Source organism: Vibrio sp. 1641 (genome assembly GCF_033339995.1).
Lineage (GTDB): Bacteria > Pseudomonadota > Gammaproteobacteria > Enterobacterales > Vibrionaceae > Vibrio > Vibrio alginolyticus.
Genome location: NZ_JAWOVP010000003.1, coordinates 115,343 through 173,013 on the forward strand (window position 1 = coordinate 115,343; position 57,671 = coordinate 173,013).

The 57,671-nt window shown below is 43.5% G+C and carries 53 protein-coding genes and 1 riboswitch (1 of these 54 cut by a window edge); of the genes, 26 read left to right on the plus strand and 27 right to left on the minus strand.

The genetic code is table 11. The annotated features are described in order from the left end of the window. A protein-coding gene (locus R7Z47_RS08360) for an arylsulfatase (protein ID WP_186584300.1) crosses the window boundary here: on the plus strand, positions 1-1,531 show its 3' portion. 35 nt of this gene lie to the left of the window's left edge; only the last 1,531 of its 1,566 coding nucleotides appear in the window; the start codon falls outside the window, past its left edge; it ends in the stop codon at positions 1,529-1,531. A gap of 188 nt (positions 1,532-1,719) precedes the next feature. Here the strand turns inward: R7Z47_RS08360 and R7Z47_RS08365 are convergent, their stop codons facing one another. The 7 genes from R7Z47_RS08365 to R7Z47_RS08395 form a co-directional block, all read right to left on the minus strand. Further along, positions 1,720-3,141 (minus strand): aspartate kinase, encoded by a 1,422-nt coding sequence (locus tag R7Z47_RS08365; protein ID WP_005377768.1) that lies wholly within the window; start codon positions 3,139-3,141, stop codon positions 1,720-1,722. Positions 3,142-3,227: 86 nt separating this feature from the next. Beyond that, positions 3,228-3,614, minus strand: coding sequence for an ectoine synthase (locus R7Z47_RS08370; RefSeq protein WP_005377769.1), 387 nt, complete (start codon positions 3,612-3,614; stop codon positions 3,228-3,230). A gap of 14 nt (positions 3,615-3,628) precedes the next feature. Further along, positions 3,629-4,894: a diaminobutyrate--2-oxoglutarate transaminase gene (gene ectB, locus R7Z47_RS08375; RefSeq protein ID WP_017820939.1), complete on the minus strand. Its 1,266-nt coding sequence runs from the start codon at positions 4,892-4,894 to the stop codon at positions 3,629-3,631. A 34-nt stretch (positions 4,895-4,928) separates the two neighbouring features. Beyond that, positions 4,929-5,462 (minus strand): diaminobutyrate acetyltransferase, encoded by a 534-nt coding sequence (gene ectA, locus R7Z47_RS08380; protein ID WP_005393379.1) that lies wholly within the window; start codon positions 5,460-5,462, stop codon positions 4,929-4,931. A 314-nt stretch (positions 5,463-5,776) separates the two neighbouring features. Beyond that, positions 5,777-7,435, minus strand: a complete 1,659-nt coding sequence (locus tag R7Z47_RS08385) for a BCCT family transporter (RefSeq protein WP_005377772.1) — start codon at positions 7,433-7,435, stop codon at positions 5,777-5,779. 192 nt (positions 7,436-7,627) lie between these two features. Continuing rightward, entirely contained in the window at positions 7,628-8,374 is a 747-nt protein-coding gene (locus R7Z47_RS08390) for a 3'-5' exonuclease (RefSeq protein WP_213893813.1), read from the minus strand. After that, positions 8,374-10,254 carry a DUF294 nucleotidyltransferase-like domain-containing protein gene (locus R7Z47_RS08395; protein ID WP_130546075.1) on the minus strand — a complete coding sequence of 627 codons (1,881 nt, stop codon included), beginning with the start codon at positions 10,252-10,254 and terminating at the stop codon, positions 8,374-8,376. The genes R7Z47_RS08390 and R7Z47_RS08395 overlap by 1 nt, the downstream gene beginning before the upstream one ends. Positions 10,255-10,691: 437 nt before the next feature. On the opposite strand from R7Z47_RS08395, the gene proV reads away from it, so the two are divergent. The 6 genes from proV to R7Z47_RS08425 all read left to right on the plus strand — a co-directional run bounded on the left by proV (position 10,692) and on the right by R7Z47_RS08425 (position 17,107). Continuing rightward, a complete protein-coding gene (proV, locus tag R7Z47_RS08400; protein ID WP_262606563.1) occupies positions 10,692-11,879 on the plus strand; it encodes a glycine betaine/L-proline ABC transporter ATP-binding protein ProV in 1,188 nt (395 codons plus the stop codon). Between the two features lie 4 nt (positions 11,880-11,883). Continuing rightward, on the plus strand, positions 11,884-12,969 hold the full coding sequence (proW, locus tag R7Z47_RS08405; protein WP_005377778.1) for a glycine betaine/L-proline ABC transporter permease ProW: 1,086 nt from the start codon (positions 11,884-11,886) through the stop codon (positions 12,967-12,969). Continuing rightward, the gene (gene proX / locus R7Z47_RS08410; RefSeq protein ID WP_054865582.1) at positions 12,962-13,969 is read left to right on the plus strand and encodes a glycine betaine/L-proline ABC transporter substrate-binding protein ProX; all 1,008 of its coding nucleotides are present in this window, start codon (positions 12,962-12,964) and stop codon (positions 13,967-13,969) included. The genes proW and proX overlap by 8 nt, the downstream gene beginning before the upstream one ends. A 194-nt stretch (positions 13,970-14,163) precedes the next feature. After that, entirely contained in the window at positions 14,164-16,113 is a 1,950-nt protein-coding gene (locus tag R7Z47_RS08415) for an LTA synthase family protein (RefSeq protein ID WP_318129970.1), read from the plus strand. Positions 16,114-16,258: 145 nt separating this feature from the next. Next, the gene (locus tag R7Z47_RS08420; RefSeq protein ID WP_017820936.1) at positions 16,259-16,624 is read left to right on the plus strand and encodes a VOC family protein; all 366 of its coding nucleotides are present in this window, start codon (positions 16,259-16,261) and stop codon (positions 16,622-16,624) included. A gap of 99 nt (positions 16,625-16,723) precedes the next feature. Next, positions 16,724-17,107 (plus strand): hypothetical protein, encoded by a 384-nt coding sequence (locus R7Z47_RS08425; RefSeq protein WP_213967973.1) that lies wholly within the window; start codon positions 16,724-16,726, stop codon positions 17,105-17,107. Positions 17,108-17,196: 89 nt separating this feature from the next. On the opposite strand, the gene R7Z47_RS08430 is transcribed toward R7Z47_RS08425, so the two are convergent. Further along, positions 17,197-17,931 (minus strand): chromosome partitioning protein ParA, encoded by a 735-nt coding sequence (locus R7Z47_RS08430; protein ID WP_031780983.1) that lies wholly within the window; start codon positions 17,929-17,931, stop codon positions 17,197-17,199. A gap of 31 nt (positions 17,932-17,962) precedes the next feature. Beyond that, positions 17,963-18,121, minus strand: coding sequence for a hypothetical protein (locus R7Z47_RS08435; RefSeq protein ID WP_005377784.1), 159 nt, complete (start codon positions 18,119-18,121; stop codon positions 17,963-17,965). Positions 18,122-18,648: 527 nt separating this feature from the next. Continuing rightward, positions 18,649-18,748, plus strand: a riboswitch (glycine riboswitch). Positions 18,749-18,870: 122 nt separating this feature from the next. Between R7Z47_RS08435 and R7Z47_RS08440 the strand changes: the two genes are divergently transcribed. Further along, the gene (locus R7Z47_RS08440) at positions 18,871-20,247 is read left to right on the plus strand and encodes an alanine/glycine:cation symporter family protein (RefSeq protein ID WP_104975278.1); all 1,377 of its coding nucleotides are present in this window, start codon (positions 18,871-18,873) and stop codon (positions 20,245-20,247) included. 117 nt (positions 20,248-20,364) lie between these two features. Here R7Z47_RS08440 and R7Z47_RS08445 read toward each other — a convergent pair whose 3' ends face one another. Next, entirely contained in the window at positions 20,365-20,931 is a 567-nt protein-coding gene (locus R7Z47_RS08445; protein ID WP_005385713.1) for a hypothetical protein, read from the minus strand. After that, positions 20,931-21,566 carry a LysE family translocator gene (locus R7Z47_RS08450; RefSeq protein WP_017820932.1) on the minus strand — a complete coding sequence of 212 codons (636 nt, stop codon included), beginning with the start codon at positions 21,564-21,566 and terminating at the stop codon, positions 20,931-20,933. The genes R7Z47_RS08445 and R7Z47_RS08450 overlap by 1 nt, the downstream gene beginning before the upstream one ends. Before the next feature lie 216 nt (positions 21,567-21,782). Here R7Z47_RS08450 and R7Z47_RS08455 point away from each other — a divergent pair, with 216 nt between their 5' ends. Then, on the plus strand, positions 21,783-23,255 hold the full coding sequence (locus tag R7Z47_RS08455) for a carboxypeptidase M32 (RefSeq protein ID WP_137281936.1): 1,473 nt from the start codon (positions 21,783-21,785) through the stop codon (positions 23,253-23,255). A gap of 70 nt (positions 23,256-23,325) precedes the next feature. Here the strand turns inward: R7Z47_RS08455 and R7Z47_RS08460 are convergent, their stop codons facing one another. From R7Z47_RS08460 to R7Z47_RS08470, 3 genes are all read right to left on the minus strand, one after another. After that, on the minus strand, positions 23,326-24,276 hold the full coding sequence (locus tag R7Z47_RS08460; protein ID WP_064369089.1) for an LpxL/LpxP family Kdo(2)-lipid IV(A) lauroyl/palmitoleoyl acyltransferase: 951 nt from the start codon (positions 24,274-24,276) through the stop codon (positions 23,326-23,328). 420 nt (positions 24,277-24,696) lie between these two features. Beyond that, a complete protein-coding gene (locus R7Z47_RS08465; RefSeq protein ID WP_169644527.1) occupies positions 24,697-25,032 on the minus strand; it encodes a DMT family transporter in 336 nt (111 codons plus the stop codon). Positions 25,033-25,155: 123 nt separating this feature from the next. Beyond that, entirely contained in the window at positions 25,156-25,542 is a 387-nt protein-coding gene (locus tag R7Z47_RS08470) for a DUF6559 family protein (RefSeq protein WP_005377791.1), read from the minus strand. Positions 25,543-25,882: 340 nt separating this feature from the next. Between R7Z47_RS08470 and metA the strand changes: the two genes are divergently transcribed. The 7 genes from metA (at position 25,883) to R7Z47_RS08505 (ending at position 35,994) form a co-directional block, all read left to right on the plus strand. Further along, complete coding sequence (metA, locus tag R7Z47_RS08475; protein ID WP_158159640.1) at positions 25,883-26,824, plus strand: homoserine O-acetyltransferase MetA; 942 nt, start codon at positions 25,883-25,885, stop codon at positions 26,822-26,824. 179 nt (positions 26,825-27,003) lie between these two features. After that, entirely contained in the window at positions 27,004-27,729 is a 726-nt protein-coding gene (gene pilW, locus R7Z47_RS08480) for a type IV pilus biogenesis/stability protein PilW (RefSeq protein ID WP_151514736.1), read from the plus strand. A 267-nt stretch (positions 27,730-27,996) separates the two neighbouring features. After that, on the plus strand, positions 27,997-28,926 hold the full coding sequence (locus R7Z47_RS08485) for a phosphate/phosphite/phosphonate ABC transporter substrate-binding protein (RefSeq protein ID WP_005385723.1): 930 nt from the start codon (positions 27,997-27,999) through the stop codon (positions 28,924-28,926). After that, on the plus strand, positions 28,926-31,082 hold the full coding sequence (locus tag R7Z47_RS08490) for a GGDEF domain-containing phosphodiesterase (RefSeq protein WP_167415172.1): 2,157 nt from the start codon (positions 28,926-28,928) through the stop codon (positions 31,080-31,082). Before R7Z47_RS08485 ends, R7Z47_RS08490 begins: the two co-directional genes overlap by 1 nt. A gap of 156 nt (positions 31,083-31,238) precedes the next feature. Then, on the plus strand, positions 31,239-34,415 hold the full coding sequence (locus R7Z47_RS08495; protein ID WP_222712218.1) for a response regulator: 3,177 nt from the start codon (positions 31,239-31,241) through the stop codon (positions 34,413-34,415). 9 nt (positions 34,416-34,424) lie between these two features. Beyond that, a complete protein-coding gene (locus tag R7Z47_RS08500; RefSeq protein ID WP_017633987.1) occupies positions 34,425-34,901 on the plus strand; it encodes a hypothetical protein in 477 nt (158 codons plus the stop codon). Position 34,902: 1 nt separating this feature from the next. Further along, positions 34,903-35,994, plus strand: coding sequence for a sulfate ABC transporter permease (locus R7Z47_RS08505; RefSeq protein WP_213876487.1), 1,092 nt, complete (start codon positions 34,903-34,905; stop codon positions 35,992-35,994). A gap of 146 nt (positions 35,995-36,140) precedes the next feature. On the opposite strand, the gene R7Z47_RS08510 is transcribed toward R7Z47_RS08505, so the two are convergent. From R7Z47_RS08510 to R7Z47_RS08525, 4 genes are all read right to left on the minus strand, one after another. Then, positions 36,141-36,452: a hypothetical protein gene (locus R7Z47_RS08510; protein ID WP_005377799.1), complete on the minus strand. Its 312-nt coding sequence runs from the start codon at positions 36,450-36,452 to the stop codon at positions 36,141-36,143. Positions 36,453-36,654: 202 nt separating this feature from the next. Beyond that, positions 36,655-37,089, minus strand: coding sequence for a DUF962 domain-containing protein (locus R7Z47_RS08515; RefSeq protein WP_005377800.1), 435 nt, complete (start codon positions 37,087-37,089; stop codon positions 36,655-36,657). Between the two features lie 119 nt (positions 37,090-37,208). Further along, positions 37,209-37,562 carry an MmcQ/YjbR family DNA-binding protein gene (locus tag R7Z47_RS08520; protein WP_017633985.1) on the minus strand — a complete coding sequence of 118 codons (354 nt, stop codon included), beginning with the start codon at positions 37,560-37,562 and terminating at the stop codon, positions 37,209-37,211. A gap of 23 nt (positions 37,563-37,585) precedes the next feature. Further along, entirely contained in the window at positions 37,586-38,068 is a 483-nt protein-coding gene (locus R7Z47_RS08525; protein WP_053350391.1) for a MarR family winged helix-turn-helix transcriptional regulator, read from the minus strand. A 110-nt stretch (positions 38,069-38,178) separates the two neighbouring features. Here R7Z47_RS08525 and R7Z47_RS08530 point away from each other — a divergent pair, with 110 nt between their 5' ends. Beyond that, complete coding sequence (locus R7Z47_RS08530) at positions 38,179-39,066, plus strand: DMT family transporter (RefSeq protein WP_064353868.1); 888 nt, start codon at positions 38,179-38,181, stop codon at positions 39,064-39,066. A 132-nt stretch (positions 39,067-39,198) separates the two neighbouring features. On the opposite strand, the gene R7Z47_RS08535 is transcribed toward R7Z47_RS08530, so the two are convergent. The 9 genes from R7Z47_RS08535 to R7Z47_RS08575 all read right to left on the minus strand — a co-directional run bounded on the left by R7Z47_RS08535 (position 39,199) and on the right by R7Z47_RS08575 (position 49,945). After that, a complete protein-coding gene (locus tag R7Z47_RS08535; RefSeq protein WP_258661513.1) occupies positions 39,199-40,521 on the minus strand; it encodes an EAL domain-containing protein in 1,323 nt (440 codons plus the stop codon). A 519-nt stretch (positions 40,522-41,040) separates the two neighbouring features. After that, positions 41,041-42,312 carry a 4-aminobutyrate--2-oxoglutarate transaminase gene (gene gabT, locus R7Z47_RS08540; protein WP_054730169.1) on the minus strand — a complete coding sequence of 424 codons (1,272 nt, stop codon included), beginning with the start codon at positions 42,310-42,312 and terminating at the stop codon, positions 41,041-41,043. A gap of 14 nt (positions 42,313-42,326) precedes the next feature. Continuing rightward, positions 42,327-43,754: an NAD-dependent succinate-semialdehyde dehydrogenase gene (locus tag R7Z47_RS08545; protein ID WP_213871611.1), complete on the minus strand. Its 1,428-nt coding sequence runs from the start codon at positions 43,752-43,754 to the stop codon at positions 42,327-42,329. Positions 43,755-43,808: 54 nt separating this feature from the next. Further along, a complete protein-coding gene (aguA, locus tag R7Z47_RS08550) occupies positions 43,809-44,891 on the minus strand; it encodes an agmatine deiminase (protein ID WP_213870086.1) in 1,083 nt (360 codons plus the stop codon). 12 nt (positions 44,892-44,903) lie between these two features. Beyond that, on the minus strand, positions 44,904-45,770 hold the full coding sequence (gene aguB, locus R7Z47_RS08555; RefSeq protein WP_262606566.1) for an N-carbamoylputrescine amidase: 867 nt from the start codon (positions 45,768-45,770) through the stop codon (positions 44,904-44,906). Between the two features lie 17 nt (positions 45,771-45,787). After that, entirely contained in the window at positions 45,788-47,065 is a 1,278-nt protein-coding gene (locus tag R7Z47_RS08560) for an NAD(P)/FAD-dependent oxidoreductase (RefSeq protein WP_005377810.1), read from the minus strand. 37 nt (positions 47,066-47,102) lie between these two features. Next, complete coding sequence (locus tag R7Z47_RS08565) at positions 47,103-48,587, minus strand: aldehyde dehydrogenase (protein ID WP_064368212.1); 1,485 nt, start codon at positions 48,585-48,587, stop codon at positions 47,103-47,105. Between the two features lie 35 nt (positions 48,588-48,622). Continuing rightward, positions 48,623-49,180 (minus strand): HTH-type transcriptional regulator PuuR, encoded by a 558-nt coding sequence (gene puuR / locus R7Z47_RS08570; RefSeq protein WP_005377813.1) that lies wholly within the window; start codon positions 49,178-49,180, stop codon positions 48,623-48,625. A gap of 18 nt (positions 49,181-49,198) precedes the next feature. Beyond that, positions 49,199-49,945, minus strand: a complete 747-nt coding sequence (locus R7Z47_RS08575) for a gamma-glutamyl-gamma-aminobutyrate hydrolase family protein (protein WP_169628436.1) — start codon at positions 49,943-49,945, stop codon at positions 49,199-49,201. Positions 49,946-50,285: 340 nt separating this feature from the next. Here R7Z47_RS08575 and R7Z47_RS08580 point away from each other — a divergent pair, with 340 nt between their 5' ends. The 9 genes from R7Z47_RS08580 to R7Z47_RS08620 all read left to right on the plus strand — a co-directional run bounded on the left by R7Z47_RS08580 (position 50,286) and on the right by R7Z47_RS08620 (position 57,418). Beyond that, the gene (locus tag R7Z47_RS08580; protein WP_017820915.1) at positions 50,286-51,629 is read left to right on the plus strand and encodes a glutamine synthetase family protein; all 1,344 of its coding nucleotides are present in this window, start codon (positions 50,286-50,288) and stop codon (positions 51,627-51,629) included. A gap of 18 nt (positions 51,630-51,647) precedes the next feature. After that, complete coding sequence (locus R7Z47_RS08585; RefSeq protein ID WP_005377816.1) at positions 51,648-53,123, plus strand: Na+/H+ antiporter NhaC family protein; 1,476 nt, start codon at positions 51,648-51,650, stop codon at positions 53,121-53,123. Between the two features lie 249 nt (positions 53,124-53,372). Then, entirely contained in the window at positions 53,373-54,056 is a 684-nt protein-coding gene (locus tag R7Z47_RS08590) for a DUF4336 domain-containing protein (protein WP_262606567.1), read from the plus strand. Between the two features lie 416 nt (positions 54,057-54,472). Further along, positions 54,473-54,940 carry an Sbal_3080 family lipoprotein gene (locus tag R7Z47_RS08595; RefSeq protein WP_005385757.1) on the plus strand — a complete coding sequence of 156 codons (468 nt, stop codon included), beginning with the start codon at positions 54,473-54,475 and terminating at the stop codon, positions 54,938-54,940. Positions 54,941-55,004: 64 nt separating this feature from the next. Then, positions 55,005-55,337, plus strand: coding sequence for a YnfA family protein (locus R7Z47_RS08600; protein WP_005377819.1), 333 nt, complete (start codon positions 55,005-55,007; stop codon positions 55,335-55,337). Between the two features lie 141 nt (positions 55,338-55,478). Then, positions 55,479-55,883: a DUF1801 domain-containing protein gene (locus R7Z47_RS08605; protein WP_005377820.1), complete on the plus strand. Its 405-nt coding sequence runs from the start codon at positions 55,479-55,481 to the stop codon at positions 55,881-55,883. Positions 55,884-56,036: 153 nt separating this feature from the next. Continuing rightward, positions 56,037-56,417, plus strand: a complete 381-nt coding sequence (locus R7Z47_RS08610) for a hypothetical protein (protein ID WP_005377821.1) — start codon at positions 56,037-56,039, stop codon at positions 56,415-56,417. A gap of 150 nt (positions 56,418-56,567) precedes the next feature. Then, positions 56,568-57,068: a GNAT family N-acetyltransferase gene (locus R7Z47_RS08615; protein WP_054730744.1), complete on the plus strand. Its 501-nt coding sequence runs from the start codon at positions 56,568-56,570 to the stop codon at positions 57,066-57,068. 98 nt (positions 57,069-57,166) lie between these two features. Further along, the gene (locus R7Z47_RS08620) at positions 57,167-57,418 is read left to right on the plus strand and encodes a TIGR03643 family protein (protein ID WP_005377824.1); all 252 of its coding nucleotides are present in this window, start codon (positions 57,167-57,169) and stop codon (positions 57,416-57,418) included. Positions 57,419-57,671: the final 253 nt, after the last annotated feature.

The following is a 57,671-nucleotide window of genomic DNA, read 5'->3' on the forward strand; positions in this document are numbered from 1 at the left end:
AGGAATGTTAGCGGCGTCCAGTGCCGCTATGGCAGCCGACAAACCGAATATTCTGGCAATTTTTGGTGACGATATCGGCTACTGGAATATCAGCGCATACAACCAAGGTATGATGAGTTACAAAACGCCAAACATCGACCGTATCGCGAATGAAGGTGCGTTGTTCACAGATCACTACGGACAACAGTCTTGTACTGCTGGTCGCGCGGCCTTTATTACAGGTGAAGAGCCATTTCGTACGGGTTTGTTAACAATTGGTATGCCAGGCTCTGACCACGGTATACCTGATTGGGCGCCAACCATTGCAGATCTGTTAAAAGAACAAGGTTACATGACGGGTCAATTTGGTAAAAACCACTTAGGTGACCAAGATAAGCACTTACCGACCAAACACGGCTTTGACGAATTCTTCGGTAACTTATATCACCTAAACGCAGAAGAAGAGCCTGAAACTTATTACTACCCTAAAGACCCAGAGTTTCGAAAAAACTATGGCCCTCGTGGTGTCATTAAGTCTTATGCCGACGGTAAGATTGAAGACACTGGCCCGATGACACGAAAACGTATGGAGCACGCAGATGAAGAGTTCCTAGAGAGCTCTTTGGCATTTATGGAAAAAGCAGTTAAGGCGGATAAACCCTTCTTTATTTGGCATAACGCCACTCGTATGCACGTTTGGACTCGCTTGCAGGAAAAATACCAAGGTAAATCAGGTGTAAGCATTTATGCCGATGGTATGCTGGAACATGATGATCATGTAGGTGTTTTACTCGACAAGCTGGATGAGCTAGGTGTTGCAGACAACACTATCGTTATCTACTCAACGGACAACGGCGCAGAAACCATGACTTGGCCAGATGGTGGCGCAACACCATTCCATGGTGAAAAAGGTACAACTTGGGAAGGCGGTATGCGTGTTCCTCAACTGGTTCGTTGGCCAGGCGTCATTAAGCCAGGAACCAAGATCAATGAAATGATGGCACACCAAGACTGGTTGCCTACATTATTGGCAGCTGCTGGCGTACCTGATGTAAAAGAAAAACTGGCAGAAGGCTACAAAGCAAATGGCAAAGAATGGCGTGTGCATTTAGATGGTTATAACTTCATGCCATACTTTGAAGGTAAGGAAGAAAAAGGCCCTCGTGAGTCGCTGCTTTACTTTACGTCTAATGGTGAATTAAACGCTGTCCGCTGGAATGACTGGAAACTTCACTTTGCAACGCTTGAAGGGAACCTGAGTAACGCAGTTCGTTTTGCTCCGAACTGGCCTAAAATCATCCACCTACGTGCTGACCCATTCGAAAAAGGCCCAAGTGAATCACAAATGTACTTGCGTTGGATGGCTGACAACATGTGGCTATTTGTACCTGTACAAGACGTTGTGGGAGAGTTCTTTAAAACACTTCCAGAATACCCAATGCAACGTGGTACAGCGATGAACCCTGCTTCACTAAACTACGACTCTCTAAAAATGCAAGAGAAGCTGCAACAACTAGACAAAGTTGAACAAGAAATCAGCAAGTTTAAGTAAACTAAGTTAACGTTAGTTAATCAGTAACATAAGCCAGCAGACCATTCTGCTGGCTTATGTGTATCGCCACATAGGAACTTACTTAAATCGCCTGTTTAGCCTATACAAAGTGGGCATTGTGAGTACAAACTGAAAAACAAAAAAAGGAGAGCTAACCTGCTCTCCTTTGTATTTTAACCGTGGATAAACTAAGCCACATTAACCGATTTAGCTAAACTGCTACTTTGGAAAAACTCATCATGCAATGCGCAAATCGCGTGCTGGTATTCCTTATCACCGACAACAAATTGAACATTTACATTTCTCAATGATGAGTGCAGTGCAACTGGCGTAACGCCATTATTCATCAATGCAAGCACACCTTTCGCCAACGTCTTATTGGTATCAATTTGAGAACCGATGGCTGAGATAAGCGCGACCATACGGCCTTTAATCGAGGCATTCGGATAACGTTTCTCTGCTTTGTACAATACTTTGTTTAAGCTATCAGTACTGCCACCTAGATAGTAAGTAATAGAGTTCGCGTTCATCTCTTTACCAACCAAACTTACACGAGCATCGGAGATGATTTCCATCAATTCGTAACTAACGTTATCGGCTTTTCCTACCATTGCTTGGTCAAACAAATGCAGTGCAAATACTTTTTCTTTACCTGCGATGATCTCGACTTTGTCTTCTTCCGGACGATAGCTTGAAGAGATCAAAGTACCTTCGTGTTCAGGTTCGAATGTATTTTTAATCTGTAGCTCAATACCACTTTCACGCAAACCCGCAGCGGCATTTGGGTGAATCGCTTCCATGCCAAGGTTGGCAAGTTGGTCTGCTACGTCATAGTTTGTACTACCAATTGGTAATACTTTTTCAGGGCCAACAACGCGTGGGTCCGCTGAGCTCAAGTGGTACTCTTTGTGAATTACTGCTAAATCCGCTTTTGTTATTGCTGCAATTCGGCTAAATGTCATCTCACTATAACCTCGGTCATAAGTGTGCATTAGGCCCTCTTTACAGTAAGCATAACCTGTCACGATTGGCAGTTCTTTTGATACATCGATATCAGCAAACGCGTCACTGATCGACTCATCAAGGCTTCTTGGCGCTTGATTATCCCAACCAGACAGGTCAACGAACTTAGCGTTAATACCCATATTTTTTAGTTTTAGTGCTGTGTTGTAAGCACTATGTGCCTCACCGATAGACGAGAGAAACTCTCGAATTTGAGGCAAGTACTGGCGCAACGAAAATTGACCGTACTGACAGGTTTCTAAAATATTCGCGATACAGTTTTTCGCTTCAGCAATGCGGGAGCGAATGAATTTATCCGCACGGATACGATTCATTGGGTCCGCAAAAATATTTTCATTGGTCAGCAACATACGGCTTTCAACGTACGCTAACGCTTCTTCCCATTTGTCGTCGCGTTTCGCGATAAGCTGATAAACGCCTGGTTTACTGGTTTTTTTACACTCAAGCAGCGCATCGGTCATACCACCGTATGCAGATACGACAAAAATACGATTGTATGGTGTTTTGGGACGAAGAATAATATTGTCGAGAACAGCATCAAATGCTGTCATTGATGTACCGCCGATTTTTTCTACGGTAAATGTCATGATAAGCCTTTTTTGATTGGTAACTTTAAAAAGAAAAAAGAAGAGATAGTTAAGTGTGGGGTGGCAAAGCACCCCACCATCATCTTTTAGTCAACGAGAGGATAAACACCGTTTTCATCGTGCACTTCAGCGCCAGTAATCGGTGGGTTAAACACACACGCCATTACCATTTCTTTATTCTTATAAGCTCTCAAGTAGTGCTCATCGTGTTTATCAAGGATGTATAATGTACCTGGTTTAATTGGGTACGTTTCTCCACCTACAACTTCAATCTCACCTTCACCACTCATACAAAACACCGATTCAAGGTGGTTTTGATAGTGAATATGAGTTTCTGTATCTTCATAAATCGTTGTGATGTGGAAAGAGAAACCCATGTTGTCGTCTTTCAACAACATGCGGACACTTTCCCAGTTATCTGAAACAACACGTCGTTCGCTGTTGCGGCATTCATCTAGAGTTCTGACGATCATAATTAAAATCCTTATTAAGATGCTTGTTTGAAATGTTTCGCAGCGATAGTCTCTACTGCATTTTCAAAGATGCTTAGTCCTTGATCTAGCTCTGATTCGCTGATAGTTAGTGGACAGAAGAACTTCACAACTTCATCGTCTGGACCCGCTGTCTCTATCACCATTCCATTCTCGAAACAGTTTTTCGCAATTTCAGATGCCATGTCACCATTGATACATTCAATACCAACCATCATGCCGCGGCCTTTTTTCTGCACAAACATTTGTGGAAAGCGACGAACACAACGGTCAATAACAGCACTTACCTTGTCTGAACACTGCTTGATGTGTGTTTCAAAATCATCGTTTGCCCAGTAAATTTCTAGTGCTTTTGCAGCAGTAATAAAGGCGTGATTATTGCCACGGAACGTACCGTTATGCTCGCCTGGCTTCCACTGGTCAAGCTCAGGCTTAAGTAATACGACAGCCATCGGCAAACCGTAACCACCGATCGACTTCGATAGCGTCACGATATCCGGTTGGATACCAGACGGCTCGAAACTAAAGAAAGTACCGGTACGTCCACAACCTGCTTGAATGTCATCGACAATCACAAGAATGTCATTGGCTTTACAGATTTTGCTCAAACGTTGTAACCACTCGTTTGAAGCAGCATTTAAACCACCTTCACCCTGCACAGTTTCAAGAAGTACAGCGGCTGGTTTATCCATACCTGCAGAGTTATCATTTAGCATGGTTTCGAACAGCGCGAGACCATCTACGCCAGCGTAACCTTCAAATGGAATACGAGTGACGTTACTTAGGCTAGAACCGTTACCTTGTCTGTGATGCTGGTTACCCGTTGCAGCCAGTGCGCCAGCAGTACAACCATGGAAACCGTTAGTAAACGCAACGACGCTGTCGCGGCCTTTTACTTTTTTAGCCAGCTTCAATGCCGCCTCAACAGCATTAGTGCCTGTTGGGCCCGTAAACTGAACCTTGTAATCCAAGTTTCTTGGTTTAAGGATGTAAGTATCCAACGCTTCCAGAAACGATGCTTTCGCTTCTGAGTGCATATCCAAACCGTGAGTAATACCGTCCATTTCAATGTACTCAAGCAACGCTTGTTTTAGTACTGGATTGTTATGGCCATAATTTAGAGATCCCGCTCCAGCAAGGAAGTCTAAGTATCGTTCACCTTGTTCTGTTTCTAGCCAGCAGCCTTTCGCTTTACGAAAAACGACCGGGAAATTGTTTGAATATGAGCGTACGTTGGATTCCTGCTTTTTGAAAATATCCATGATGAGACCGTTTTTAATTCCTATTGTTTGAGGATTATTTGAGAGGAATGCGATACAAATATTCTGTATCGTGTTTGCCTTTAAAGTGGGCTTCTTCATCCAAAAATGTGCTTACTTGGCCAGAATTGCCGTTCATCGCATCTAACTTTTTGAACAGTGCCCAAGAGGCTTTATTATCTTCCGTGATGGTAGTTTCTACCGATTTAACACCGCCTAATTCCTCTCGGGTGAGAAGTTCTTTCAACATGCGGAATGCTAAACCATGACCTCTAAAGCGAGGTGAGACTGCAACTTGCCAGACAAATAAAACGTCTTGCTCGTCTGGTTTCTGATAACCGGAAATGAAACCTGCGATTTCGCCTTTTTGCTCAACCAAAATACTGGTTTTGCTGAAATGCGTAGACTGTAGGAAATTGCAATAAGATGAGTTCATGTCCAATGGAGGACAGTCTGCAATCAAGCTGTAAATGTCGTCACCATCAGAGATTTTAGGCTCACGAAAAATCCATTTTTTACTTGAGTCTTCTCCAATCTCTGGATAAAGGACCCAAGGTGCTGATGTGATCATGTGAAAATACATATCCTTTGAGGTCTAATTAAATTTCCTTTTTATTATGGGCATCCCTCGCGACTAAAAATCAAATAATCCGCCTTTTTATCGGTGTTTTTGTGACATATATCACAAAAACAAACCTATTAACCAAAAGTTAAAATAGTTCGAGGTCTAATTTATTAAATAGTCACCCAAATGCACAGTACAAAAAACAACCAGAATAAGACCATTTTCCATGCTGTTCATTTCTCAGAGAAAAATAGAAATCCAAAAAAAAGCGGCATGCTTTCGCATACCGCTTTTATCAATAATTTAACTGCTGATACTAGTTATTTTGATTTCTTAGAAACCGCCTTTGGACGAGGTTCATCCATCAAACCTTTTATCAAAGATACCGTTGCAACAAGCAAAACAATAGTAAATGGTAAACCAGTCGTCACCGCCATTGCTTGAGCAGCAGCTAGACCACCACCCAACATCAATGCAATCGCAACCAAACCTTCAAACGTACACCAGAACACGCGTTGTGGCGTTGGTGCATCGACCTTACCGCCCGCAGCAATAGTATCAATAACCAGTGATCCTGAGTCAGAAGAGGTAATGAAGAACACCACGACTAAGATAATGCCGACAAAAGATGTTATCTCAGCCAATGGCATAACATCTAACATGGCAAAAAGTTTTAAAGGTAGTTCTGCGTTAAACACCGCCTCGTAGCCATCATTAACGTATTGGCTAATTGCGTTACCGCCAAAAGCCGTCATCCATAACACACAAACTGAAGATGGGATAAGAATAACGCAAATAATAAACTCACGAACTGAACGACCACGAGACACACGTGCGATGAACATACCCACAAATGGTGACCAAGAAATCCACCACGCCCAGTAAAACGCCGTCCAGCCTTGAGAGTAATTCACATCCTCTCGTCCAAATGGCATAGATAAGGCAGGGATATTAGCCACATAGGAAACGATGTTCTCGAAGAAACCAGTTAAAATCGCAATCGTCGGGCCAACAACAATAACAAATAGCAATAGCAGCGCTGCAAGACCCATGTTGATTTCAGATAAGATTTTCACGCCCTTATCGAGTCCAGCCACAACAGAGATTAAAGCGAGCGCAGTAATGCCAATAATCAATATAACCTGCGTGGTATTGGTCATTGGGACATCAAACAGGAAGTTCAAACCCGTTGCGGCTTGAGATGCACCGTAGCCTAGCGATGTTGCTAAACCAAAAACCGTCGCTACCACTGCAAGAATATCGATAATATGACCAGTCCAACCCCATACACGCTCACCAAACAAAGGGTAAAAAATTGAGCGCATGGTGAGTGGCAAACCTTTGTTAAATGAAAAGATAGCCAGTCCAAGAGCCAAGAGCGCGTATATTGACCACGGATGAAGTGCCCAGTGGTAAATCGTCGCAGCCATCCCTAATGCCGAAGCTGCAGTTGCATCGCCCTCTGCACCACCTAGCGGTGCCCAGTCAGTACGTACACCATTCTCAACGCTCACGCCACCAATCGCAGAACTAAAATGGGACATCGGTTCTGATACCCCGAAGAATACGAGACCAATGCCCATACCTGCAGCAAATAGCATTGCCAACCATCCGGCATAGGAGTAATCCGGTGTTGCTTCAGTACCACCGATTCGCACACGGCCCAATGGTGTGAAGATCAATCCGACACAGACAATGACAAAAATATTACCTGAAGCGAGAAAAAACCAGTCTAAATTGTGTAACAAACCCGCTCGTAGGTCTGCAAAAAACGGCTCTACCTGTTCTCGGAATAATAGTGTTATCACAACAAACATGACGATTGCTAAGCCAGAAATTGCAAAAACACGGTTGTGAATATCAAGGCCAAATGGGCCTACCTTTAGCGCAACGTTATCCTGACCAATTTGATAGTCAGTATCTATTGCGTTTACTTTTCCATCGGGGCGTTGAATGCCACCGTTATTATCGGTGCTCACGGATAATCTCCTTAAAAATACGTGACCAAGTTTAAATTACTTTCGTCGGAGTTCGAGTAATGAAACGTCTTCATCACTACCAAGCACATGTTCATAAAACATTGTTCTTATAAGCGGTTACTCAATCCGCCATCATAATCTTAAAGCCCCCTATCTCTCATTGCATTTTATTGTTTTCACCATAAATAACGCCTATTGCCAAACCGAAGATATTGGCATGTTTCGATTAAAGTGATACTGCAGTTGTGCTTGAAACAGCTCCGCAGTTGCCAACGCATCCGTCAGAGCATGGTGAGGTTGATAAGCAGGGAGGCCATATCTTTCACGAGCGTGCCCTAATCGTACAGAACCGGGTTTCTTGCCTTTCAACTTATTGATAAAACCTCTGCATTCACGGCGCTGTATCGCATACTCAATATCTAACGTATCAACAACAGGAAACTGTATCCCCTCTCCGATGCTATTTAGCAAGGCGTTATTAAAGAACTGCCTTTCAATGTTCTTATAGTGAACAAGTACCACTTTGCCTGACAACGCATCCAATATTTCACCCAAAATCTGAGACAGCTGCGGCGCGTTTTTTACCTCTGAGTCAGTGATACCGTGAATAATGACAGACTCGTGGTTTAACTCTCTGTTTGGGTTAACGACCCAATGAGCAGAACCATTACATTGAACACGATCAATAGTGAACGGCACAAGTCCGATCGTGAGAATGACATCCTCTTCCGAGTTCAATCCTGTTGTCTCAAAGTCTACCGAGACAAATGGCACTTGTTCAATTGGTGTTTCCCCATTAACCATCGGTGTCGAATAATAGCGTTTGAGCCTCTGGTCTTTCGCTTCTTTAGCGAGTTGTTTGAACAACATTGACCACTCTGGCGTCTGGGATGTATCCAACAACGGCTGTTCTTTTTCTACATTTTTTGAGAACCACATTATTTGCTACTTCTCTGGTATCGAAACTTAATGAAGTTCTGAGCGTTACTTAGAATTTGAAATGCTGCTTTTAAGTTTCGACGTTCAAATTCAGACATGTTCTCCGGCTCAATATTGTTGTCTGGCTCTTCTCCATTTTCTATATCAAGGGCTTGGTGACGAATTCGAACCATGTAGATTAGCTCCATCGCATCCCTTAAATCCAAACCTCGACCTTTCGGTAAAATGCCAGCATCATTAATGTCATCTAAACGGTCGAAAGAGTTTTGCGATCGCGAACCGATTGCCAGAGAATGCACCCGTATTAAATCGGCCAACGGAGCCGTCCCCCTTCGCTTCAAGTTAATCGAGTTGCGATGACGACCATCTTTCTCCATCACAAAGTCTTTGAAAAAGCCCAGTGGAGGCGTCCTACGTATTGCGTTATACGCCATACAAGCAAGAAAGCGGTTATTTCTTTTCGCTCGTCTCACAATAAAGCTGCTTAATTGCTCCGCCCATTTCACTCGCCCATGCACACCGAGGAGATCAAAAAAGATATTACTATTTAACAATCTCTCAGGGGTTGGATTGTCTATCCAGTTTCCAAAGCATTCTTCCCATTCTGCACGAGTTTTTCGCCATTCTGGGTTGGTAGCCATAATGTCTCCAGTACAATAAGCATAGCCGCATGCCGCTAAACCATCACAAACAAATTTAGCAAACTTTTCAAAGTACTCTCCGTGAATCTCAACGTCATAACTGTTATCGAGAATAAGCGCGTTATCTTGATCCGTTACAATTAGCTGCTCATCCCTCGCCATTGAACCCATTGCGACTAAACAATAAGGAATGGGCGCTGGGCCGAACTCTTGCTCAGCTAATTCAGCGAGGCGTTGTTTGAAACTACTGCCTATAACCGACATGGCTCGACCAATCATGTGCGCGTTGGCATCTTCATTGACCATTCTTACGAAACAGTCTTTTACTTGTTCAGAAACCTGCTTGAGATCCTCGACACTGGTTTGCTGAAAAATAGAGCTCACTAGCAATAGGCTGTTCTGAGATTCATAACGAACGATGTCCGTCATGCCAATAATTCCTATCGGCTTTTTATCTTTTAAAATTGGTAAATGATGCACGTTGTAACGCAACATGGTTAACATGGCCTCAAACACATAGGCGTTATAATCCAATGAAACCACGTCATAACTCATGACCTCACTCACTGGAATATTGGTATCAATACCTTGAGCTAGTACGCGAATGCAAAGATCGCGATCAGTCAAAATTCCAAGCAGCTGTTCGTCATCTTCTTCTGTGAGCTCCTCTGTCGGGCGAATAATGAGCAGAGAGGTGACATTTTCCTCTGCCATTAGTATCGCAGCTTCCTGAATTGAAGCCGTTGCCTCCAGAGTTACTGGCTCTCTTGCTAAGATTTTACGTGCCTTAGCGGTGGTAAAGTCATTGCTTTCGGAGCGGCTAGATATTGCGCTTCGCAAACGCGCGCTATCTTCCAGTTCCATGTAGTCCGCAAAGTTTTCAAACTCATCACAAAGTTCATTGAAGATGTTTTCCGGAATACAGTAAACTAGAGTGTCTTCTATCGCTTTGGCTGGCATCCGTACGCGGTTGTTCATCAACAACCCCATCTGACCAAACAGTCCACCAGCATCAATCCTGTTATAGAGTTCACCTTTACGTCGATAAATCTCTACCGCCCCACTTCTCACCATATACAAGTCGCGGATCGTATCTCCGAAGTTAAGGATTTTTGTTCCTTGCCGAAAGTATGCAACTTCGGCATTGAGAGCAATTTTTCTAAGCTGCTCTTCAGGTAGGTCATCAAAAGGTGGGTACTGGCTAATGAAATTGAGCACTTCTAACTGTTCGGCTTCCATTTTTTATTCCATACGTTGCCTAAACTACAGCGATAAATATCACTCTGAGTGAAATCAAGCAATAAATAAATCTAAGGATAACAGTACCTAACCGATTTCACAGGACCAAGCCTTAACCAAAAATTAGAGCTCTAACCTTTTATATGTAGAGTTCTAGGCTATCACAGCTTATATCTATGCAAGCGAGTTGAGTTGAAATGTACAAAAAAATTCAAAATAAATTCAACCCTACGTCAGGGCAACGTTATGGCGGATAAAAACACATTTCAAGCAATTGTTTTAAATATAAAAAATAAGAATTGAACATACCTTGCTCAACGAATTCTCTATGCACGGCAGAACTAGTTAACCAACCCCCTTTCGTTGAAAGTTGAACTAAAATTAATTAGAGTACAAATCGTTAAACAGTTATAAACACACGAAAAAGGACAGATAACATGGATCCCATACTGGAAGTTAAGGGACTGTATAAAGTGTTTGGAGAAGACCCAGAGAGAGCCTTCTCGCTTATCGACAAAGGCGTCGATAAAGACGGTATTTTTGAACAGACAGGTTTAACAGTCGGCGTAAACGATGTATCTCTCACCATAAATGAAGGGGAAATTTTCGTAATCATGGGCCTTTCTGGCTCCGGGAAATCCACCCTTGTTCGACTTCTTAACCGGCTCATTGAGCCGACTAAAGGTAGTGTTTATCTCAAAGGAAGAGATATCGCCCACATCTCCGAAAATGAACTTCGAGAAGTTCGTCGTAATAATATCTCAATGGTGTTTCAAAGTTTCGCACTCATGCCACACATGACGGTGATTGAAAATGCCGCCTTTGGTTTAGAACTTGCCGGCATCGATGTTAATGAGCGTCAGAAAAGTTCCCTTTCCGCCTTAGAAAGAGTGGGTTTAGACCCTTATGCAGAATCTTTCCCTGACGAATTATCCGGTGGTATGAAACAGCGCGTTGGTTTGGCGAGGGCGTTAGCCTGTGATCCTGACATCCTATTAATGGACGAGGCGTTTTCCGCTTTAGACCCATTGATCCGTTCTGAGATGCAAGATGAGCTTATTCGTCTACAGAACGATGACAAACGCACAATTGTCTTCATTTCTCATGATTTGGATGAAGCAATGCGCATTGGCGACCGTATCGCCATCATGCAAAACGGTGAGGTTGTTCAGGTTGGTACACCTGATGAAATATTACACAGTCCAGCAAATGATTATGTCGAAGCCTTTTTCCGCGGCGTAAACATCGCAAGTGTCTTGACAGCAAAAGATATCGCGCGCAAGAAGCCAGCGGCTGTTTTTAAGAAATCGGAAAATGACGGTCCAGGCTCTGCGATGCAGATTCTGATGGATCACGACCGTGATTACGGTATTGTCGTCGATAAATCTAGCCGATATTCCGGCATCGTATCTCTTGATTCACTACGTTTGGCTCATAAAGAAAACCGTTCGTTAGCCAGTGCTCAATTACCGGATGAAGTTACTCTTCAGCCTGATCAGTCAATTAATGACATTTTGGGTCTGGTTGCTGGTGTTCCTTATGCCGTGCCTGTCGTAGATGAGCAAGGAACTTACTTTGGTGTCGTGACTAAATCACGTCTTCTACAAACACTAGATAAGGATTAACACGATGTCTTCAGAGCAAACTAACAATGATCCCTGGTCAAATACTGCTCCTGCGCAAGATGATCCTTGGTCGCAAGGTACAGAGGCCGCGCCAAGTAATGATTGGCTCAACTCAGAAACTGTAGAGCAAGCACCATTCGATATTATGAACCCATTCCAAGATGCGGTTTTACCCCTCGATAGCTGGGTAGAGTCCGGTTTGAACTGGCTGGTGGAACATGGTCGACCTGTTTTCCAAGCAATACGAGTTCCAATCGACTTTATTCTAACGTCGTTTGAAACTGCTTTGGTGTCTACACCTGCGCCTATAATGGTACTCATTTTATTTTTGCTAGCGTGGCAGTTTTCCAATGTAAAACTTGGTTTTTCTACTCTTGTATCCCTTGTTTTCATCGGCCTAATTGGTGCGTGGTCACAAGCGATGACAACGCTAGCACTGGTGTTAACCGCCGTTTTCTTCTGTTTGCTTATAGGGCTACCAATGGGGATATGGTTGGCAAGGAGCCAAACCGCTGCCAAATTTGTTAGGCCAATATTAGATGCAATGCAAACGACTCCCGCGTTCGTTTACCTTGTGCCAATTGTTATGTTGTTTGGTATTGGTAACGTTCCTGGCGTAGTAGTAACGATCATTTTCGCCCTGCCTCCCGTTGTGCGCCTGACTATTTTGGGTATTCAGCAAGTACCTGAAGAGCTTATCGAAGCTGGCCACTCTTTCGGAGCAAACAAAAAACAGATGCTTTATCGCATCCAGTTACCGTTGGCGTTACCAACTATCATGGCAGGTGTAAACCAAACCTTAATGCTGTCACTTTCTATGGTAGTGATTGCTTCAATGATTGCTGTTGGCGGCTTAGGCCAAATGGTACTTCGTGGTATTGGCCGACTTGATATGGGTCTTGCTGCCGTTGGTGGCTTAGGCATCGTTATTCTTGCGATTTTGTTAGACCGTATCACCCAAGTGTTAGGGGTTAATGCGGGCAACACTAAACTTCGCTGGTATCACACAGGTCCTGTTTCATACCTATTAAAACTGAAAACAAAGACGAACCAAGACGATCTAAAACTTAGGAGAAACATCAATGAATAATTCATGGAAGAAAGCGCTCTCTGTTGGAGCTCTAAGTACTATCGCATTTTCAACTTATGGTGTGGCAAGTGAACTACCGGGTGAAGGTGTCACTGTTCAGCCTGTTCAATCAACCGTTGCAGAAGAAACATTTCAAACGTTGATCGTAAACCGCGCACTTGAAGAGCTTGGTTACGATGTTAAACCGACCAAAGAAGTGGACTACAACGTAGGCTACACCTCTATTGCTAAAGGTGATGCTACTTTCTTAGCGGTTGGTTGGTTCCCTCTTCACGCCGATAAGTACACGATGTCGGGCGGTGATGATAAGTTCTTCCGTAAAGGCCAATACGTAAGTGGTGCTGCGCAAGGTTATTTGATCGATAAGAAAACCGCGGAAAAATATAACATCACTAACATTGGTCAGTTAAAAGATCCAAAATTGGCGAAGCTATTCGATGCAAACGGCGATGGCAAAGCGGACTTAACTGGTTGTAACCCAGGTTGGGGGTGTGAAATGGTTGTTGAGCATCAGTTGGATGCTTTCAAACTTCGTGACACAGTAACACACAACCAAGGTAACTACGCGGCGATTATCGCTGATACGATCTCACGTTACAAAAAAGGCGATCCGATTCTTTACTACACTTGGACACCGTACTGGGTAAGTGGCGTTTTAGTTCCAGGGAAAGATGTTGTGTGGTTAGAAGTGCCATTCTCTTCACTTCCTGGTGAGCGTAAGGACATTGATACGACACTAGAGAACGGTAAGAACTACGGCTTCGAGATGAACTCTATGCGCATCGTTGCCAATAAAGAGTTTACGGAAAAAAACCCTGCTGCTGCGAAGCTATTTGAAATCATCAAACTAAATATCAATGATGTTAGTGCTCAGAATATGATGATGAGCCAAGGTAAGAACAGCTCAGCGGACATCGAGTCTCATGTAAATGGCTGGATCAAAGCGAACCAGAAAAAGTTCGACGCATGGGTCGAAGAAGCGAAGAAAGCCGCAATGTAATCATGCCTTTATCAACCTCTAGAGCCAGTTGGTGTTATCAACTGGCTCTTTTTTTACACAAACGCCCCTCCCCCTTACATAGACATACCAACACTTACACTACTCGACCATAAACCCACATTATAATTCACGTTTATTTCACGCTTGCTTTGCTAAAAACAACACAACATAACAATTAAACTATTCGAATAAATATGAAAAACTTATCAAAGAGCTCTGTGTGGGGGCCTTTGCAGCCAATTGCTGCCTTTTCTTTGTTTTCGCTTCTATTTCTGTCTATCTCAAGAGTTTTGCTAGCTTTTTGGCAGATTGACCGTATTGACTCTCTAAACGACTTAATTTACATCCTAGGTCAAGGTTTGCGCGTAGATATTGCAACGCTTTGCTGGTTATTTATTCTTCCAGCACTGTTTTCAACCTTCATGCCATTAACCGGTAAGATGGGAGAGTGTTGGAAGCGAATATTACGCATATGGATGGTTTTAGGGCTTTGGGTGCTTGTATACATGGAGCTCGCAACAGCGCCATTCATTCAGGAATACGACCTACGTCCAAACCGCCTGTTTGTGGAATACTTAATCTACCCAAAAGAAGTCTTGAGTATGCTCTGGACTGGCTACAAATTAGAACTGTTTATTGGTGCGTTAGGTACAGTTTTAACCATCACTTTAGGTTGGAAGTGGAGTAAGAAACTGACCGATAAGGCGCAGCAGGTCAACTGGAAATGGCGACCACTATTGGCACTTTTCGTTGTTCTTTTTGGGGTTGCAGGTGCTCGCTCATCTTTAGGGCACCGCCCGCTAAATCCTGCTATGGTCGCCTTTTCTAACGATCCACTGCTTAACGACTTAGCACTGAACTCATCTTACTCATTGTTGTTTGCGGTTAATAGCATGAAGTCAGAAAAGAGCGCGGAGCAGTTCTACGGAAAAATGGACACTCAAAAGATGTTGGAATTAGTTCGCACTTCATCAACAAAGTCCGACTTCACCCCTTCATTACTCCCAACCATGAACAGTAACCCCGCGACTTACCAAGGTAAACATAAAAACTTAGTGATTTTGCTACAAGAAAGCTTAGGCGCCCAATTTGTCGGTGCTTTGGGTGGTTTGCCTCTAACACCAAACCTTGATGAACTCATGAAGGAAGGTTGGCAGTTCACACAAATGTACGCCACTGGTACTCGTTCTGTTCGTGGAATTGAAGCCGTAACCACGGGCTTTCCTCCATCTCCATCTCGCGCGGTAGTGAAGCTGAGTAAAAGCCAAACGGGTTTCTTTACCATCGCGGACTTACTGAAAGATCAAGGCTATCACACGCAATTTATTTACGGCGGTGAAGCCAACTTTGACAACATGAAAACTTTCTTTTTTGGTAACGGTTTTGATCAAATAGTAGAAGAAGATGATTATTACAACCCAAGCTTTGTTGGCTCTTGGGGTGTTAGTGATGAAGATCTATATAACAAAGCAAACGAAGAGTTTGAACGCCTTTCAAAAAGCGACAAACCTTTCTTTAGCTTAGTTTTTACGTCAAGTAATCATAGCCCTTATGAGTATCCGAAAGGCAAAATTGAGCCATACGATTCAGAATATATGACGCGTAACAACGCCGTAAAATATTCCGATTACGCTTTGGGCACTTTCTTTGAAAAGGCGAAAAAGTCATCTTATTGGGATGATACCATTTTCATTGTAATTGCAGATCATGATGCGCGTGTTTCTGGCGCTAACCTTGTTCCGGTTAAGCACTTTCACATTCCAGCATTGATCCTTGGTAAAGGCATTCAACCACGTAAAGATGACCGCATAGCAAACAACATAGACATGCCGCCTACACTGTTATCTCTGATTGGGGTAGATGCTAAAACACCGATGATTGGTCGTGATTTAACGAAGCCACTGGCTCGCGAAGATGAACGCGCAATGATGCAATACGACAAAAACTTTGGTTATTTAACGCGCGACAATCTCGTTGTGCTTTCCCCTGGTGAAAAGGTATCGACCCTGACGTACGACTTTAAAGACCAAACCATGAAGCCGCTAGAGGTGGACGAGTCTATTATAGAGCGTGCAAAAGCAAACGCATTATTTGCATCTAAAGCGTATCAAAACAACTGGTATTCTTCCAAACACACTCATTAATACCAATGATTCCGCTGATAAAAAGGAGCTAAACGGCTCCTTTTTCTTATTCTGTCACTCACCTCGGGAATGTTCTACTGACAACTCCTGTCGTTCCTTTACGTTAGATTGCCCCTACTATTTCTAATTGATTAAGGAACAAACCATGCTGACTATCAATTCATTCGTTCTCTACGTTGAGGACATCCACATAAGCCAAGTTTTTTATTCGAAACTGTTCGAACGCAAAGTCACGCAGTTGTCTCCAACCTTTGCCGCTATTCCAATGACCGAAGGCTTAACGTTGACACTCAAGCAAAGAGATAATCTTTCACCCCACAGCGGAATTAGAGGTGGTGGCACCGAGCTGTCTTTATCAGTGCCCAACAGGCATACGTTAGAGCGCATTTACAAGCGCTGGAAAGACCTAGGTGTTGAGTTTGTTCAACCACCAGCGACATCAGTGTATGGGTTAAATTTTATGGCTATCGATCCAGATAAGCATCGCATTCGTGTTTTCATAAATGAATAAAAATGCGTTAAAAATGCTTTTTACCCATTCCCAATGTGACTTCAATAAATTAGACTCAAGGAAACATTAAAAGCGGCGTAGTAATAAGAAGGAATGCCCATGATCTCAAGTATGATCCTTAGCGAATCCCTAATCGAGAGCGGAAGAGATATCCCCCTCAAAGAACTGCTTTATGCAAAGCGCGTGCTGGATAACTACATGGCAGTAGCCAAAGAAAGTAGCCCGCTTGAGCTATTAACTGAGATGAAATCGGCAGCAAAGCAAGTAGAATACTTTACAACGACGAGTAACCCGTGTGAGGCTCGTAATGTCATCAGTCAGATGATTGATAAAATCGACACCGCGGAATCTTTTGCTTCGTTCAAAGCATTAGCAGGTAAGCCATCTCAAGCACTCAATGAACTAATTGAAGATCGAGCTCAGCTGATTAAACACGAACGAGAGCTCCTGCTCGCCTCAGGCTATGACGCCTCACGAATCTAATATACGAGCAGCCTTAAAGTCATAGCTAACAACGAAAAAGGAGCTCTTAAAGAGCTCCTTTTGCTTTTCAAAAATCGGATACAAAAGACTTAAAGGCCGATATCTTCCGTTATTGCTTTGATTTGTTTGAGGTCCATTTTATAGACTTCAATCATTTGATCGACCTGACTTAGTCGTGAATTAGCTTCGTCATGTTTATCACACGCGTCCGACTTCACGTCCCAAGATTTGCCTTCTAAAAATACGTCACACTCTTTCTTGAGTTTCTCAATCTTAGGTAATAATTTCGACCGTTCTTTCTCGAGAGACTCTAATTCTTGCGAAATTTTTAGCTCTTTCTGGAATACTTCGCGGGACCGCTCAAACATAGTCGCTTGCATATCCGCTTGACGACTCAGCTTCTCATTTTCTGACTTCGTCGTGTTGATCTTATCTGCCTGCTGCTTCAATTGAGACTCTAGTGACAAGTTGACCTTCTCGACCTCAGTCAATTGCTTTTGCAACTTCTTAAGTGCTTTCTGGTGCGCTTCGTCTTTCGCGGCAAGTAACTCACTAACTTGGTTTTGTATCTCTTGGTCAAGCGCCTCTTCACGCACTTTTACTTGAGATGCCAACTGGGTTTTATCTTGCGTTAGTGCTTGATACTTTTCTTCTAATACGTGGTAAGTCGATTCCCACTTGTTCGCAGTGACAACCGCTCCAACAAGGCCACCAAATGCCAAGCCTAACACCGCAGCGATTGCGATATAGATATGCGTACGTTTGTCACGCTCTTCAATGACAACTACGTCGTCTTGCTCTTCCATTTTGTTCTGAGAACTCACCGTATACTACTCCAAGGACTCTTTTACTTTGCTAGCGGATCAATTCCGCAAACATAATTGATGCTGTATAAATCAGAAATGCGCCAATTAATGTTATAACGGTCGCTTTTTGGACTTTTTCATTGGTTCGATAACGAAACAGCACAAATGCTACTGCAATCAACACCGCAATGGCTAATAATCTGGTCATACCGCCTCCTTGTCCACTCATGAAAAACTGCCTAGGTCCGTAGACTGTTTCACAAAGGTTCATTGTAACCCATTTATACGTACCATAAGGTCAACTTAGCGTAGATTTTAAAATAAGTGCTCCGATTTTAATCAATTTTGTGTCCTTAATTGAATAACTTATGTCGTAACAATCGAAACACATTTATCGTTCTGAAGTGTTTTGGGGTTCCATTCCCTAACCCAATAAATTTTATTTATGCCGTGACTCGCACAAAAAGATTGGCAAACATACCTTCATGAAAATTGATGAGGTTATTTCATTAAAAATAAATTGACATAGGGTGTTGAAATAGACCAAAAACATGATAGAGTTCACACGTTAATGATGACCAGCATCATTAACTAACCTTTACTCATTTAATTGAGTAATTGTTCCGATGAAGACTGCAGGAGAGTGGTTATTAATCAAATTTTAACATTTGATTAGCATAACTCGCCGAAGAATTAACTATTTCAGGTGCTACCTAGGTAGCGGGGACTGTAGTTGGAGGAACCTCTGGAGAGAACCGTTAAATCGGTCGCCGAAGGAGCAAGTCTTGCACTCACGCAAGGTGAAACTCTCAGGCAAAAGGACAGAGGAGTGGAAAGTTACAACCTAACTATTTTGCTTGGCCTTCCCGCCTACAACCAATAGCTTAGTTCTTTTAGAGATCGTTGATCTCGTCCTTTCCCTCTTCTCCTTATTAGTTGTTTTATTAAGGGGAAATCATGAACAACCTACAATCTTTACTACAAACCATCGATAATTTTGTCTGGGGTCCACCGCTGCTTATTTTGCTAGTGGGTACAGGTGTTTACTTCACTTTTAGCCTTGGCTTGATCCAGTTTAAACACCTCCCAACAGCGCTAGCGATGGTATTCAGTAAAGATAAGTCATCTAATACTCAAGGTGACGTTTCTAGCTTTGCAGCTCTTTGTACTGCACTCTCAGCAACAATTGGTACTGGTAACATTGTTGGTGTTGCCACAGCAATCAAACTCGGTGGACCAGGCGCTCTATTCTGGATGTGGCTCGCTGCCCTTTTCGGAATGGCGACTAAATACGCCGAATGTTTGTTGGCGGTTAAGTACCGAAGAGTCGATGATAAAGGCCAAATGATTGGTGGCCCAATGTATTACTTGCAATACGGTGTTGGCTCAAAAGCTCTCGCGATCATGTTTGCAGTGTTTGCTTTGGGTGTTGCTTGTTTTGGTATCGGTACGTTTCCACAAGTAAACGCGATTCTGGATGCAAGTGAGATATCTCTTGGTGTTAACCGTGAGCTATCTGCCTTTGTACTAACTCTTTTGGTTGCTTTCGTAACTTTGGGTGGCATCAAATCCATTGCTAACGTTGCAGGAAAAGTGGTTCCTACCATGGCTGTATTTTATGTGTTGGCGTGTTTAAGCGTGATCATCATGAATGCAGACCAATTGTTCAATGCCGTCGAATTAGTGCTGGTTTCAGCCTTTACATCAACAGCAGCGACGGGTGGTTTTTTAGGTGCAAGCATCATGCTGGCAATCCAATCAGGTATCGCTCGCGGTGTGTTCTCAAATGAATCTGGTTTGGGTAGCGCGCCTATGGCAGCAGCAGCAGCGAAGACAGACTCTTGTGTTAAACAAGGCCTAATTTCAATGACGGGTACCTTTTTCGATACCATCATTATTTGTACCATGACAGGCCTTGCTCTAATCCTGACTGGTGCATGGCAAAGTGACTTTGCAGGTGCCGCGATGACGACTCATGCTTTTGCGGTGGGTTTAAATGCAGATACATTTGGTCCTATGCTCGTCTCAATCGGTTTGATGTTCTTCGCTTTTACCACCATTCTTGGTTGGAACTACTACGGTGAGCGTTGCGTTGTGTTCCTGTTCGGAACTAAAGCTGTGCTTCCATACAAACTGATTTTCGTCGGCTTGGTGGCATCTGGTGCATTCCTTCACCTCGATATGATTTGGCTACTGGCTGATATCGTAAACGGTCTGATGGCAATTCCTAACCTAATTGGTTTGATCGCACTGCGTCACGTCGTACTGGCAGAAACCAAACTGTTCTTTAGCTCAACATCGCAATCAGGTAAAGTTGAAGCAGTGAAAGCTTAGTGAAACGGCAGGTTTGCGGTCACAAACTGTCAGTCACAGAGAGCAAGACACATTAGAAATGGTAAAACACAAAGCCCGCTATTATTTAGCGGGCTTTATTTATCTTCGGTTAAATGGTTAATCTCTCAACCATTGATGCTCAACGTTTTCTCCACGTTCTTCAAAAAACTTCGCATTTTTTTGCTTGAATTGATCCGCTTTCAACTCTGATAGCGGCCAGTCTAAAAATGCTTCTGTTACAAACGAGTCGCCGACACCAACTTCAATCGATTCCAGATGTTTCCCGATGTAGCGATAAAAGTAGCCTTGCCCAAACGCATCGCACACCATAGGTACATGCCTGACACGTTGATGATTGACAGAGACCGAAGCCCAAGTCGTCGTTTTAGGTTCACAGGTTTGCTCTTTTACAACGTCGACCTCAAATTTATTGTCCATAGTTGTCGAAACAAAAACGACAATAGCGTCATGCAAATACACACGCCTGAGCAATAACTGTTTAGTGTCTTGAGTTCGCGTTTGTTGTATTCCATTAGCAAAAGGCTCGAAGTAGCCCCAGTGCCAAGACCAGATCATGCCGCGTTGCGCAAACTGTACTTGTGGCCACGTATGCCAAGCTACAGCGGCACCTATCCCCACAATAAATACAGCGAGTAGTATCAACAATCGATAAATATTACGCATTAAACGGGTTTTTCAATTAATAACTTCACACCAAGTGCGACTAATACTGCGCCCGTCGCGCCTTCCATCCACTTCATAAAGCTTGCATTCTTTAGTAGATTTTTAGCCGAGTTAAGCGCGCCAGCTAAACCACACTGCCAAACCATCGCAATAGCAAAGTGTACAGATGCCATCATCATTGATTGAAGCAAGGGTGAACCTTCTGGATTCACAAACTGTGGCAAGAAAGCCAAATAGAAGACCGCCGTTTTCGGGTTCAAGACGTTAGAAAGAAAGCCCTCTCTAAAAGAGCGCTTACCATTAAACACTTCGTGAATCTGCTCGGTCACGGTCAATCCATCTTTCGACGACATTAGCGCTTTTAAACTGCTCAAACCAAGCCAGATAAGATAAGCCGCGCCAATCATTTTTACGATTTGGAACAACTCTGCTGATTGCGCAAGAATCGCCGAGATACCAACCGCAGAAAAAAAAGCATGTACGAATAAGCCAAAGCAAATCCCTAGACTGGTTGTACATCCATCTTTTAGGCCCGAGCGGCTAGTGTTACGGATAACAAGTGCAGTATCTAAACCTGGCGTTAACGTTAAAATCGTAATGGCAATAATAAATGCCTCGAAATTCAAAATATCCATATTATCGTGATAATTAATTGTCAATCCTTCATCAATACCGCCAATCCACAAGATTCGCAAGCTTCTTTTTTAAGAGAGCTATACAACTGGGTGAGTTTATGGACAATGGGTTGGAGTTAATTATTAATAAATTAACGTAGGTTGCTTAGTGCAACACCATATGAAGGACCCGTTATCGGGTGTTTAGGGAAAGAACAAAAGAATAAGAGTAGTCACATGAACGCATTTACAAAACTCGTTGAACATTCCAAAAAAGTGGCAAATTTTGAGCATCTATCTGCCATCATAGATTGGGATCAAGCAGCGGTCATGCCACCTGGTGGCGCTGAAGCACGCTCGAATGCCACGGCAGAGCTCGATGTACATATCCATTCTTTAATGACTCAACCGCACTTGGGAGAGCTTTTCGCTCAGGCAGAAGAAGAGACGCTGTCTACAAAAGAAAAATCTATCCTAAGAGAAATGAAGCGTGGGTGGCAGCAAGCTAACTTACTACCAGAATCATTAGTTCAAGCTCAATCTCTTGCTGGCTCCAAATGTGAACATGCATGGCGTACGCAACGTGGAGAAAATGACTGGGCTGGTTTTGAAAAGAACTGGGCTGAAGTCGTAAAGCTATCGCAGGAAGAAGCGCAAATTAGAGCCGAAGCAAATGGCACGACTCCTTATGATGCCATGCTCGATGTTTATGAACCTGGCACAACGTCTGCGTCGTTAGACATTCTTTTTGCTGACGTGAAAACCTGGCTTCCTACTTTGATCGATGAAGCGCTTGAAAAACAACAATCAGACAACATCTTATTGCCAACTGCACACTACCCTGCGGAAAAGCAAAAAGCGCTCGGTTTGGAAGTCATGAAGCTACTTCAATTCGATTTTGAACACGGTCGACTTGATGAGAGTACCCACCCATTTTGTGGCGGTGTACCGACAGATGTGCGTATTACGACACGTTACAATGAAAACGAGTTTGTCCAATCATTGATGGGGATTGTCCACGAAACTGGCCATGCTCGATACGAACAAGGGCTACCAAAAGATTTATCAGGAACACCCGCGGGAGAAGCTCGCTCTATGGGTATTCATGAATCACAATCACTCTTCTTTGAAATGCAAATAGGACGAAGCAGCGCGTTTATCGATCACCTCGCTCGACTGGCTTCTAACCATTTTTCTGGTAGTGAATTCGAAAAAGACAATTTAGCCAAAATTTACACTCGCGTAGAAAAAGGCTTTATTCGCGTAGATGCTGACGAACTAACATATCCTGCTCACGTTATTCTTCGATATGAAATTGAGCGAGATCTCATGAATGGCGTCATCAAACATACAGATGTACCAGAACTCTGGAACGAAAAGATGAAAGCGTACTTGGGGCTGTCAACCGAAGGAAACTTCAAAAATGGCTGTATGCAAGATATCCATTGGACAGACGGAAGTTTTGGCTATTTCCCGTCCTACACGCTCGGTGCGATGTACGCTGCACAATTTATGGCAGCAATGAAACAAACCATCGATGTAGATGCGGTTATTCGTTCTGGCGACTTAGCTCCGATATTCAATTGGCTCTCGGAAAACATCTGGAGTAAAGGTAGCTTATTCACCACTAATGAGTTGGTAAAACAAGCCACGGGTGAAACACTGAATGCTAAACACTTTCAAGCTCACCTAAAAGATCGCTACTTATAAAGCGAAAAGAATAGAAAGTAAAAGCCCAAGGTTCGTATGTTCCTTGGGCTTTTTGTAGGCTCTCTATGTGTTATGCCAAGCTAGGGATGAGCCTAGGCTTGTACAAACAGTCCTCACCCTCTGGTCTAGTTTTAAACCGACGATGAAGCCACATATACTGGCTCGGACTTGCCATGATTGATGTTTCAACTATTTGATTCACGAATGCGGCGGCACGTTGATGATCCTCTTTCGGGAAACCTTCGACGGGCGCACTAATGGTTAGGGTATAGTGTCCGTCTTTTCCTCTTACCATCGTAAAAGGCACAATGGCGCAATCTGTAGAATCAACCAACAAACTTGTGCCTGTCGTAGTACAAGCATTTTTAACGGCAAATAACGGTGCAAATGTCGAGCGTCGGTTACCATAATCGTGGTCCGGTGCATACCAAACCCGCTCACCCGTTTTAAGTGCTTCAAGCATGGCTTTGACGTTTTTACGATCAATCAGTGTACGATTAGAGCGAGAGCGTCCCTTATACTGAAAATAATCAAAGCACGGATTATTGTTTGGGCGATAAACACCGGTTCCAGACTTTTTAATGCCAAAAGCTCGAGCACCTAACTCTAGATTCATTGAGTGTACGGCCAACATTAATGCACCTTTGCCTGACTTCTCTAAAGCCTCTAGATGCTCCATGCCTTTTATCGTGACGTGTTTGTTTACCCGTTTATCTGACCAAAACCATGCCATTGCGGTCTCAAAAAGTGCGATGCCAGTATTGTCGATGTTGTCTTTTAGAATTGCTTCGCGTTGGCATTCTTCCATATGAGGGAAGCAAAGCTCAAGATTGCGTCTGATCGTAACTTGACGTTTTCTCATGAGTCGCATAGCTAAACGACCAATGTTGCGTCCCAAAGCTAGTTGAACTTTAAAAGGAAGGAGGCTAAGTAAGTACATCACGCTAATGATAATTAACGTTCCCCAGTAACGAGGCAAAAGAAATTCGGCCTTGAATGCAGGCTTTTTGTATTTGTTCATGTAAGTATTGTCAGATGTGCCCATCTATAAGTGATAAAAACAATGATAATGGACTGCACTTTTATCATTGATAACGCTAATAACATAAATTAAAGCGCGCGGATTCTATGGTTCTTCGACACACTACACAATAAGAACTTTGCAGAAATATGTAGGGAATGAAAAAGCAGTAAAGATGAGTCGCCACGTTAACATCTATCGGAGTGATTTATCTACTGCCCTTTCCTAAAGTTTGAAGAAACATAACTTTGTATTTTCAATGCGCTAAATAATGCCTGTTTTTCAATCACATAATGCGACCGTGATGAATGCAACAATAAGACATCATATCAATACTCGCCATTAGCGATTGAATTTGCACTAAAAAGCCGCAGCAATTTCTCGCTGCGGCTTCTTATTCACTTAACAAGTAGAGTGGCGTTATTCGTACCCTACTGTTTTGGATAATAAATTTACGATCAACACACCAGCGATGATAAACCCAATACCAACTAGGGCTGGTAAGTCTAGACGCTGTCCGTAAACAAAGTAACCAACCGTCGCAACCAAAACGATCCCAGCACCACTCCATATGGCATAAACAACCCCGACAGGCATTGTTTGCACTGTGACGGAAAGCAAGAAGAAAGCGATGCCGTAACCAATCAAAACGACTGTGCTCGGCATTACTTTCGTAAATTGCTCTGTTTTGGGAATATAAGAAGTGGCAATCACTTCACATACAATCGCTATCGACAGCGCCAACATTGGTGGCATAGAGACAAGCATTTTGAACATAAGGCATTAACGCTCAACAGAAATGTAACCGACAACATGTCCGGATAATTAGGCCGCGCATTATACCCAACTCATCTCACGATGGAATACCACTAATGATGTTTACACACCATCACTTTCGCTTACTTTTTGATGACCAGGTGAAAGGCTGACGTTTTGGTGCTGACGAGAAATTTCAAAGTAGATATGCATATCAATCGGCTCAGGTGTATTGAGTAGCATCTTACCTACTTCACGTTGGAAATGACCATAATTACCTAGCTCATCCGTTAGTTCTAGGAGCTCGTAAGAGGCTTCATCGGCAAACATTCCATACGCATACTGATAATGACTGATATCCTTGCTCTTATCATAACCCAGCTTTTGAAGAGCTTGATCAATCTCTTCCGGCGTATAAATGTCTTTATCACCAAACGAATGCAGTAGCACGCAAGGAACTTCTTGAGCGATGCTCTGAATCTTTGTCTTTCTCTTGAAAATACCGAACATAATGTCCTCCACTGACGATGTTTCCAAATATGCACATTAATGCAAAATGGTGAGCTGATTGTTTTTAGTATGGCTCATTAATTTGAGACTTCCTTACTACGAAGTCACCTTCACATATTAACGTGATCGCATAATTACCAGCAAATAGTACACACTGCGTTTCAAACCTATCTCATCAGAAACTCTGCTTTAGTCACAATTGTGTGACAACCCCGAGTACGGTTTACCATAATGTAAAGAGTAGATTGAAAAGTCGGATTTCGTATCGACATCTAAACTTAATTAAGTTAGCTTTAGAAGTATAGACGTCTAGATTGACTATACTTAGGGAGAGAAAGTCGTGCCAATTAGAATTCCAGATCAATTACCAGCTACCGATGTATTAAGGACAGAAAACATCTTCGTGATGAGTGAAACGCGTGCAGCGAGTCAGGAAATACGTCCTTTAAGAGTGCTGATCCTTAATCTGATGCCAAAAAAAATAGAGACTGAAACTCAGTTTCTGCGTCTACTCTCAAACAGCCCACTACAGGTTAACGTCGAATTACTGCGCATTGATAACCGCCCGAGTAAAAATACGCCAACTGAACATTTAGACACGTTTTATCGCCAATTTGAAATGGTGCGAGATAAAAACTTCGATGGCATGATCATTACTGGGGCTCCATTAGGTTTGGTACAATTTGAAGATGTCATTTATTGGGATCATCTCAAAACCATCATGGAGTGGGCAAAAGATCATGTGACATCCACTCTTTATGTTTGCTGGGCTGCGCAAGCAGGACTAAAGCTACTCTACGATCTACCTAAAAAAACGCGTAAAGAAAAACTTTCAGGCGTGTATCATCACCAAATCCATCATCAATTTCACCCTATCTTACGTGGATTTGATGACACGTTTTTGGCTCCTCACTCGCGTTACGCAGATTTTTCGCCTCACTTTCTAGAAGAGCATACTGACTTAGACATTTTAGCGACATCGGATGTCGCAGGTGTGTACTTGGCCACCACAAAAGACAAACGCAATGTCTTTGTCACAGGACACCCTGAGTATGATTCTCACACCTTACATAATGAATATATCCGAGATTTAAGCGAAGGTATGGAGCCCGCTATTCCTGTCAACTATTACCCAAACAACAACCCAGATAACCCACCAATTGCAAGCTGGAGAAGCCATGGACACCTTCTCTTTTTAAACTGGCTGAACTACTGTGTTTATCAGCAAACACCGTACGACCTCGAGCACTTCAGTGAAGATGCTTTCACTAAAGACGATTAGCTTCAAAATAAGCAAACAAAGCACTCATCATTACCGAAATGTAATATGTGAACCAAGCCGCCATATGGCGGCTTTTTCATAACAGTTTGCAAACCTGATCGCATAGTGTTTTTTCCTCAATAGGTTTTTGCTAAGTAATTCATATCATGCAGAAAGATTCAGGGATGTAGGGATAAAGAATGAAAACAGCAAAGCTCGGTGCACTAATATTATTGTCTCAGTTTGCACTCGTGGGTTGCGTGACGGTGAAAGAAGATGGAAGCCCTGTCGTTAAAGCCGATCCTGTGGCAATGGCAGAATCACGTATCGCACTTGGCTTAGGTTATTTAGACGGCGGTAACATGATTCGCGCGCATGATAACTTACAACAAGCCTTAAACCACGCACCTCAATACTATCGCGCGCAATTATCTATGGCTCACTACTACGAAACGGTTGGTGAAGATATTAAAGCCGAACAGATGTATAAACGCTCTCTACGCCAACACACTAAAAACGGAAATGTGCTCAATAACTACGGTACTTTTCTTTGCAAGCGAGGTGACTTCGAAAAAGCCGATCAGATGTTTAATCGAGCCATTGAGCAGCCTTATTACTACCTTATTCCAGCGAGCTATGAGAATGCAGCTTTTTGTGCGCTAAAATCACAAGATAAAGACAAAGCGAGATACTACTTTACTAGAGCTATCGATCATGACCCCCATAGACCAAAATCGATTTTGCAACTCGCTAAAATAGAAATTGATAGCGGTGATTATACTGAAGCTAGAATTCGATTAATGAGATTCAATCAAATGTATGGCGTGAAGAAGCCCTCTTTGCAACTCATGATTCAACTTGAACGTGCAGCAGGCAATGAAGCTCTCCAGAAAAAGTATCAAAAACAATTGGAGAATTTTTCTTAGTACAAAATAGCGATACAGATGGCGCATTAGCTCACAGCCAATACTGCGCTTGACCAAGAATCCGGTGAATTCAGACTCACGGTGATACATTCATCCTGTACATAAACGTCAAATTCGGTACTATTTGAACGGAATAAGTGACCAAGTCACATTATAAAAAGTGCGCACACAACGAAATTTGTACATCATACTGTTTTTAAGATTGATTTCGGCACATTGATAAATACTAAATATTACTGACATGCACCAGAAGGAAGTTGAAGCCGGATGAAACCTGCCTGCACTCTGTTATTACTCACTTTGCTGAGTTCACCTTTTGTCGTCAGTGCACAAGAAAATATTGAGAAAACATTCACATTTGGCATTGTGTCCAATAAAGCCCAAAGCAAAATCAAAAAAGCGACGCCCCTTACTCAGTATGTAACTGAAAATATGGCTGAATATGGTTACGCAAAAGGGGCGGTAAAGGTATTTAAAAATTATCGTCAGCTCGCGGTTGCGCTTGAAAATGGCACCGTTCAAATTGCAACGGCGACCCCCTTTAATGCGATGACCTTAGAAAAGGAGTCTAATAGCCAAGTTCTTGCTATACGATGGAAAAAAGGCCTGCAAAAATATCATACGGTGTTCTTTACTAATAAAGAGAGTGGCATTGAGTCACTTTCTGACCTGCGCGGAAAAACGCTTGTTTTCGAAAAGCGTACGTCTACCAGCAGCTATTACCTACCTGCGATTACATTGCTGAATCACGGAGAAAAACTGCAATACCTTCCCTCTCCTGATGACAAACCGGCCAAAGACAGTATTGGTTATTTATTCCTTGATGAGCAACTCGCTCAGTCAAATGAAATCAACCTATCTGTATGGGTATATAAACAGAGAGTTGCAGCAGGAGCATTCAGTAACTTCAACTGGAACAATCCCAAAGATTTGCCAGAGAACATGAAAGACAAACTAGCGATTTTTTCTCGTTCTGTTGAAATACCCAGGGATTTGATTCTCGCTTCTCCAAGCATGAGCCTAGAGCAACAGCGTAAAATCACGTCCATACTGCTTGATATGGATACAACTCACGAAGGCTCTCTCGCACTTAAAAAGTTTCAGAACACCAAAAAATTCAGCGCGCTTACTCCAGAAATGCGAGCCTCCTTAAGTACAGTGCGCAAGTCAGTTCACTTGTTACCGAAGGTGGATTGATGTTTCAAAAGCTCTCACTCGAAACCAAATATATTTGCTCGACAATATTCGTTGTCTTGTTTGTTGTGGTGATAAATCTTGCGTTATACATGCACGGTTACGATGCGTATTCAAATAGCTTAACTCAACAAATCACGAACAACTCTCAAGAAAAAACAGAATCTTACGTTAAGCAAAAAGGGTTGGTTTATGCAGAGCTATTATCAAAACAGCTTTTTGATCCACTCTATACAGACAATATCAGTCAAGCGTATGAGCAAATTAAGGCAACATTGAGCCAGCCAGATGTCTCGAAAATACATGTTGTTGACAATGAAGGGCTAATCTTTCACGACGGCACTACTCAGCTAAGGATGTTTGCCCAACCTCATTACCGCTCTCCTTTTATTTTGAAAGCAATAGAAGAATCCAGAACTCTCGTTTCCTTTTCCAAGCATCAGTTGGAGATCGCAGCGCCGATTCAGCAATCAAATATTACTCTTGGGGCGGTATATCTTGAGCTTAACTTGATACATCTACTGGAAGAGAAAGAACAGAACATTGAACAAGTCCAAGCGATTACCTCAAACGATAAACAGAAGATGTTTAACTTGCTGCTAACGATCAGTGGGATATCCGTTCTATTCGGTAGCATCATCGCTTATGCTTTGGGGCGGTCGTTAACTAAGCCACTCAAGCAACTAAAAGATCAATTTTCAGAGTCAAATACCCAAGCGCTGCCAGTCACCGACATACAAAGCAAAGATGAAGTGGGAGAACTTATTTCGGCGTACAACAAAATGTCAAACAAAGTGAACCGATACACCAGCCGAGTTGAGTTCATGGCGTACCACGATATTCTGACTTCCCTGCCAAACCGAGAAAAGTTACTCATTGATATTCAAACGCAAATAACTGACCACAAATCCCCCTCACTCGCGGTTGTGTTTATTGACTTGGATGACTTTAAGCACATTAACGATAACTATGGACATAACATTGGGGATAAATTGCTAGGCCATCTTGCCTCAGAGCTTCAAGGCCGTTTGCCGAGTTATTTTAAGCCGCTTTACCGCCTTTCTACCATCGTAAGTCGAGTAGGTGCGGATGAATTTGTACTGGCCTTTCCGTGCTCGGACAATCATGAAGCTAGAGAAAAAGCGAACGATATTCATCGCCAACTACTCTCTCCCTTTAGTTTGGAAGAGAACGATATTCAAATTACGGCAAGCCTCGGAATTGCTGTGTATCCAGAATTTGGTTCAAACGCTGAGTCTCTTTTACAGCTTTCCTCTCTTGCGGCGCAGGAATCTAAAAGACGCGGTAAAGACATTATGACGATATACGATTCCACGTTTGATGAAACGATTAAACAACGTTTATACATAGAACGAGAACTGCGTCGTTCAGTACGTGACTTGTCTCAATTCGAGCTGTGGTATCAACCACAATTTGATCTAAAAACCTATCGCCTAATTGGGGTCGAAGCATTGGTTAGGTGGAATCATCCCGAGAAAGGTTATATCAGTCCAGAATCGTTTATCCCGATCGCAGAACAAAGTGATTTAATATTGGAGCTTGGAGAACATATCATTGAGACGGCAGTTGCTCAGCGGGCAATTTGGGCAGAACATTTCGGTACTGATTTTCACATCGCATTAAACTTGTCCCCAAGACAAATCTATCGCCAAGATTTAAGTCAATTATTTTCTAAGTATTTACGACGACATGATGTCGCCCCTCAAACCATTCATGTTGAAGTGACAGAGTCACTTTTTATTGATGATACAGAGAAAGCTCAATATGTGCTTAAAAAACTACAAAGTATCGGAGTGGAAGTTTGGCTAGATGACTTTGGTACGGGGTATTCAGCCCTTGCCTACCTACAACATATGGCTTTTGACGGGCTCAAGATTGATCGTTCATTTATCGCTCAAATCCGAAAAAGCGATCAAGACGATTCATTAGTTCGCGCGATTGTATCCATGGCTCACAACCTAAGAATGAAAGTAGTAGCCGAAGGCGTAGAAACTCAAACTCAACTCACACGAATGGAGTCTCTCCACTGTGACGTCGTACAAGGCTTTTTCTTAGGTAGGCCTGTACCTGCCGAGGAATTGATTGCATTTGAATACCAACGAGGGAGTGGCGCTCAAAGCGTCAATCACTTTGCTTAGAACGCCGTTTTGTTAACTATTGCCGCTTAGCGCGTTAGTACTCGTAATGCAATATCGGTCACACTTCCCCCACCTCATTAATATGAATTTTCTCTTAAAATCTAACATCTGAGATAAATAAACTACACTTTTCATATCAACTTCTTGGATATGGAAATGCGCGTGGTAGGAATCTTTTCTTGGAACAACCTGTCGGTAAAACAAAAGCTATTTGGGTTGGTTTTGCTGCCAATTTTATTGTTGCTTGTCCTCGCGGGTAAACATGTACAAAGCCTTTCTATCCAGGCTCAGGAACTACAAAAAGCACAGTTATTCTCTGTCTACATCGACCGCGTATCTTCGCTTTATCACCTACCGAATAACCCTGATGTAATAGATAAGCAACTAAAAACTCAGCAGATATCTCAATTGTTACGCGACACCGCTGCACCAGTATTCGGTGAAAACGCTGAGATACTAAACCAGTTGACAAGCTTTGAGGAAGCAACCCTCTCGATGCTCTCTTCGCAAAATCAAGAAGAAAAGTTAGATGCGGCAGAGTGGCGCGCTGATACGTTCAAAGAAATCCTCATGAGCTTAGACAAAGTCTATTTTAGAAATGTGAGTTATGAAACAAACACTCACCTTTCTTCTTTGATGCAACTTGAATGGTTGATGTTTTGGTCCACTGAAGAGCATAGATTAAGCGAATATTTGATTCGATCTTCAGAGGAAAATAACGAGTATGACCTCACAACACAGGCTTCTATCCAATCTTTAATCCAGAACCAACAACTATTTCTAGAGCGTTTTGTGACGCTAAATGCCAATCAACAACAAGTAGATCTGCTCATTGAGACGTTTACGGGTGAAGTCTTTATCAAAAGCCAAGAGTTTCGTGCTTATTTATTGCAACCAGCTCAACTCAAATCATTAACCCCGGATGAGATTGATGCGGGGTTATCTGCACTCAACAAACGCTTATCGTTATTACAAAGTGTTGACGACAAAATGGAACAACAGCTGAGTGATGATATATCAAAGACAATCAACACGACGACACAGCACCGCTTTACCTTTATCGCAATGATGAGCCTTTTAACGCTGTTGGTCGTAAGTTTAACGCTAAGATTGGTGCGAAAAGTTACTGGAAACTTGAATCTAGTCCTCAAATTTCTCAGTAACGAAAGCAATGAACAAAGTAACACTGAAAATTCACCTCTTGCTCAACTAATAAAGGGTAAAGACGAGCTGAGTAAGTTTGCTCGAGAGGTAAAAAAGCTTAGTGATGAGCGGATGTTGTCCAGACTAAAGCTCACACAAGCTAAAGAAGATGCAGAACAAGCAAAAGATGATGCAATTAAGGCGAGTAAAGCCAAAAGTAGCTTTTTGGCCAACATGTCCCACGAGATCCGCACGCCGCTAAATGGCGTTATTGGCATCTCTGAAGTGTTATCCGATACTTCCCTGACTGCCACACAACGCGATTACGTCGACACGATTGAAACCTCCTCCCAACTGCTTTTGAGTTTAATTAATGACGTTCTAGACTTCTCAAAAATTGAATCTGGGATGTTGCTCATTAGCCCACATTCAACTTGTGTTCGAGAGTCTATCTATGACATTGCTTCTATCATTTCACCGAAAGCAAAGGAAAAAGGCATCGATGTGCAAGTCAACATTAGCCGTAACACGCCTTACCACGTAATGTTGGATGACCATCGTATACGCCAAGTTGTCATGAACTTCATGTCTAACGCGGTAAAATTTACCGAACAAGGCAGTGTAGAGCTATCGGTCATCACCCGCGAAATTAAAAATGGTGAAGCGGTCATCGAGTTTTCCGTTAAAGATTCTGGAATTGGTATTGATGCCCAGCAGCAAAAGAAAATATTTGCTCCATTTGCCCAAGAGGATAACTCTACTACCCGACAATTTGGGGGAACTGGACTTGGGCTTGCCATTAGCACGCAATTAGTTGAGCTAATGGGTGGAGAAATTCAACTTGAATCCGAGAAAGGTAAAGGCAGTCGCTTCTTCTTTGAACTAACTGCTCCTGTTGTGACGCAAGAGTTTAACGCTTATCACGCTCTGAATCACAACGATATATGGATTGTATGCAGCAGTACTCAACTAGAACAAAAACTGCGTAACGAGTTAAGTTTTTTCAACATCAATATAACGCAGTCAGTAGATACCTTAAGTGCGTTGCCAACGTGGATTGATAACGAGCGCGTTATCGTTATTCATGTAGAAGCATCACCAAATGCAGCGGCGATGCATATCGATGAGATAGAAAGCCTTTGTAAACGAAACATTCGTGTCTGCCTCATCAAGCACCTTCATAGCCCACAATTCGACTTTAGAAACAGTATCAGCGCCTTGGTCACTCAGCCACTACTAGGGCAGCGCTTAATTAAAGCACTTGAAAGTTGTGCGGCAAATTTCTCGCACGCACAACAAGAGAGCACTTCAGCGCAACATGTTAAATCTCTGCCGAAAATTTTGGTCGTTGATGACAATACGGTCAATCAAAAAATCGCGGGGCTACACGTCACAAAAGCTGGCTTCGAATTTGATGTCGCTGTAAACGGACAAGAAGCGGTTGAGAAATTTCAACAGAATCAATACAGCCTAATTTTAATGGACTGCATGATGCCCGTAATGGATGGATTTGAAGCCACCCAAATAATTCGTCAAATAGAAGTAAAAGAAAAACGCGCTTTCAGAATTCCGATTATTGCTCTAACGGCAAGTGTGGTCGATGACGATATACAAAAATGCTTTGACGTTGGAATGGATGACTATGTGCCCAAACCATTTAAAGCAGGGTTGCTTAAAGAGAAGTTAGATAAGGCAATTGGGTTACGTGTTTCCAACACGACGCCTGCTGAACCACACCAAGAGAACACCACCCCCGATAAAACTCATGAACTACCTGCAAGTTCTGAGCAACCAGAAGCAACGGTAACGCCTATTCGCTCCGAACGCATCTTGCTTGTCGAAGATAATAGAGTGAACCAGAAAGTGGCTTCTCTATTGCTATCTAAAGCAGGCTATCAATTCGAAGTCGCAGAAAACGGACAAATTGCAGTCGAAATGTTCCAAAAAGATGGAAAGTTTGATGTTATTTTGATGGATTGCATGATGCCCATAATGGATGGGTTTGAAGCTTCTAGGCAAATTAGAGCTTATGAAGCGAGTAAAGGATTAGCTAAGACGCCCATTATCGCATTAACAGCAAGCGTCGTTGATGATGATATTCAACGCTGCTTTGATTCAGGAATGGATGCCTACGTACCAAAGCCTGTGCGCAAAGAAAAACTGTTGTATCAAATTGAACAAGCAATGTAGGTGGATTCTATGAGTAGAAATCATTCTCGCGTTGCTTTTCCTTTGCGTTACATAAAACGCTATCTGTTTATTCTGATTGCCCTTCTTTCATTAAATTGCCAAGCTCTCGCTGCGGAGAGCTACGCCGTTTTCTCATTTAATGACGAATTCTCTCCGCTCACTGTCAATAAAGCGCGAAAGTTGTACAGAGGGAAGACGCAACTTTTACAAGGCCAGCGAATTGAACTCTCTGACTGGCCTGCGACATCAACAGAAAGAGCTGAGTTCTATCGTTATCTTCTCAACAAAAATTTAGCGCAAATGAACGCGCATTGGGCAAGCTTGTCTTTTTCAGGTAAAGCTAGACCGCCAAAAGTGATTGCACGCTCCAGCATTGATGACCTCATAGCATGGATGCAAGAGAAGCCGAATAGAATTGGTTATGCCCCAACATCGAGCGTCCCTAGTAATGCTCATGTTTTATGTGTGGTTAGCTCGGAGAATTGATATGAAAAAATATTTAACCATGTTATCGCTGAGTATCGCGACCTTTCCGAGCTCAGCCACGATTGAACTAACAGAACAACTTTCTTTAAGTGGTTTTGGCTCTACTTCGTGGGTAAAATCCGATAACCCAACTACGTTACTAGTTAACCGCTTTATTGGCGATGAATCTTGTTTCGATTGCGATACCACTTTCGGCATGCAGCTCGATTATTTTCACAAGGCATTTCGGGCATCCGCACAAGTCGTAAAGCGCCCGCAAGACCATTGGAGCTCGCCTCAGCTCGAGTGGGCGTATTTGGCTTATACCTATCAAAACATAGAAATACGAGGAGGACGCTTAAGACTGCCACTGTTTTTGATGTCTGAGTACAACTATGTCGGCCACGCTTTTACCCAAGCCCGCCCACCGAATGAGGTATATGACAGCATTCTAGGTATCACGGCTTATAACGGCCTATCTGCACGCTGGATTCATGACCTCAATGAGCAAGTCGTACTTACCGCCATGCCGTTTGTCGGGTTTAAAGACAATAGTGACGTAACCATCAATGAACGTACTGAATTGGAAATTGAGTCAAACAATACTGCAGGGATGAACTTAACGCTAAGCGGAGAGAGCTATCGTTGGAATTTTTCCTACCTCCACGGCGATTATGATCAAACAACGACGCTCTCTAACATTGAGCAGTCCACTCCCGGTGGCGGAACCACAATCATTGACCGTCTAGTTGAAACAGAAAAAAACAACACGATCGATCTGTTTTCTCTAGGGTTAAGATACGAGCTCGATAACATTGTGATTATGGCAGAAGGACAGACCAGCAATCTTTCCTCATCTTGGTACGCGACAACAAGTTATAATGTAAACAAGCTGACTCCTTATATTGTTTACGGTCAGCAGTTTAATAGTCGGGATAAAAAAAGTGGAGACAGTTTCTTACTCGGGTTGAGATACGACCTAGATTACAACGTTTCCCTGAACGCAGAATGGCAAAGGTTCAACGCCTACAATAATAGCTCTGGCGCGTTTTCATCAGCCCCAAAGGATGACAGTGCGAGCCTTTATACGCTAATGCTCAACTTCGTTTTTTAATGTTTCTTACAGTACCAATTTCCACAACACTGGGGGCTGTTGTATTAAGAAGGCTTTTTGCAACACGTAACTAGACGCTAAACGACTGGAAGGGATAGAATCGATCAGATAGGTAAGTGGCAATCCAAACAGAGACAAAGGTTACTCTATTTCGGTTTGTTTTGATTGCCTTTTAACCGCTTTTCTTTGCGTCGCAGTGCCCGGAAAAACTTTGACTCTTCATGGTACCAACCAAGGACACTAATTGGGAAGCCCACGAGCATCATAATAAAAACATCCGCAGGGAGTTGTTCCCAAATGTCGCTTAAAGAATGCAGCTCTCCAAAAATGAACAAACCGATGACTTTACCAAGCAGTAATGCACAACAAATCATAAAGAAGGACTTTAATATATAGTGCCATTTGCCTTTTTTACGCTCTTCTCTCCAATAGGCATATTTATATTGTCGGTCGTACATTCATCCCCCTAAAGTAAACTTGCCGTAAGTTTAAGTATCTCGATAGCGTAAAGTGCGTTGGCACCTCTTTAATCATAGTGCGTATCTAAAGTGAATGCTTGTCGTGGCAGTAAGAAGGAGAGGTATTATGTAGTAAGAGCTACATAATCTCTGAACGTTATATGTCTTGTATCATTCGGATGATGCCTGATTTTGCTTATCGCTAGTGTTTTCTGAACACCCAAATCGGGCCGATGAGTAGAAACTGTAAATCCTCAAAAAACGACGGTTTTTTACCTTCAATCTTGTGACCGATAAATTGCAATATCCACAATACGCCAAACAAAAGCATAGAAATATGCAGAACGGGCAACATCAATACCTCTAGAGACCAAATAAGTCCAATGCACGCTAATGTGTAGCCGATCATCATCATGAATACGCTCAGAGACAAACGAAAATAGAAAACCCAAGTGGGGATCACCGCTACCCAAACCCAATTAAGTTCGAAGCCTAATAATGAAATCTGGGGAATCGACCAAATAAGTCCAACCACAGAAAGGTAAATACCTGGAACTGCGATTGTGTGAATCTTTTGGTTGATAGGGTTTTGGTGACTCTCCCCGTATTCTTTTAGCCATTCAGATAATGCTCGCATATCATTCACCTTTTCCACCTTCTTATTCTTATATAGCCCGAGGATGAAAAAGGTGCGAATTTTTCCGTAAAGGCTAGGAGCAACGAGCGACAAAACAACAGAGGCCAGTGCGTTGCCGATTACTCACCAAGCAACGCTCGTTGTGCTTTCGGCAGCTTGGCAACGACAAGAGCATAAGAGCGTTCACACAAGTCTTGAATCAACCCATCCTCGACATCACCGTTAAAATAAACCGTTATCCAATGACGCTTATTTAAGTGATAACCCGGGATAATATCCGTAAACTGCGACGTTAAGACTTCTCCATCTTCTGGTTTTACTTTTACGCTGACATACTCCCGACCGTTTCTCTCTGCAATGATGGCAAACATCTTGCCTTTGATTTTGTATACAAGCGCTTCAGGCCCAAATGGGAAATCGCTTTCTGCACACATGAAGGTACTTAAGTATTGTTCTAGTTCTTTGCTTTTCATATCCCCTACCTCCTTCTGCGTTCTCATTCAAATTGTGGCAATAGCAATTTTAACGCCTGGTTAACCTGCGCTTTTTCATTGCCTTCTAAACCATGCAATAACGATTGCTGAACGTCTACATGCTCCAAAATTAGCTTGTCAATTAAGGTTAAGCCTTGCTCTGTTAGTTCAACGGTGACGCTACGTCGGTCTTCTTTACTATGGGTTCTGGTAATAAACCCTTTCTTCTCTAGTTTATCTAAGCGATTAGTCATCGCACCCGAAGTGAGCATCATCGACTCTATTAACGCTGAGGGAGTAAGACAATATGGTGAACCAGCTCGACGCAGTGTCGCTAACACATCAAATTCACCCATTTTCAGATCGTACTTCTTATGTAGCTCGGCGACCCTAGATTCCATGTGTTTTGCAATTCGCATTAGTCGACCCATTATTGCCATCGGTTCAGTGTCGAGGTCTGGCTTCTCCCTAGCCCACTGCTCTACCACTCTATCAATTGCATCCATTATTTCTCTCCAAACATCATATATTTTTTATTTTAACATAAAGATACTTTACAAAAAGCCACCTTGCCGATATCGTTACATTTAATTATCTCTACATAAAGATATTTAACATGAACATTTTACTTGCGATGATTCCTGCCTTTTTTTGGGGGACGACTTACGCTGTTACTCAGTTTACTCTACCGGACTGGCCTCCCGTTTTACTTGGCGCTCTAAGGGCACTGCCTGCGGGTCTTTTGTTGCTGGCAATAAAGCCCTCGTTTCCAAAAAGAAGTGAGTGGAAAGTGCTGCTTGTTTTAGGAACCATCAACATTGCTTGCTTCTTTGGTCTCATTTTTGTCATGGCGTTGACGCTTCCTTCTGCCATCTCTGGTGTTGGTATGGTTTCGGTCCCCGTTTTTGCGATGCTGTTTGGTTGGGCGGTCTACAAACGTCAGCCTAGTGGCATTCAAGCGATAAGCGGCGCAACTTTGATTGCTTTAGCTTGGTTCTTATTTGATCCTAGCTCTATTTCTCTCGAACCCGTGGGCTTACTTGCGATGATCTCCGCCATTATGTGCATCGTGATAGGAAGTAGCGTAACAAAGTCACTAGGTACAAAAATGCACTGGTGGACAGTGCTAACATGGCAGCTCATTTTGGGTGGCGTGATTATGTCTATCGCAACAAGTGTGCTGGCGATAAACAATCCAGAGCCATATGTTACGGTCGTTCAGGACGTATCCATGACGAATATTCTAGGGTTACTGTGGGTAATTATTCTGAACACCGCATTAGGGTATGGCATGTATGTATGGTTATTACAGCGGATGTCGGTCGTAGATTTTACCTTTGGTGGTATTGCAAACCCAGTCGCAGGCATTGTTTCGGGCCTACTGCTATTGGGGGAAACGTTCACTCCTCTGCAATACAGCTTAATGCTAGGAATGATCGTAATGTCATTACTACCTCAGCTCATTACGTCAATCAAAACGAAAAGAGCCGCACTCTCCTCCTAAGTAACGTTAATTCCTAACACTCTAGGAGTAATGAGAGTGTTAGGAATCCTCAAGTGTGAGCCTACCAGCAGAAATCAGCGCTAACCTAGGCAACTGGCACCTTTAAAGCGGGATGTTATGACGTTATGGCTATTAAGCACTTGCAAGGTTAGTCAGGGGCTCTGGTTTAGCGTAAACATAACCTTGAATAAGGTAAATCGCATGCTGAGCCAGGTATTCGACTTGAGCCTGGCTCTCTACACCTTCTGCAATCATCTCACATTCCGCTTTGTTCGCTGCAGACACAATTGAGTCCAGCACTTTCAATTTTTGGTCGTCAGATCCTATTGGATCAATGAACATCTTATCCACTTTTACACACCGGATGCCCAAATCTTGTAGGTAAGAAAAGCCACCATATCCGGTACCAAAATCGTCAATTTTGAACTTGTAGCCTTTATTCGTTAAATACAAAATCTCTTTTTTCGCGGCCTCAGTGTCTTTTACTGGTATTCTCTCGGTCAATTCAAAATGAATTCTATTAGAGATTGGCCAATTTAACTCCGACAGTAACTTCGTTAATACACCTGACTCTAAATGGGAGGAAACAATATTGATACTGACCCACGTATGCTCGGGTAAGTCACTTAAGTCTTGTATGATTTTACGAATAAGCTGATTCGTCATCGGAATAATCAGGCCACTTTCTTCTGCAGCACCAATAAACATATTTGGTGGCACCATTCCATCACGTCGCGACCATCGAATCAGAGCTTCATATCCTACTGTCTTACCATCGCGACTATCGACAATCGCCTGGTAGTAAGGAATAAATTCTGCATTACTAATCCCATTTTCAATTAGACCTGTAATGGATTTTCTCAAGCTTTTACCAGATATGTATGCAAAGGCAGTCACAAGACCTGCAAGCACACTTACAAGACCGCCCCACAAAAGTACTCTTTCCTGAGCATAATTTTTAAGTTTTTCACCGCTGTATATCTTGATGAGCATGTTGGCTTGAGACTCTCCTGAAAAGAAAAACTCTTTTGAGAGTGCGTTTTCTTCTCCTGTAATATTCGCTTTGCCACGGCTTATCGTTAAATCACCAAATATTGGTTCATCATACTTAAACTCTACAAATAGGCAGTCTTTGCAAGGCGTTTTTATTACCTCGTTAACCCAACTGTTATCAAGTACCCAGAAGACTTCAACGTGTTCATTATCATAAATGACCATCCACTCTATTTGGTCATTCTGTTGCGGCAAAATAAGTGATGCGAAAAAGTTTTCATCCATCTGAAATCGTTCACTACTAGATGGGCGAGACACTTCACTACCAACCGTGGAACACGTTTTTCCGCCTTCTGTGGTCATCGCAATAAAACGAATGTAACGGTTATAAAAACGTGGGTCGCGTAAAGTTCTTACATCACTATCACTACAAGTAAAATCTAACTGAGCAATCTGCTTCACTATTGCTCCGTCCAAATAGGCAGACCTTTGATTTAAATAATCTACGTAAGCATCTATTTTCGACGCTTTTACCGAGTTGACGTAAAAGTTGGTTATCGAATGAAAGGCCACTACAAATATGGCGATGGGAACTAAGCCGAGTAAAATGGCATACCTTGTATTCTTTGTTATCAAAGTTCGTCCTGCTAATCTGTCAAGCAACCTAAGTGGGATATGAATACTATCTCATTTTTATAGTCCAAAAAGTGAGGAATGACGCTCAATAAAATTATAGACTCAAGTGGCTTTCAGATGTCGGGATTTAGAATGTGAGCACCAAACCACATTCGAGGAGAACAAAGTAGCGACTAAGTGAAAAGTAAGAACGAGCCCAACTGTTAAGTCATCCGTAATAAAAGTGACAACTTGGATCTTGAGCAATACTTTTTAGATAGGCAGCAGATACGCTAAAAAACAAAAAGGAAACGATTGATGCCAACCGCTTCCTTTATTTGTTATTGCTATTTAAAAGTGCGTGAATTACGCCACTTCAAGAATCACTTTTTCCAACTTATCTAGGCCTTCATTTAGCACGTCAGATTCGATGGTCAGTGGAGGTAACAGACGAATCACGTTCGCTTTTACTCCACAAGAAAGCAGGATAAGGCCGTTTTCTTGCGCTTTAGAAATCACCGCTTTGGTCATCTCTTGCAGTGGTTTGCCTGATTCTGGGTCAGTAAACTCAATCGCCATCATTGCACCAGTAGTGCGGATTTGACCGATAGCAGGTACTGACTGTTGCAGCTTAGTCATTCGTGCATTGACCACTTCACCAATGCCCATCGCTTTAGTGCACAAGTTTTCTTCTTCGATGATTTTCAGCACTTCAAGACCAGCAACACAACCAAGTGGCGAGCCCGCATAAGTGCCACCTAAACCACCGGGTAGTGCAGAGTCCATCACATCCGCTTTCCCAACTACCGCTGAGATTGGGAAACCACCAGCAATGCCTTTCGCCATTGTCATTAGGTCTGGTTCAATGCCTAGGTACTCTGTTGCAAACATTTTACCGGTACGAGCAAAACCCGTTTGGATTTCATCGGCAATCAGCATGATACCGTGCTTATCACACAGCTGACGTAAGCCTTGTGCAAACGCTTCAGGTGCTTTGTAGAAGCCGCCCTCACCTTGTACTGGCTCGAAGATGATCGCCGCAACGCGTGAAGGTTCGATATCGCAAGCAAATAGATCGTCGATTGCTTGTAAGCTTTGCTCAACGCTGATGCCGTGGAACGCATTTGGGTACGGCGCGTGATAGATTTCATTCGGGAAAGGACCAAAGCCTGCTTTATATGGCGCAACTTTACCAGTTAACCCCATAGTCATGTTTGTGCGACCGTGAAAGCCGCCTTTAAACGCTATCACGCCGCTACGGCCTGTATGAGCGCGTGCCACTTTTACGGCATTTTCGACCGCCTCGGCGCCAGTGGTTAGAAAAATCGCTTTCTTCTTAGTCTCACCTGGTGCAAGTTCTGTCAGCTTTTCTGCCAGCTCAACGAATGACGCGTAAGGCGTGACCATTGCACACGTGTGCGAGAAGTTATCCAACTGAGCTTTTACCGCTTCACTAATGCGTTTATGAGAATGCCCCGTGTTAGTTACCGCAATGCCCGCTGCAAAGTCGATGTATTTGTTGCCTTCAATATCCCACACGTAAGCGTTTTCTGCTTTCTCGACGTAAAGTGGGTACAGTGCGCCCATGCCTTGAGCGATAACTTGGCTTCTTCTTTCGTGTAGTTGTTGGTTTGTCATTGTTTTGTCCTTAATTAGTTGCCGCCAAAGCAGAGATATTTCACGTCCATGTATTCATCGATACCTTGTTTTGCTCCTTCGCGTCCGATGCCGGACTGCTTAACACCGCCGAAAGGAGCGACTTCAGTAGAAATCATGCCTTCGTTAATGCCAACCATGCCGTATTCGAGCGCTTCTGCGATTTTCCAAACACGGTGGATGTTTTGGCTGTAGAAGTACGACGCAAGACCGTAAATGGTGTCGTTCGCCATTTCGATCAGCTGTGCGTCGCTGTCAAAACGAATCACTGGCGCAACAGGGCCAAAGATTTCCTCGGAAACAATCTTCATGTCGTGAGTAACGTCTTTGAGAACCACTGGCTGCATAAATAGACCATCGAGCTTTTTAAGTTCTGAAACCGGCTTCGCGCCTTGCTCGATAGCACCATCAATAAGCGTCTGAATGCCTTGCTTCGCTGACTCGCTGATCACTGGACCAATGTTGACCCCCTCTTCCAATCCGTTACCAACTTTGAGCTGCTGAACCGCAGCGTCAAACTTAGCAACGAATTCGTCATACACTTTGCTGTGTACATAGAAACGGTTCGCACAAACACACGTTTGGCCTGCGTTACGGAACTTCGACGCCATCGCACCCGCCACGGCAGCATCAATGTCGGCATCATCGAATACGATAAACGGCGCGTTGCCACCGAGCTCCATTGAGGTACGTTTAATGTCCGCCGCGCTTTGCTGCATCAGCACACTACCAACTTGGGTAGAGCCAGTGAAAGACAACTTGCGAATCAACGGATGCGAAGTGAAGATAGCACCGACCTGACGGGAGTTTTCCCCCAATACCACTTGCAGCACATCGCGTGGGATACCCGCTTGATAGGCAAGCTCAGCGACCGCAAACGCAGACAGCGGCGTAGATTCAGATGGTTTTACGACAAAGCTACAGCCTGCCGCTAAAGCTGGACCTGCTTTGCGCGTGATCATCGCAATTGGGAAGTTCCAAGGTGTAATCGCACAGGCAACACCAATTGGCTGTTTGATGGTCACCAAACGCTTGTCCGCACTTGGGGCAGGAATCGTCTCACCGTAGGTACGTTTCGCTTCTTCAGCAAACCATTCGATAAAGCTCGCGCCGTAAAGCACTTCACCTTGAGCTTCAGCCAGCGGCTTACCTTGCTCTAACGTCATTAAGCGGCCAAGGTCGGCTTTGTTTTCTAACAGGAGTTGGAACCAACGATTGAGCATGCCAGCACGCATTTTTGCTGGCAGTGCCGCCCATTCTTTCTGCGCCACACTGGCGCGTTCAATGCCATTTAAAATGTCGTTTTCGGTTGAGACTGGTGCGTACCCGAGGAGTTCTCCGGTCGCCGGATTAGTCACTGCAATGCCCTGTTGTGGGTTCGCTACCATAAACGAAACAAGGGTTTGGTTTTGTATCTGTTGCATGGTCATTCCTTTTGACAACTCATCATCGCCGCTAAGCTAGCGGCGAGTTTATGTTTAAGCAGGGATCTGCTGCGTAATGCAGTGAATGTTCCCTCCGCCAAGTAAAACCTCTCTCGACGGTATCGCGATGATTTGGTATTCCGGCATCGCGTTTTGCAAAATATCGATCGCCATAGCGTCGGTCTCTTCGTCCAGCATCGGCAAGAACACATGCTCGTTGACGATAAGAAAGTTCGCATAAGAGGCACTTAGGCGTTCGCCAGCTTGTCGACTCATTCCTGAACTGGCGTCGATACCATTGGCTTCGCGCTCGCTGTAATGCAACGGACCAGGTAATGGCAAACGGACAATTTCAATATCGCGTCCTTTCGCATCGTGCTGAGATTTCAGTACTTGTTCCGCTTGACGAGATAACGCGTATTGCGGATCGCTTGGGTCATCGGTCCAACTTAGTACCACTTTACCCGGTGCGATAACGTGCATCAGGTTGTCGATATGGCCGTCTGTTTCGTCATTGAATAAACCATTTGGCAACCAAATGACTTTTTCGATACCGAGATACGCCTTTAACTGCTCTTCAATTTGCGCTTTGCTCAACTGTGGATTTCGCCCCGGACTAAGTAAGCACTCTTCTGTGGTGTAAAGGGTGCTTTCACCATCGGTGTGAATCGCCCCACCTTCAAGTACAAACGGTGCGCGGTAATGATCAATACCGATGATGTCGCACACCGAACCAGCGACAAGATCGTCCTGCTGCCAGTTGTCGTAAAGGCCGTTGTATTCGCCGCCCCACGCGTTGAATTGCCAACTAATCCCACGGCGCTCGCCCGCTTGGTTAACAAGCACGGTCGGCCCGATGTCTCGCATCCACGCATCGTTAAATGGGATTTCCACCAAACGTACATCTGAGTGAAGCATTTGACGCGCTCGGTCAAAGTTGTGCGAGCACACCGCCACACACACTTTGGTCACTTCCGCGATTAAGTTCGCGATTCTGGCGAAGGTTTCTTGCGCGGGTAATGCGTCATCACGCCAATTGTCTTTCCTTTCTGGCCACGCTAGCCAAACTTCACTAACCGGCTGAAACTCAGCCGGAAAATAGAAGCCATCCTGCGCTGGTGTTGTCGATAACTTCATTTTAACGCCTCTTTAAACGGCTAGTTTGCCAACGCTGGTGTAAAGGTCTGGACGACGGTCGCGGAACAAGCCCCACGCGTGACGCGCTTTCGCTGTCGTAGCTAGGTCGATTTCTGCGTAAATGATGGTTTCACCTTGACGCGGTGCTTCGGCAATTTTTGCACCAGTGTGGTCAGTGATAAAAGAAGAGCCGTAGAACGTCGTCTCGATACCATCATCGACTTCAGTGCCCACTCGGTTTGACGCAATCACTGGAACGAGGTTTGCTGCCGAGTGACCTTGCATTGTACGTTGCCAGTGGTCACGTGAATCCAGTGTCGGATCTTGAGGCTCAGAACCGATTGCAGTTGGGTAAAAAATCGCTTCCGCGCCGTTCAGAGCCAAGCTGCGTGCAAGCTCTGGAAACCATTGGTCCCAGCAAATGCCAGCACCGAACTTACCGAACTTGGTTTGCCACACTTTGAAACCGGTATCGCCAGGGCTAAAGTAGTACTTCTCGCTGTAGCCCGGGCCGTCAGGAATGTGTGACTTGCGGTAGTTATCTAGTACCGTACCATCGGCATCAATCATCACTAGCGAGTTAAAAAACGTATTGCCCGCTTTTTCAAAGTAGCTGACAGGAATCACCACGCCGAGCTCTTTAGCCAACGCACTCATCTCTTTAATAAGACGACAATTCTCCGTTTCTTCTGCAAGCTCGAAATACTTCGCTTCTTGTTTTTTGCAGAAGTAAGGTGCAGCGAACAGCTCTTGCGGAAGAATCACGTTCGCACCGTTTTGTGCTGCTTCACGAATCGCCTTTTTTGCTTTGGCTAAGTTATCTTCCAGATCCCAGCTTTTCGTCAGTTGAAGGGCTGCAAATTTCACTACTTTGCTCATTTGATATTCCTTATCTCTTAAATCGCCAGTTTGTCACGTAGGTTGTAGTAAGCCGCGCCCATTGCCGTAAACGGAATTTGGAAGTGGCGGCCCCCCGGGAAGGAGTAATGTTTCAGTGCAGCAAACGCGTCAAAGCGTTCTGCGTGTCCGGTCAGAGCTTCGGCCAGCAACTTACCTGCTAGGTGAGTACACGTTACACCGTGACCGCTGTAGCCTTGTAGGTAGTAAATGTTGTCTGCAAACGAGCCAAATTGCGGCATGCGTGAGTAAGTCAGCAAGAAGTTACCTGTCCAGGTGTAATCAATCTTGATGCCTTTCAATTGTGGGAAGACTTTTTCCATCTTCGGACGGATCAGTGCTTCGATGTTTTCTGGGTCACGTGCTCCGTAAACCACACCACCTCCGAACAACAAACGCTTGTCGGCGGTTAAGCGGAAGTAGTCAAGCAAGTAATTACAGTCCTCAACGCAGTAGTCACTGGTCAGCACTTGTTTTAGCTGCTCATCACTCAAAGGCTGAGTCGCCACCACTTGTGTGCCACACGGAATCGCTTTGTTGCTGATGTTTGGTGCCAAACCACCAAGGTAGGCGTTACCTGCCAGTACCACGTACTTGCTCTTCACGCTGCCTTTCGCCGTTTTCACTACTGGGTTAATACCTTTATCAATCGACACGACCGCCGACTGCTCAAAGATTTGACCACCTAGAGACGTAAACGCAGCAGCTTCACCCAATGCCAGTTTAAGCGGGTGAATGTGACCACCGCGCATATCCAGTAAGCCGCCAGTGTATACTTTAGTGCCTACCGCTTGTTCTACCTCTCCTGCGTCAAGCAGAGTCAGTTGGTCGTTGCCGTAACGCTCCCAGTTCTTCTTATGTTCTTCTAGCCCTTTGAGTTGTTTACTGTTCAGTGCCGTGAACAAGCCGCCTTGCTTGTAATCACAGTTGATGTCGTATTTGTCGATCAGGCCACGGATGATATCGCCGCCTTCAAAAATCATATCGCACAGAGCTTTGGCTTGGTTTTGGTCGTAACGGCTTTCAATCACGTCAACATCTCGGCTGTAGCTGTTAACGATTTGGCCACCGTTACGACCAGTTGCTCCAAAGCCCACTTTTGCGCTTTCTAGCACAACGACTTTAAAACCTTTTTCTGCAAGGTGTAGTGCAGAAGAAAGACCAGAAAATCCCGCACCGACTACACACACATCGCACTCGATGTCGTTTTGCAACTGTGGGTATTCCGGCATGTTTGGCACAGAGTGCGCGTAGAACGAATCCGTATGCTTGTTCATAGAACTATTCCTTTATTTATCGTAATCGTCAGCAGGCTTAAGGATGGAGGCGAATCCAAGTGGTTTTGGTTTCGGTGAATTTTTCAATCGCGTGGAGAGACTTGTCTCGACCATTTCCGCTCATTTTGAATCCGCCAAATGGGACCGTCATATCACCTTCGTTGTAGTTGTTGACCCAAACCGAGCCGGCTTGCAGTCGTTTTGCTACGCGATGAACGCGGTTGATATTGCTGCTCCAAAGTGCAGCACCTAAGCCGTACTTCGAATCGTTAGCGATCTCAATTGCTTGCGCTTCGTCTTTGAATGGAATGACACACAGCACCGGACCAAAAATTTCCTCCTGAGCGACACGCATCTTGTTGTCGACGTTGTCTAAAATGGTTGGGGAAACAAATGCACCTTGCCCATCGACATCGCCGCCACAACGTACGTTTGCACCTTCTGATTCACCTAACGAGATGTATTCCAACACTTTTGATTTATGATCTTGATCGATAAGCGCTCCCATGGATGAACTTGGGTCCATTGGGTCTTTTGGCGTGAACGCTTTCGACGCTTGAATAACTTTTTCTAAGAACTGATCTTTGATGCTTTCGTGAACAAGCAGGCGGGTTGCCGCGACGCACACCTCACCTTGGTTGTAGAAACACCCTGCGGCGGTTTCTGCTGCTGCGCGGTCTAAATCATCACAATCTTCAAACACGATGTTCGCGTTCTTGCCGCCCGCTTCTGCAAACACGCGCTTTAGGTTGCTCTCACCCGATCTGACCATCAGTTGGCCTGCAATGCGCGTCGAGCCTGTGAAGGCGATGCAGTCTACGTCTTGGTGTTTCGCCAGCGCGTCGCCAGCTTCATGACCAAAACCCGTAATGACTTGGAAAACGCCTGTTGGTAAGCCCGCTTGAGAAGCAAGTTGACCTAGGAATATCGCGGTGAGAGAAGATTTTTCTGACGGTTTTAGAATCACGCTGTTACCAGCGGCTAAAGCAGGACCAAGCTTCCAGCACGCAAGCCAAAGGGGGAAGTTCCACGGTACAACCGCAGCAACCACACCAATTGGTTGATGAGAAATAAAAGCGTGTACATCTTTTTCAGTTGGGGCAACTTCGCCGTATACTTTGTCGATTGCTTCTGCGTACCAGCGTAATGCACTCGCCGCACCAGGAATATCGGTAGAGAAGCTGTGAGAGATAGGCTTACCGGTATCAAGCGTTTCTAGCAGAGCCAATTCTTCTTGGTTTTGATCAATCAAGTCAGCAAACTGTTTAAGCACTGCTTTGCGATGAGCTGGGCTGCTCTCGCTCCACTGACCGGATTGAAATGCTTGGCGAGCGTATGAAACTGCGAGATCAACATCTTCATTTTGGCAACGGGCGATTTCGGTGAATATCTCATCTGTTGCTGGGTTAACTACCGGGATGGTTTGCCCTGTTAAAGCGGCACTGTATTCACCGTTAATGTACGCCCTGTTTTCGATGTTTAGATTGTTTTTTAGTTCAATCCATTGCTCTTGGGTTTTCATACGCTCTCCTTGTGATCACACAAGGCAAGCCCCCACTAAAATGTGGTTGGCGTATGCGCACTTATCATTCGACAAGCCTTGTCTGTGTGATTTGTAAATCGATGGGGCTTCGTCGTATCAATAATGTACGACTCGCCCGCTGTTATGACATGAGATTGCCCTTTATATTCCAGAGTGATTTCGCCCTCTAATACGGTGCCAATCTCTTCGCCTTCGTGTTTGATTTCTGCCGCACCAGTGGTTCCATAAGGTGCGTATTCCTCGATCAAGAATCCGATGACTTGATCTTTGTCGCCATTCGTGACCAGTTTCATGGACACCGTCTCGCTTCCGATTTCCACAAGATCTGACGGCTTGATGACTACTTTCACTTCATCGTTCGAAGGTTGTTCAAAAGTGAAAAACTCTGATAACGATAAAGAAAATACATTAACGATTTTTTGTAGTGAGCTGACCGACGGGCTCACTTTGCCATTTTCAATGGATGAGATTGCACTGTGGGTAATACCAGCGCGCTCGGCTAGTTCCCTTTGTGACAATCCATGTTTTTTTCGTAACTGAACAATATTTTTACCAATCTCTTGATTGTCCATTCATACAGCTCCAAACGTTTAACGAGAGGTAGCCATCATAAATTCATTGAACAAAATTTGAGAGAAATGATTGGTTTTTGCTTCCCATTCTGGGTGCCACTGCACGCCAACGAAAAATTTTTGATTAGGAAGACTAAATGCTTCTACCAAGCCATCCGGGGCTTTAGCTTCTACTTGTAATAGAGGAGCAAGCTGATCGACGCCTTGGTTGTGTAGTGTGTTCACTTCAAAGAAGGTGGTGTTTTCCCAATGATTTTGCACCAGCCATTGTTCAAATAAGCTCTGTTTTTGAACTAGCACAGCGTGTGCTGGCGCGTATTTTTGTTCGAAATCTTCAACAGGCGCTTCACGATGGTCATTGAAGCCGGAGTCATGAACGGCTGGGTTTAACGAGCCACCGAGTGCGACATTCATCTCTTGAAAGCCACGGCAAATACCAAGGCACGGAATGTTTTGGTCAACCGCATGACGAATTAACGTGAATGAGAGCTCATCACGAGCTTCATCTTTGTAGCTCTCTTCGTGCGTTGCATTGTATCGATGTGGCGCAACGTTAGAGTGGCTGCCAGGAAAAAGAAAACCATCACATATGTCTAGGATGGTGGTTACGTCATTGCCCGACATGTCGGGAGCCAACATAATCGGTAGCCCTCCAAAATCCTTTATGGCGCGAAGGTAAAAGTCGTTGACCGCTTGTATCTGATAGCCACCCAACTCTTTAGCGCAGCTAACCACACCAATGATGGGTTTGTGTGTATCTGCCATGATATGTCCATGTTCAATTTATTTAACACAAACCCTACAAACCATGTACAAAATTATCAACACAGATGACCATTATTATCGTCACAACGTGATCTGACGCACTTTTTAGGCTTCAAAACTGAATATTTATGCTCATTATATTGAACAAAACAAAACCAACTGTTACAAAATAGTTAACAGAAAGACATAAAAACCAGCCGTTAAACATCAAAAGCACAGTGTAAGTGCATGTTTAAATTAAAAATAACCTGAAAAACAAACAACTCGTTCAGAGTGCTGTAATTTATTTGTTAATTTGGTTATTTCTAATTTCTACTCGTCAGGCTATTTGGAGAAGAAAATGGAATCGTATCTACAGGAAGTACAAAATTTTAAACAAAAATGGCCCGATATTGAATTTATCGATCTCATCTTTACCGATATAAATGCCACCCCAAGAGGAAAACGCATCCCGATAGATGCTCTAGAAAAACTAAATAAAGGTGTTGCCCTCCCCCTTTCGACCATCACCCTAGATACCAAAGGTAACGTCGTTGAAACGGCCGGGTTGGGAGAAGATCTCGGAGAGCCAGATAATCTCTGCTATCCAATCAGCGGCACCTTAATGCCGACGGCAAAAGAACAAGTTGGTCAGCTACTGCTTAGTATGATGGATGAAACCGGGCAGCACCCTAACCCACTGTTCATCCGAAACATTCTCGCTTCTATATTGCAAACACTGCATGCTAAAGACCAATATCCTTGTGTCGCGCTCGAGCTGGAGTTCTATTTAATAGACAAAACCCGCGGCGAAAATGGCGAACCATTAACGGCAATTAACCCCACGAAAAAAACTCGAGAAAAAGATACCGAGGTTTACGACCTTGATGGACTAGATGACTACGCTGATTTCTTGGCCGACCTTAATCGAATTGCATTAGAACAAGGTTTAAACACTTCCGGAGCCCTATCTGAATCGGCACCAGGGCAGTTCGAAATCAACTTCAACCATTCCAAAGATGTACTTCGAGCATGTGATGAAATCATCATCGCAAAACGCTTGATTCGCCAAGTCGCTCATCAGCACGGATTTGACGCCACATTTATGGCGAAACCTTTTAGTGAGCAAGCGGGTAATGGCATGCACATTCACCTCAGCTTGGTTGATACAGATGGTAACAACCACTTTAGCCAGCCAGACGGTCAAGCGAGCGCCTTCTTCTATCAAACCATGGCAGCGATGCTGTCACAAACATCCGATGCCATGGCCCTAATCTGTCCTAACGTTAACTCTTACCGTCGCTTTGTTCCTGGCGCTTACGTCCCAACCAAAGCCGATTGGGGAGAAAACCACCGCGGTGTTGCGTTGCGTGTGCCTATCAGCGATAGCAAAAATCGCCGTATAGAGCATCGTATAGCAGGCGCTGACGTTAACCCATACATTCTCGCTGCAGTAGTACTTTCCGCAGTATTAGCGAGTGAAAGCTACACCAAAGATCAATGTCCACCGACTCTCAGTGATGATGCAATTGAGTTACCTCTGCGTATGTCAGAAGCTCTAGAGCGACTGGAGCACAGTGAGCTGGCTCAATACATCTCAAGAGACTTTATCGATTTGTATCTAGCTTGCAAACAGAGTGAACTCGCAGAATTTGAGCGAGCTATTACTCCATTGGAAATCGACTGGATGTTGCACTCGGCATAAACAAAGGAAATGAACTTTATGACTACGCAGACCAAGGCGCTGGATGCGCCTCTTAAAATCAACTCTCAACACATTATTGTTTCTTTAATCTCGGTTGCGACGTTTGTCTTTTTTACCACAATCGGTTTGAACCATGAGGAAGGCGAAGCCTACGGATGGATGAGTCTTTTACCAACGGCGTTGGTATTGGTCTTTGCGCTGACAACACACCGAACTGTGGAAGCCCTCTTTAGCGGCGCTATTGCCGGTGTTCTTCTGCTTAACCCAACTGAAGCGGTGGAACAGATTGTTGATATTTCCATGAGTGTAATGATGGATGAAACTATTGCTTGGATCATCCTCGTTTGTGGTTTGATGGGCGGCCTAATTGCTATTTTGGAGAAAGGCGGCAGTATCTTAAGCTTCTCCGACATGCTGGTCACGAAAGTAAAAAGCCGTAAGCAATCGATGCTGATGACCTTTGCTTTAGGTATTCTGATCTTTATCGACGATTATTTGAATGCGATTGCAATTTCTTCCTCAATGAAAAAAGTTACGGACGGCTACCAAATCTCGCGTGAAAAGCTCTCATATCTTGTGGATTCAACCGCCGCGCCTATCTGTATCCTCGTACCGATTTCCACTTGGGCAATTTTCTTCAGTTCGTTGCTAGAAGCAAACGGAGTAGCAGAAGCGGGAGATGGTATCAAAGCATACATTGAAGCTATTCCATACATGGCTTACGGCTGGGTAACGCTGGTGATTGTTTTGCTGGTTGCAATGGAAAAGATCCCAGATCTAGGTGCGATGAAAAAGGCAGAAAAGCGTGCGAAGAATGGTCAAGTTCGTCCAGACGGTGCAACAGATGTCGACTTTGGTCCCGATGTATCTGCACATACCAACCCAACCATGGGCCTTGTCAACTTCTTGTTACCAATGATCGTACTTGTTGCCGCAAGTTGGTATTTTGGTATCGATCTACTTGCTGGTGTTTTCGTCGCGTTAATCTTTACTATTAGCTTTTACGGCGCACAAAAACTGATCTCGATGAACGACATGTTCGAAGCTGTTTATGATGGCATTAAAGTTATGCTACTGCCGCTTGCGACCGTTATTGGTGGTTTCATGTTGAAATCGGTCAACGACTCATTGGGCGTCACGCAGTATGTCATTGAGACCGTCAGCCCTTACCTGTCAGCGTCTTACTTCCCTGCGATTATCTTTATGATTACGGGCGCGTTGGTATTTGCAACGGCATCGTCTTGGGGAACGTTTGCAGTAGCGATGCCAATTGTTCTACCTTTGGGCGAACAGCTTGGTGTGCCTCTACACTTAACCGTTGCAGCGCTGCTTTCAGCATCAGCGGCAGGGAGCCACTCTTGTTTCTTTAGTGACTCAACCGTGTTATCTGCACAAGGTTCAGGCTGTACAGCAATGCAACACGCAACCACACAGTTTCCTTATGCGTTGATTGGTATTGTTGCAACCGCGATTTTCTTCTTCATCATCGGTTAGCCCCTTTATCTAATTGCAAAACCCTGCTCAAAAATAGCGGGGTTTTGTTCTATCAAGTCAAATGATCCTCTTAAAACTACTTTACGCGCGTTCAGTATAAAAATACTCAAAGATGTACAGCTGCACTCAATAAGGGTTTGGTAAACCTAATATTTTTGGTTTACGCTTAGCGAAGCGTTTATTGTGCAACAAGGCAGCTTTTGAGTAACTTAAATGCCGCCTTAATACAGTGTTAACGGTTGGAGAGACATGAAAAAGTTAGCCCATGAGATATGGATATTTGACGGAGATCCCGTCCAATTCTTAGGACTCCCATACACCACTCGTATGACTATTGTTAGGCTTTCTGATGGTGGCCTTTGGGTTCATAGTCCAATTCAGTTATCAAATTCGATTAAAGAGCAAATCAACAATCTAGGCCAAGTGAAATACTTAATCGCTCCTAATCATTTACACCACTTGTTCTTATCTGAATGGGTATTTGCCTATCCTAGCGCAGAAGTTTATGGCACAAATGAAGTCATTAAGAAGTGCCGTGATATACACTTTCACGCTTCACTTAACCAAGGCGGTAATGCTTGGAACTCTGAGATTGAACAAGAACTATTTTCTGGCTCTCCATTAATGGAAGAGTGTGTGTTTTATCATCGACTTTCAAAGACCTTAATTGTTACTGACCTCGTCGAGAATTTTTCTGGCCAGAACTTTAACTACTGGCAGCGGTTTGTGGCTAAAGGAGCCGGTATTCTTGCTCCGAATGGAAAAATGCCTTTGGATTGGCGCCTAAGTTTTATGTTTAGCAAACAAGAGGCTCGAAAACACTTAAATAAATTGCTGTCTTGGAAACCTAATATATTGGTTATGGCTCACGGCGAAATCGTCCTTGATAATGCAGACGAGTTCTTACAGCGCTCTTTTAAGTGGCTAGTATGAGACAGCATTGAAAACTCACACAACAGAATAGACAAGAAGCTATTTTAAAACATTAGGCCCTTTTAGCTTAGTCTTAGGGGGGAATTTACAGAACTACACGTTATGTTTAACGATAAGATCCCCTGTTCCTCTTAATTGAGCATTATGCAGCAATTTAAAATTCCGTTAGAATTGCACTTCAAAAACTTCAATGCGAAGAATTCTGGACATTGGTACGGACATAAGTTCAAGAGTTAACATAACGCTATAGCAATCTCTTACTAATAATTTGCTTCGAGACATTGGCATACTCCCGAAACAAACCCTTCTACTCTAAAGGTTTTGTTAATAACAGTTGCCATGCTTGTTAGTTATTCTCGTTGAACTCAGTATCTTGAAGTTGTTTGAATATATAAATTTAAAAAAAGAGACATAAGATGCACAAAAAACTCATCATTCTAAGCTTGCCTATTCTATTAGCTGCATGTGCGGCACCAAAGTATACGGTAGAAACAATCTCGAAAGAAAATCAGAGCAAGGAAATCACCATCGTAAAAGACAACGCCACGCGAGATGTTTTCTTAGATTCGATGCAAGACTGGTGTTTGGATACAGCCCATAAATGCACAGTCGTAAGCGACGGCACGCCTCCTGTTAGCTCTGAGCTAACACTTACTTACGTATCACGCTGGAGCTGGGATTTTAGAACATTTATCGCTGATGCTCAGATCAAAGCCTACAAAAATAACGAAAAAGTAGGACAAGTTGAATTTAAAGCACCAAACAGCGCGAATCCAGATAAATGGGGTAAAGACAACAAACGAATCATTTCGATGATGGATTTGTTATTCGGTAAACAAACCGTGAGTGAGGCTCAATCCAAGATTAAGCTGGGCGAAATGTAATGAGCCGAACAATTGCCCATTTAACAAGCATCATATATTTGTAGAGAAAGATAGGAATGTTTAAGTGACTGAAGTCAAAACCATTGGGCTTTTCTTTATAACCGCCATTGCAGAAATATTAGGCTGCTACTTACCTTATCTCTGGTTAAAGGAAGATAAGTCAGTTTGGCTTTTGGTACCAGCAGCGCTATGCCTTGCTATGTTTGCTTGGCTTCTATCTTTACATCCTACCGCAACTGGCAGAGTTTATGCCGCTTACGGTGGTGTCTATATTTTTGTCGCAATTCTATGGTTGTGGTGTATCGACGGCGTTCGACCAACGCTCTGGGACATAGTGGGGGTTTCTGTCGCTATGCTTGGCATGTCAATCATCATGTTTTCACCCAGAGCATCCTAAACGTAACCGAGGGAAACCCTTACGCTTAGTATTTTGGCTATGTGCTAGATTTATTGATTAATAACATTATGACGTAATTGCTACATAGCCAAAGTATGCTTGGGCTTCACCCCAAAACAGCGCTATTTATAGGAGATACCAATGAACCATGCAGTGAAGGCAAGATTTGATGAGTATCCAAAACATGTGCGTATTCGGATAGAAGAGCTACGAAATATCGTCTTAACTATCGCTTCTGAATTAAAACTGGGGGAAGTTGAAGAATCTCTAAAATGGGGAGAGCCAAGCTACAGTGTGAAAACAGGTAGCCCGGTAAGGATGGATTGGAAACAGAAAACGCCTAGTCGTTATTATCTGTTCTTTAATTGCCAAACTAAGCTCGTCGACACATTCCACGAACTGTATAGTGACTCACTTGAGTTTCAGGGTAATCGAGCAATAATTCTATCTTTATCCGCTCCTTTGCCAGAAGCTTCAATCAAGACCTGTTTAGAATTAGCATTAACCTATCAAAAGCGAAAGAACTTACCTCTTTTAGGTATGTAAGATCGCTTAATAAAACTATTTACGGCCGATTAACCATATTCAACTACTCTACCTTTGTATCCTTTTTAATGCTTACGCAGTAAAGTTTTAGATTAAGTGGTCACGTTAATAGCGCCGTAACCAAACTAGTAATATCGAAATAAAGAAGAGTTTATGAAATCAAAAATTTTGTTCTTACTAATGCTTGGAGCTCATTTCAAAGCTTTTTCAGCGACGAACTATCAAGTAAATGTGGTAGTAACAGAGCCTCAATCAACATTCATTTTTCCGACTTTTGAAATATCCTCTAAAGGAAAAAGCAAAACCAGTTTTGTCGACGGCTGCACGTACTTAGGAACCCTTTCAGAACCGAGCAAAAATAGCATACAGCTTGAAGCTACCATGTCATGCAACCGAGATGGCGCTACGTCAAGGATAGAAATGCCGGTATTTGTACTCAACTCCGAGGGTCAAAGCGCGAGTTATGATCTTGTAGAAAATGGGATCGTGATGTGGAAATATTCTGTAGAAGTTAAGCCGTCACTTAAAAAGTGATATATCAGAAATACTAAAGTAACAATCAGCACTATTAACCGCCGTTTAAGTGTAATAGGTATATTCTTTACGACTTAATGACGTTACTTGTTGCCGCAAGTCTCCAACTCATGTACAAAACAGCCCTAATTTTAATAGGAGCTAAGTGGCATGAATTTAATTGTACGTCAGGTAACTTTAGGTGATGCTGAAGGCATTACAAACGTCCTCAATCCCATCATTATTGAAGGTTTATACACTGTATTAGATACGCCTTTCACACCTGAAGAAGAAAAAGAGTTCATTACTCATTTCCCAGAACAGGGCGTGTTTACAGTCGCTTTATCCGAAAATAGCTCACAAGTCATTGGTTTCCAAAATATCGAGCCCTTTGCACAATATACAAAAGCTTTTGACCATGTTGGCATAATTGGTACATTTGTTAGTGACGGTGCTCGTGGCCAAGGTGTGTCTAAACAGCTTTTCAAATCGACATTCGAAGTAGCCAAACAAAAGGGTTACGAAAAACTATTTGCGTACGTTCGCAGCGATAATGAGCGAGCGTTATCAGCCTATCTCAAACAAGGCTTCGAAATCGTAGGGACCGCGAAGAAGCATGCAAAAGTTCGTGGGAAATACGTAGACGAAGTCCTCATTGAGAAGTTTTTGTAGGTGTTAAGTCGCTAAACACTAAGCACGCATATAAGAACATTTGAACCAAGACTCAATTTCCGTCGTAACAATGTCTTTTCTAAAATAGGTTATTTGAAATGAAACTGACCTCGGAAACTGAGTCAAGAATAATAGAAATGGCATGGGAAGACCGCACCCCATTTGAGGCTATCGAATTTCAATTTGGTTTGAATGAATCCGACGTGATTCAGTTTATGCGTAGCCGGCTCAAATCAAGTAGCTTTAAATTGTGGCGTAAAAGGGTTTCGGGGCGCAATACAAAACACAACAAGCTACGAAACTCAGACATCATTAGAGGTTATTGCCCAACTCAATATAAGCCGCGATAGCGAACTGCACTTGGCATAAATTTTTATTACGAATCGCAACATTTATCGCCCTACCTTTGAATCAACTCCATGATTGGAGGGGAATAGTCACCACTTAAATCAACCTAGGTGTTTCAGGGCGATAATAAATTCCATGGGAGTCATATTCAGACGCCATCAAACTAATGATTCCACAGAAAAGATTAACACCAAACGCCCACTAAAAATAACTCAGATTAAGGCGTCATTTAACCCGTGTATCAATCTTCTTTTA

Coding starts and splice junctions, on each gene's coding strand:
- R7Z47_RS08365 (WP_005377768.1), bottom strand. CDS start 3,141: ATGACATTTACCGTAGAAAAAATCGGCGGTACATCAATGACAGCATTT.
- R7Z47_RS08370 (WP_005377769.1), bottom strand. CDS start 3,614: ATGATCGTCAGAACTCTAGATGAATGCCGCAACAGCGAACGACGTGTT.
- ectB (WP_017820939.1), bottom strand. CDS start 4,894: ATGGATATTTTCAAAAAGCAGGAATCCAACGTACGCTCATATTCAAAC.
- ectA (WP_005393379.1), bottom strand. CDS start 5,462: ATGATCACATCAGCACCTTGGGTCCTTTATCCAGAGATTGGAGAAGAC.
- R7Z47_RS08390 (WP_213893813.1), bottom strand. CDS start 8,374: ATGTGGTTCTCAAAAAATGTAGAAAAAGAACAGCCGTTGTTGGATACA.
- R7Z47_RS08395 (WP_130546075.1), bottom strand. CDS start 10,254: ATGGAAGCCGAACAGTTAGAAGTGCTCAATTTCATTAGCCAGTACCCA.
- proV (WP_262606563.1), top strand. CDS start 10,692: ATGGATCCCATACTGGAAGTTAAGGGACTGTATAAAGTGTTTGGAGAA.
- proW (WP_005377778.1), top strand. CDS start 11,884: ATGTCTTCAGAGCAAACTAACAATGATCCCTGGTCAAATACTGCTCCT.
- proX (WP_054865582.1), top strand. CDS start 12,962: ATGAATAATTCATGGAAGAAAGCGCTCTCTGTTGGAGCTCTAAGTACT.
- R7Z47_RS08415 (WP_318129970.1), top strand. CDS start 14,164: ATGAAAAACTTATCAAAGAGCTCTGTGTGGGGGCCTTTGCAGCCAATT.
- R7Z47_RS08420 (WP_017820936.1), top strand. CDS start 16,259: ATGCTGACTATCAATTCATTCGTTCTCTACGTTGAGGACATCCACATA.
- R7Z47_RS08425 (WP_213967973.1), top strand. CDS start 16,724: ATGATCTCAAGTATGATCCTTAGCGAATCCCTAATCGAGAGCGGAAGA.
- R7Z47_RS08435 (WP_005377784.1), bottom strand. CDS start 18,121: ATGACCAGATTATTAGCCATTGCGGTGTTGATTGCAGTAGCATTTGTG.
- R7Z47_RS08440 (WP_104975278.1), top strand. CDS start 18,871: ATGAACAACCTACAATCTTTACTACAAACCATCGATAATTTTGTCTGG.
- R7Z47_RS08445 (WP_005385713.1), bottom strand. CDS start 20,931: ATGCGTAATATTTATCGATTGTTGATACTACTCGCTGTATTTATTGTG.
- R7Z47_RS08450 (WP_017820932.1), bottom strand. CDS start 21,566: ATGGATATTTTGAATTTCGAGGCATTTATTATTGCCATTACGATTTTA.
- R7Z47_RS08455 (WP_137281936.1), top strand. CDS start 21,783: ATGAACGCATTTACAAAACTCGTTGAACATTCCAAAAAAGTGGCAAAT.
- R7Z47_RS08460 (WP_064369089.1), bottom strand. CDS start 24,276: ATGAACAAATACAAAAAGCCTGCATTCAAGGCCGAATTTCTTTTGCCT.
- R7Z47_RS08465 (WP_169644527.1), bottom strand. CDS start 25,032: ATGCCACCAATGTTGGCGCTGTCGATAGCGATTGTATGTGAAGTGATT.
- R7Z47_RS08470 (WP_005377791.1), bottom strand. CDS start 25,542: ATGTTCGGTATTTTCAAGAGAAAGACAAAGATTCAGAGCATCGCTCAA.
- pilW (WP_151514736.1), top strand. CDS start 27,004: ATGAAAACAGCAAAGCTCGGTGCACTAATATTATTGTCTCAGTTTGCA.
- R7Z47_RS08485 (WP_005385723.1), top strand. CDS start 27,997: ATGAAACCTGCCTGCACTCTGTTATTACTCACTTTGCTGAGTTCACCT.
- R7Z47_RS08490 (WP_167415172.1), top strand. CDS start 28,926: ATGTTTCAAAAGCTCTCACTCGAAACCAAATATATTTGCTCGACAATA.
- R7Z47_RS08495 (WP_222712218.1), top strand. CDS start 31,239: ATGCGCGTGGTAGGAATCTTTTCTTGGAACAACCTGTCGGTAAAACAA.
- R7Z47_RS08500 (WP_017633987.1), top strand. CDS start 34,425: ATGAGTAGAAATCATTCTCGCGTTGCTTTTCCTTTGCGTTACATAAAA.
- R7Z47_RS08505 (WP_213876487.1), top strand. CDS start 34,903: ATGAAAAAATATTTAACCATGTTATCGCTGAGTATCGCGACCTTTCCG.
- R7Z47_RS08510 (WP_005377799.1), bottom strand. CDS start 36,452: ATGTACGACCGACAATATAAATATGCCTATTGGAGAGAAGAGCGTAAA.
- R7Z47_RS08515 (WP_005377800.1), bottom strand. CDS start 37,089: ATGCGAGCATTATCTGAATGGCTAAAAGAATACGGGGAGAGTCACCAA.
- R7Z47_RS08520 (WP_017633985.1), bottom strand. CDS start 37,562: ATGAAAAGCAAAGAACTAGAACAATACTTAAGTACCTTCATGTGTGCA.
- R7Z47_RS08525 (WP_053350391.1), bottom strand. CDS start 38,068: ATGGATGCAATTGATAGAGTGGTAGAGCAGTGGGCTAGGGAGAAGCCA.
- R7Z47_RS08530 (WP_064353868.1), top strand. CDS start 38,179: ATGAACATTTTACTTGCGATGATTCCTGCCTTTTTTTGGGGGACGACT.
- gabT (WP_054730169.1), bottom strand. CDS start 42,312: ATGACAAACCAACAACTACACGAAAGAAGAAGCCAAGTTATCGCTCAA.
- R7Z47_RS08545 (WP_213871611.1), bottom strand. CDS start 43,754: ATGCAACAGATACAAAACCAAACCCTTGTTTCGTTTATGGTAGCGAAC.
- aguA (WP_213870086.1), bottom strand. CDS start 44,891: ATGAAGTTATCGACAACACCAGCGCAGGATGGCTTCTATTTTCCGGCT.
- aguB (WP_262606566.1), bottom strand. CDS start 45,770: ATGAGCAAAGTAGTGAAATTTGCAGCCCTTCAACTGACGAAAAGCTGG.
- R7Z47_RS08560 (WP_005377810.1), bottom strand. CDS start 47,065: ATGAACAAGCATACGGATTCGTTCTACGCGCACTCTGTGCCAAACATG.
- R7Z47_RS08565 (WP_064368212.1), bottom strand. CDS start 48,587: ATGAAAACCCAAGAGCAATGGATTGAACTAAAAAACAATCTAAACATC.
- puuR (WP_005377813.1), bottom strand. CDS start 49,180: ATGGACAATCAAGAGATTGGTAAAAATATTGTTCAGTTACGAAAAAAA.
- R7Z47_RS08575 (WP_169628436.1), bottom strand. CDS start 49,945: ATGGCAGATACACACAAACCCATCATTGGTGTGGTTAGCTGCGCTAAA.
- R7Z47_RS08580 (WP_017820915.1), top strand. CDS start 50,286: ATGGAATCGTATCTACAGGAAGTACAAAATTTTAAACAAAAATGGCCC.
- R7Z47_RS08585 (WP_005377816.1), top strand. CDS start 51,648: ATGACTACGCAGACCAAGGCGCTGGATGCGCCTCTTAAAATCAACTCT.
- R7Z47_RS08590 (WP_262606567.1), top strand. CDS start 53,373: ATGAAAAAGTTAGCCCATGAGATATGGATATTTGACGGAGATCCCGTC.
- R7Z47_RS08595 (WP_005385757.1), top strand. CDS start 54,473: ATGCACAAAAAACTCATCATTCTAAGCTTGCCTATTCTATTAGCTGCA.
- R7Z47_RS08605 (WP_005377820.1), top strand. CDS start 55,479: ATGAACCATGCAGTGAAGGCAAGATTTGATGAGTATCCAAAACATGTG.
- R7Z47_RS08610 (WP_005377821.1), top strand. CDS start 56,037: ATGAAATCAAAAATTTTGTTCTTACTAATGCTTGGAGCTCATTTCAAA.
- R7Z47_RS08615 (WP_054730744.1), top strand. CDS start 56,568: ATGAATTTAATTGTACGTCAGGTAACTTTAGGTGATGCTGAAGGCATT.
- R7Z47_RS08620 (WP_005377824.1), top strand. CDS start 57,167: ATGAAACTGACCTCGGAAACTGAGTCAAGAATAATAGAAATGGCATGG.